Origin of the sequence: Streptomyces lydicus, from assembly GCF_000717345.1 — a bacterium.
Classification (GTDB): domain Bacteria; phylum Actinomycetota; class Actinomycetes; order Streptomycetales; family Streptomycetaceae; genus Streptomyces; species Streptomyces lydicus.
On record NZ_JNZA01000011.1, the window covers coordinates 115343 to 173013 of the forward strand.

The following is a 57671-nucleotide window of genomic DNA, read 5'->3' on the forward strand; positions in this document are numbered from 1 at the left end:
GGTCGCCGGTCTCGGTCTCGTCCGCCCAGTCCCGCAGCCGCATCAGGTCCTTGCCGAGCTTGCTGGTGGGCGTCGCCTGCTCGAACACGTCGAAGAGGCCGTCCTCCTCGTCCTGCGGGGCGCCCTCATGGAGGCGGTGCAGGCAGAGGTAATTGGAGCGGCCCTTGAGCATGGCGAATTCCGGGCGGCGGCGCAGCAGCGGATGCAGTGCGTCGACGGTCCGCGGAAGATCGCGTTCCACCAGCTGGCGCTGCAGCGCCAGAGTGGCCGTGGCAATCACCACCCGCTCGCCGTGGGCCAGCGCCGGCACCAGGTAGCCGAGGGACTTTCCGGTGCCGGTGCCGGCCTGGACGAGCAGGTGGGCATAGCCGCGCTTCGCTCCGTCCTCGCTCGGTGGCGAGTCGTCGGTAGCGGTGCCGCCCACGGCCTCGGCGACAGCCTCGGCCATGGCCACCTGGCCGGGGCGCTCGGTGCCGCCGACGGCGGTGACGGCGGCGTGCAGCAGATCGGGGAGGGAGGGCTTCGTCATAGCTCTGCAAGCCTACGCGGGACCACTGACAGCCGGCCCGGTCACGGGGAGTGCAGCGGATTGGGGACGGTCCCGTGCACGGCGGCGTGCGGGCGCTCACGGCGGTCGCGGTAGCCGTCCACATGCAGACGGTTGCGGTTCAGGCACAGCCGCTCGATCCGCGGGGTGAGCAGGTCGAAGGTCTCGTGCCGTTCCTTGAGCGCGGGGAAGCGTTCGTGGTGGCGGAGGATCTCCGCCCGTACGAGTGACCAGAACTCCGCCTCGGGAACGTCCAGTTGGTCCGCGCACAGCGGTGCGAGATAGCGGAAGACGCCGACGAACAGCCCGGAGTGGATGAACTGGGTGAGAAAGGCGGGCGGTTCGGTGAGCAGCACGGTGCGCACGTCGTCCGGCATGGAGTCGTGCTCGGGCAGCGGCTGGGAGGTGGTATTCACGTCGTCAACGAAGTCCTTGACCGCGAGCCGGGTGGGGACGTCGTGCTCGTCGAAGACCACGATGGCGTTCTCCCCGTGCGGGGAGAAGACCGTGCCGTACTGGTAGAGGAAGTGCAGCAGGGGCGGCAGGAGGGCGGCGAACAACCGGGACAGCCAGTCGCGTGGGGCCAGCCCGGAGCGGTGCACCAGCTCGGCGGTCAGGGCGCGGCCCCCGGGGTCGGTCTGCAGCAGCGAGGCCAGGGTGCGGGCGCGTTCCCCGGGGTCGAGGAAGCCGCTGATCGGCTCCCGCCAGATGCAGCCCAGCAGCTCCTTGAACTGGTACGGGACGCCGGGCAGCCGGTCGTAGAGGGGGTGCTCGACGGTGACCGAGGCGGTCTCGCCCAGCAGGATCACCCGGGTCTCGTCGCGCAGGAACGGGTCCGCGTCGCGCAGGCCGTGCACCCAGCGGGTCACCGCGGGTGCGGCGAGGGTGCGCTCGGTGGGCAGACCGCGCCAGACCAGGGTGTTGAGGATCGACAGCGGCAGTTTGACCGTACGGGCCCTGGGCCGGCTGATGTTGAGGAACGTGCGGATGGACTGCTGCGGCAGGCGGAGGTCGTTGTCAGTGGGCAGCGCGATGATGGATCTGTCGGCGAGTTGCGGGGCGAAGAGCGGGGCGATGGTCTCGTCCCATTGCCAGGGGTGCACGGGGAGATAGAGGTAGTCGGCGGGGTCGCGGCCCTGGTCGGTGAGGGTGCGGGCGAAGGTCTGACGGGTGGCGGGGTCGAGTTCCTCGCCGTAGAGACGGTCGGGGGTGGCCAGCGTGGGGATACCGCGGTAGTGGGCGATGCTGTGGTGCGCGGCGAGCCAGGGCAGGCGCCGGGGGGTACGGGCCTCGGGGGCCCAGGCCGCCGCATCGGCGGCTGAGAAGCCGAGCCGGCCCTTGTTCGCCACGAGCCAGGGGTGGCCGGTCTGGTGGCCTTCGAGGGCGGCGTAGTCCAGGTCGGCGAGGTCGGCGGCGCTGAGCGCGGTGGCGTCGAGGCGGGTGTCGGCGGCGAGGGTGGCGGTCAGCTCGCGGATGAGGTGACCGGTGGTGTCGCCGGACAGGCCCAGGACGGTGTCGTGGGCGTGCGTGAGGAAGTGGAAGGGGTCGGTGTCGGGGGTGATCGAGTCGGGGTCGACGCGCCAGTGGCCGTAGGCGCCGCGGCGGGCCCGGAAGCGGTACACCAGCTCGTCGGTGACCGGCAGGCGGTACTGCGGGGTGCCGTCGGGGGCGGTGCCGTCGGGCTCGGGCGCGAGGACCTCCTCGTAGGCGAACTCCGCGAGGATCTTGGCGAACAGGCGGCGCGCGGCGTGCTGCCAGGCGTGCTGCGAAGGCTGGGGCTCAGGAGACAAGGCGGGACTCCTCGAAGCGAGGCCGCCCCGGCACGTAAGGGGGACAACCGGAGCGGCGGGGTGGACGGCGGACCGGTTCGGGGCCGTCGACGGACGGCCGCCGGGTCAGAGCAGATGGCGATGGGCGCGGTCGCGGATCATCAACGCGGCGCGCTTCTCCGGCAGTTCGATCTCCTCGGCGAAGCGGAAGCCCGCGGTCAGGAACGCCGCGACGGACGCGGTGTTGCGCAGATCGGGCTCGGCGAGGACGCGCGAGCAGCGCGGGCGGTGGTCGAGCACGAGATCGGCGACGGCGCGCAGCAGCGCACTGCCCAGGCCGCGGCCGCGGTCGGCGCCGCGGCCGATGAGGAGGTGGATCCCGGTGTCCTGGGGGCGGGCCGCGTAGTGGCGCGCGAGGGGGTCCAGATCGGCGCGGTAGATCTCCCAGTAGCTCATCGGGACGCCGTCCAGCACGCCCAGGCAGGGCACGCTGCGGCCGTCGCCGTCGAGCTGGCCGCGCAGGTGGGCTGCGGTGGTTTCCGGCGGCCCCGCCAGCTCCCAGAAGGCCGCGACGGCCGGGTCGTTCATCCAGCCGGTGATCCGGTCGAGGTCGCGCTCCGGCCGGACGGGGACCAGGGCGAACGGCCCGCCCGGGGTGTCGGCCGTCCCCCAGTCCCCCGGGTCGCCGAGCAGCGGGCCGGGGCCCGGGAAGCCGGCCGGCAGGCCGCGGGGTGGGGGCGGGAGCCGACGGTTGAGGGTGTCGTCGGAGCTGGAGCTGAGGCCGGGGTCGGTGGATGGCACGGCGACGCTCTCCTCTCGTGGCCGGTCGCCGCGTGGCCTTGTGGGTCGCGGGGCGTCGGTGCCGGGGACGGGGGCCGGGTAACGGCGATCGGACGGCGGGGGTCGGGGGTCGGGCGGTCGTTGTCCGTGGTCGGGGGCCGGGGCGGGCGAGCGGGGTGTGGCGTGGGGACCGGCCCGGAGATGTCCGCACGCCACGCCTCACGGGGCGAGCGGGTTGGGCAGGGTGACGTAGACGGACTGCGTCTCCACGGGGCCGACCAGCTCGTCCAGGCCGTGCAGCCGGGTCGCGAGGTTGGCCTTGCAGCGCAGCGTGCGGGCGGTGAGCAGCTGTTCCGGAAGCGGCGAGCGGTACGGGTGGGGTGCCGCGGCGGCGTCGGAGAGGAACCTCCGGAAGGCGGCGAGCAGGATCTCCTCGCGGACCAGGCGCTGGGCACCGAACGCCCCGATGAGGCCGAGGACGTTGTTGATGCCCAGGTAGTAGGCGAAGCGCTCGTCGACGACCTCGTCGGCGACGAAGGTGTCGCTGACCACGCCGATGCCGGGCAGTCGCCGCTCCAGCTCGGCGCGGTGGGAGGCGCGGAAGTAGTAGCCCTGGTTGTCGCGGTAGCGGCCGCCGACGGGCCAGCCGTCGGGGTCGAGCAGCACGAGGGTGTTCTGCTGGTGGGCCTCCAGGGCGATGCCGGCCGTGCCGTCGAGCCACAGCAGGGGCCGTACGACCGCTTCGAGGTAGCGCAGGAACCACTCCGTGGCCACCGCGCCCAGGGGGCGGCCGGTGCGGGCACCGAGGGTGCCGACGAGGTCTTCGAGGCGGGAGCGGACACCCGCGTGCCCGGGCCAGGGACGGGGCGAGGTGAGGCCGGCGATGCACACGGCGTCGTCGGTGGTGCTGAAGGGGTTGTGCCGGATGACGGCGTCGAGGCCCTGGACGGGGGTGCCGTCGGGTCCGTCGACGGCGAGATAGGCCGGGTCGCGGACGATGTCGAAGCGGGGGTGGACGGCCTGCCACTGCTCGGCGAGGCCGGTGCGCAGCAGCCGGTGCACCTCCACTCCGCGCACGAGTTCCTTACGGAGGTTCTCCCGGCGGGAGTTGGTGATGCGCAGCCCGAGGGAGAGCTTGAGCATGGCCTCCGCCCCGGGGCGGTAGACGGTGCGGACGGAGGAGGTGGGGCACCAGCGGGGGCCGTGCGGTCCCAGGTCGTGCAACAGGCCGGCGTCGCGCAGCGCGACGATGTCGGGGCGGTCGGCGAGCTCCCTGGCCTGCCAGGGGTGCACCGGCAACGGCACGGTGTCGTCGGGGAGTCGGAGCTGTTCACCGGCGAGCCGGGCGGCGAGCTGCTCGGCCGGTACGGCCTTGCCGCGCTCCGTCCAGGCCGAGTCGGCGGCGACGGCGGAGCGGTGCACGGCCATCCAGTGGAGCGGGAAGGCGCCGCGGAGTTCGGGCGAATAGGCGCGGGTCTCGGCGTCGGACAGGCCCTCGCGGCTCTTGGGCGTGGGGTGCAGCGGGTGCCCGAAGAGGAGGGACTGTTCCGCTTCGAGGAAGAGGGCGGCGTGGTCATCGGCGGGCCGCGCGCGCCGGTCGGCCAGGAAGGCGGCCACGTTGCGTACGGAGTCGGCGACCCGGCCGACGAGTTCGGCGCCCTCGCCGTCCGGTGTCTGTGGCTGCGCGCCGTCCGGGCCGCTCCGCTCGTCGGCGTCCGCGACCCGGTGTTCGCCGCCGTCCGAGGCCCGCCGGTCGCCGTCGTGTGCGGCCTCCCGGCGCAGCAGCGCGGCGAGGGTGACGGCGTCGAGCGGGGCGGCGCCGGCCGGGGCGCCTTCGAGGGTGGGGGCGCCCAGGCGGTGCCAGCCGGTGGGTGACCAGTAGCGGACGGGGATGTTCAGGGCGCTCGCACCGGCCCGCAGCGGGACGCGCAGCCGGCTGCCGGCCGGGCGCTCGCTGCCGCTCTCCCGCAGCCAGCAGCGCAGCAGATGCTCGATGCCCGCGGCGTCGGCGGCGACCGCCGGGTCGGGGTGGTCGAGCGGGTCGTGGTCGTAGGGGCCGGCTGCCGTGGGGGGTGCGGTCCGTTCCGGGTCCTCGTGGGTCTGCTGGTGGCAGCCGTCGTCCGGGGCGCGCCGCTGCTGGCGCGGTACGGACTCGATCGTGGCGGCGCTCTGGTGCCGGTCGGGGACGGTCTCGCCGGGCGGGACGTTGTCGGGGCCGGGGCGTTCGTTCATGGGGTGGTGCCTCGCAGTGTCGTGGGGGACGAGCCCGTCGGCCCGGGGGTGGTGCGGACCGCCGCCGTGACGGCGTCGGCGAGGCGGTCGAGGATGGCGTCCGCCTGTTCGTCGGTGATGGTCAGGGGTGGCAGCAGCCGGACGACGGCGGAGTGCCGGCCGCCCAGTTCGACGATCAGGCCGCGGTCCAGGCATGCCTGCTGGACGGCGGCGGCGAGCCGGGGGTCGGCGGGGTGGGCGCCGGTGGCGTCGGCGTCGGCGTCCCGGTCGACGAGTTCGATGCCGAGCATCAGTCCGCGGCCGCGGACGTCACCGATGCAGTCGTGGGACGCGGCGAGGGCCTCCAGCCGGGCCAGCATCCGTCCGCCGAGCTCGCCCGCGCGCTCGGCGAGGCCGTTGGCGCGGACATACGCGAGGGTGGCGGCGCCGGCGGCCATGGCGAGCTGGTTGCCGCGGAAGGTGCCGGCGTGGGCACCGGGCTGCCAGGCGTCGAGCTCCTCGCGGTAGACGATCACAGCGAGCGGCAGGCTGCCGCCGATCGCCTTCGACAGCACGAGCACATCCGGCACGATCCCGCTGCGCTCGATGGCCCAGAAGGTGCCGGTACGGCCGACGCCGGTCTGCACCTCGTCCACGATCAGCGGGATCTGCCGGCTCGCGGTGAGCTCCCGCATCTGCCGCAGCCAGCTGTCCGGGGCGGGGATCACCCCGCCCTCCCCCTGGACGGGTTCCAGGATCATCCCGGCGGGCCGGGGCACCCCGCTCTTGTGGTCGTCGAGCAGGCTGCGGGTCCAGCGCGCGGCGAGTTCGGCACCGCGCTCACCGCCCACGCCGAACGGGCAGCGGTAGTCGTACGGGTAGGGCAGCCGGACCACGCCGGTGCGCTGCGCTCCCCCGGAGGCGGCGAGCGCGTCGGCGGTCATGCCGTGGTAGGCGCCGGAGAAGGCCATCAGTCCGTCCCGGCCGGTCGCCGTGCGGACGAGTTTGAAGGCGGCCTCGACGGCGTCCGTACCGGCCGGGCCACAGAACTGCACGCGGGCGCTTTCGGCCAATTCCGCGGGCAGCGTGGCGAAGAGCTCGGTGGTGAAGGCGTCCTTGACGGGTGTGGCCAGGTCGAGGACGTGCAGCGGTGCGCCGGAGTCGAGGACCGCGCGGATCGCTTCGAGCACCACGGGATGGTTGTGGCCGAGGGCCAGCGTCCCGGCGCCGGAGAGGCAGTCGAGGTAGCGCCGGCCGTCGGCGCCCTCGATGGTCAGGCCCCGGGCCCGGACCGGGACGATGGGCAGCGAGCGCGCGTACGTGCGGGCAGCGGACTCACGCAGGGACTGCCGGCGCAGGATCCCCTCGTGGGCCGGCGGAGCGGCCGCCGGCACGGTGTCGGTCAACGCCACGGCAGTTGTGTCCTCCTGCTTGGTGAGGTGCTGGATACCGCGCGAGCCCTGCGGGCAGCCCGGACGTCCCCCGTACGTACCAACGACGGCGGCCACCCCGGATCACGGTTCTCGGCAAGATCCTTGTCGGCCGGGAACCGGGGACCCGAGTACCGCCGTCCCCATCGTCACCGGCATAGTGGGGTGCCGCGCCGAGATCTTGAGGTTCATGACAAGTTCAAAAACGGCGCGACTTCGCTCAAAGCCACACCGGCTCAGTTCGATTCACACAGGGGGAACCCACCCATGCGACCCATACGACGGTCGGTCCTGACCGCCGCCGCCCTCACCGCTGTCGTGGCGCTCACCGCGACCGGCTGCGGACCGGAGGGTGACAACGCGGACGCCAAGCCCAGCCAGTCCGCGGCGGACACCTCGGGTGGGGGTGAGATCAAGATTCCCCAGGACATCCAGGACAAGCTCAAGGAACACGGCGTCGACCTGGACAAGTGGAAGAACGGGGAGTGGAAGAACTGGGACAAGGACAAGTGGCTCCGGGAAGCCGGGGAGTTCATCAACCCGATCATCAAGAACTTCTGGAACCCGGACAAGATCGATAAGGTCAAGCCGCCGAAGGACCCCAGCAAGCCCGAGGACATCTCGGAGGACCAGGGCAAGACCGACCCTGAGCCGGCCGCCGTCCCGGCTCAGCCCGTCAAGACCCCCTACACCTCCACCGCTCCCGGCGTGGGTCTGCTGCTCTTCAGCACCCCCCACGGCGAGTCGCGTTGCTCCGCCACCGTCGTCAAGGACCCGGCGCACCCCGGTAAGTCCAACCTCGTGTGGACCGCCGCGCACTGTGTGCACGCAGGCAAGGACGGCGGCTGGTACCGCAACATGATGTTCGTGCCGAACTTCAACAGGACCGGCGGCACCGCCGACCAGCTGAAGACCAAGCCCTTCGAGGACCGCGTCCCGTCGGGCAAGTGGTGGGCGGACGACATGGCGACGTCCAACGAGTGGATCAAGGACGGCGGCGCCGTTCCGGGCGTGCCGATGGCTCCGTACGACTTCGCGCTGATGCACGTGAAGCCGGAGGAGTCCACCGGCGGCAAGTCGCTGGAAGAGGTCGCCGGCGGCGCGTACGCGGTCGACTTCAACGCGCCGGCCATGGCCAAGATCCCGAGCCTGACCGCGCAGGGCTACCCGGCCGAGGCGCCGTTCGACGGCGCGGCGCAGCAGCAGTGCACCGACAAGCCGACCCGCCTGTCGATGGACGCCAAGAAGCCGACCATGTACCGGATCGGCTGCACCATGACCGGTGGCTCCTCCGGTGGCCCCTGGTTCATCAAGGGCGCCGACGGCAATCCGGTGCTGGTCTCCAACATGTCGATGGGCCCGCGTCCGGCCCGCTGGTCGGCCGGCCCGCACCTGGGCCCCGAGGCCAAGACCATGTTCGACACCATGAGCAAGAAGTGGGCGAACAAGGGCTAGTGGTGTGAGGGCGGTGCCCGGTCCGGCACCGCCCCGTCACCCCGGCAGTTCCACGCGAAAGGCCCGCTCCCGGTCTCCCGGGGGGCGGGCCTTCGTCGTGTGTACGTGCCGGTCGCCTCAGGCGCCGGAGCTGCCTCTAGGCGGCGGGCACGAACGGCTCGAATTCGGCGGCCAGTTCCTCGTGCACCCGTGCCTTGAGGACCGTGCCCTCGGCGGTGTGCTCCTCGGAGAGCACCTCGCCCTCGGCGTGCGCCCGCGAGACCAGGGCGCCCTGGGTGTAGGGCACCAGCACCTCGATCTCGACCTGCGGCCGCGGAAGCTCCTCGTCGAGCAGCTCCAGCAGCTCGTCCATGCCCTGGCCGGTGCGGGCCGAGACCGCGAGCGCGTGCTTCTCCTGGCGCAGCAGGCGCTGCAGCACCAGCGGATCGGCCGCGTCGGCCTTGTTGACGACCACGATCTCGGGCACGTCCGTCGCGCCGACGTCGCGGATCACCTCGCGCACGGCGGCCAGCTGCTCCTCGGGCACCGGGTGCGAGCCGTCGACCACGTGCAGGATGAGATCGGCGTCGCCGACCTCCTCCATCGTGGAGCGGAACGCCTCGACGAGGTGGTGCGGGAGGTGCCGGACGAAGCCGACGGTGTCGGCGAGGGTGTAGAGCCGCCCGCTGGGCGTCTCGGCCCGCCGGACGGTCGGGTCCAGGGTGGCGAACAGGGCGTTCTCCACCAGCACGCCGGCGCCGGTGAGGCGGTTGAGCAGCGAGGACTTGCCGGCGTTGGTGTAGCCGGCGATGGCGACCGAGGGGACCTTGTTGCGCCGGCGCTCCTGGCGCTTGATGTCCCGGCCGGTCTTCATCTCCGCGATCTCCCGGCGCATCTTCGCCATCTTCTCGCGGATCCGCCGCCGGTCGGTCTCGATCTTGGTCTCACCGGGACCACGGGTGGCCATACCGCCGCCCGCCGAACCGGAGCCACCGCCACCCATCTGCCGGGACAGCGACTGACCCCAGCCGCGCAGCCGGGGCAGCATGTACTGCATCTGTGCCAGCGCGACCTGCGCCTTGCCCTCACGGGACTTGGCGTGCTGGGCGAAGATGTCGAGGATCAGGGCGGTCCGGTCGACCACCTTGACCTTGACGACGTCCTCCAGGTGGATCAGCTGGCCCGGCGACAGCTCACCGTCACACACCACGGTGTCCGCCCCGGATTCGAGCACGATGTCACGCAGCTCCAGGGCCTTGCCCGAACCGATGTAGGTGGCCGGGTCCGGCTTGTCGCGCCGCTGGATGACGCCGTCGAGCACCAGCGCGCCGGCGGTCTCGGCCAGCGCGGCGAGCTCGGCGAGGGAGTTCTCGGCGTCCTGCACCGTCCCCGAGGTCCACACACCGACGAGGACCACCCGCTCCAGACGGAGCTGCCGGTACTCGACCTCGGTGACGTCCTCGAGCTCGGTGGAAAGGCCCGCCACGCGGCGCAGCGCGGCACGCGCCGAGCGGTCGTACTGGTCGCCGTCGCGCTCCCCGTCGATCTCGTGGCTCCAGGCGACGTCCTCTTCCATCAGGGCGTCGGCCCGAAGGCTCTCGGGGAGGCGCTGCCGGTCCTGCGGAAGGGAAGAAGAGGAGGTCATTTGATCCTTTGCGTCGTTGGGAAGCCCTCACGGAGCCGGGCGGCCCCACCGGGACTGTCGCTGGTGTCAACGAACGAGCCGCCCCGGACATTCCCCGGACCGGTCCCCGTCGACCCGACGATGGTCCCACGGCCCGCGAGGGCCGTCACGCGGGTTTTCCGGGCTGCACCGGTTTCGCCGGCTGCCGGCCCGTCTGTGCGGGTTTTCCGGGCTGGAGGGGTTTGGCGGGTCGCACGGCGCCACCGGGCTGCGGCGGGCTCCCCGGGGTGTCGGCGGCGACCTTGTGCTGCCATTCCGGGTGGCCCGGCATCGGGGGCGTCCGCTGGCCGAAGAGCCATGCCTGGAAGAAGCCCGTGAGGTCCTGGCCGGACGCCTTGGAGGCGAGGGCGACGAAGTCGGCGGTGTCGGCCACGCCGTCGCGGTGGTGGGTCACCCACTCCCGTTCGAGGCGGTCGAAGGCCGCCGGGCCGATCTTCTGCCGCAGGGCGTACAGCACCAGCGCGCTGCCGTCGTAGACGACCGGCCGGAAGATGCTGATCTTCTGGCCCGGGCTGGGGGTCTTGGGGGCGGCGGGCGGCCCGCCCTCGGCACGCCAGCCGTCGGACTGCTCGTACGCGTGCCGCATCCGGGCGTCCAGGGAGGCCCGGCTGTCGCCCTTCTCCTGCGCGTAGAGCGCTTCGTACCAGGTCGCGTGGGCCTCGTTGAGCCAGACGTCGGACCAGCGGCGGGGGCTGACGCTGTCGCCGAACCACTGGTGTGACAGCTCGTGCACCATCACCGACTCCACGTACCAGGCGGGCAGGTGCTCGCTGGTGAACATGGCCTTCTCGAAGAGCGAGAGGGTCTGGGTCTCCAGCTCGAAACCGGTCCGGGCGTTCGCGATCAGCACGCCGTACGCCTCGAACGGGTACGGGCCGACCTTGCGCTCCATCCAGGCGATCTGCTCAGGGGTCTTGGCCAGCCATTTCGCCAGGGCGCGGCGGTCCGCGGACGGTACGACGTCGCGGACCGGCAGACCGTGCGGTCCGTGCTGAAACAGCACGCTGGACTTCCCGATGGAGATCTGTGCCAGCTCGGTGGCCATCGGGTGGGCGGTCCGGTACGTCCAGGTGCGGGTCGCGGCGCGCCGGGCCCCGCCCACGGGCAGCCCGTTGGCGACGGCGGTGAGCTGCTGGGGCGCGGTCAGGTGGAAGGTGAAGAACGCCTTGTCGGAAGGGTGGTCGTTGCACGGGAAGACCCGGTGGGCGGCGTCCGCCTGGTTGGCCATCGCCAGCCCGTCGGCGGTACGGATCCACCCGCCGTCGCTCGCGCCCCGCGGGTCACTGGTGTGCTGGACGGAGATCTTCAGCTCCTGCCCCCGGGAGACGTGGAACGACGGGGTGAGGACCAGGTCCTCCCCGTGCTGCTCGTACTTGGCGGGCAGCCCGCCGATCGTCGCCGCGCGCACGCTGCCCCGGGCGAAGTCGAGGTTGAGGTGGTCGAGCTCGGTGGTGGCTTGCGCGGTGATCACGGTCGTGACGTTCATCGGCCGGTCGTTGTGGCCGGAGTAGTCCAGCGTGACGTCGTAGGACGTGACGTCGTACCCGGTGTTGCCGAGGGTGGGGAAGAGCCGGTCGCCCAGGCCCTGCGCGTCCAGGGGCTGCGGCGCGGCGACGCCGAGGGTCGCGACGGCGGCCAGCCCGAGGGCGGCGGCCCGCCGGCCGGGCCGCCGGCGCCGGCCGCTCGGGGCACCACTGGGCAGGGCGGGGACGGGGCGATCGGCTTCAGGGGACAGGCGGCGCGAGGGAAGGGACATGAACTACGGCTACCAACGCGGCCACCTGCGCCGTGGGCGAGCCGCCAAACGGCACCCGAACGGGCGGCGGATCGTGCGTCCGTACCGGTGCGGGTTCCCGACGGGGCGTCACCTGGGGGGGACGTACCGCCGGTCAGGGGCGCAGCGCGGCGGGCTGACGGGCCCGGCCGGCCCGCAACACGTCGAAGACGCCGGGTACTTGACGCATGGCGCGCATCAGGGACGGCAGGCCGGCTGCGTTCGGCAGATGCAGCGTGTAGGTGTGGCGGACCCGCTGTTCGTGCGGGGGTTCGACGGCGGCCGACACCACGGCGGCGCCCTGGGAGGCGATCACCTCGGTGAGGTCGGCCAGGAGGTGCGGCCGGCTGAACGCCTCGGCCAGGAGGGTGACCCGGCAGCCGTGGCCCGACTGGCCGGCCCCCCGCCAGCGCACCCCCACGGGCTGGCGGCCGGTCGCCGCCATACGGGCCACGACGGGGCACAGCGCGCGGTGCACGGTGACCGTGCCGCCCCGTACGGCGAAGCCGGTCACCGAGTCCGGCGGCACCGGCGTGCAACAGCCGGCCAGCCGGACCGCGGCGCCGGGCAGGTCCGCCACCGCGAGCACCGAACCGGGGGTGACCGAGGCGGCCGCCGAGCGGTCGTGGTCGGGGTCCGGGGACGGGACCGGGCGGCCGACGGGAGGAACCACCACCGGCTCACCGGCGCTCCCCGGCCGCCCGCCGGCCTCCCGGGGGCCGGCCAGCCAGCGGGCGATGGCGAGCCGGGCCGCGGGCGTACGGGCGTGTTCGAGCCACTCGGGCGAGGGGCCGGTGGCGGAGTCCGGAGCCATCAGCAGCTGCAGGCTGTCGCCGTCGTGCAGGACGGTGGCGAGGGTCGCCAGCCGGCCGTTGACGCGGGCCCCGATGCAGCAGTGCGCCGCTTCGCCGTACCGCTCGTAGGCCGCGTCCACGCAACTCGCGCCGGCCGGCAGTCCGAGGGCACCGCCGGCGGCCCCGGGCGGGCCCTCGGAGCCGTCGGAACCGTCCGGGGCGGCGACGGCGCAGAAGACCGTGATCTCCCGGTCCTGGGCGAGGTCGTCGCGCAGCGAGGTCCAGAACGTGTCCGGGTCGGGGGTGGTGCGCTGCCACTCCAGCAGCCGGGAGAGCCACCCGGGGCGGGTCGGGTCGGCCCGCTCGCCCTCGGGGGCGTCGGCGCCGTCCGTAGGGGCGTACGGATTGCCCAGCGCGATCACTCCGGCCTCGGCGACCCGGTGCATCTGGTGCGTGCGGATCAGCGTCTCGGCGATCTCCCCGGACTCGCCGGCGACGGCGGTGTGCAGCGACTGGTAGAGGTTGAACTTGGGCGCCGCGATGAAGTCCTTGAACTCGGAGACCACCGGGGTGAAGCAGGTGTGCAGCTCGCCGAGGACGGCGTAGCAGTCGGCGTCCTCCGCCACCAGGACCAGCAGCCTCCCCAGGTCGGATCCGGTCAGCTCACGGCGGGCGAGGCGGACGCGGTGCACGGAGACGAAGTGCCGTGGCCGGACGAGGACTTCGGCGTCGATGCCGGCCTCGGCCAGGACCGTGCGCACCCGCTCCGCGATCGCGGCGAGCGGGTCGGGCCGGGTGGCGTACTCCATGACCAGGGCACGGGTCGTGGCGTACTCCTCGGGGTGCAGGATCGCGAAGACCAGGTCCTCCAGCTCGGCCTTGAGCGCCTGGACACCGAGGCGTTCGGCGAGCGGGATCAGCACGTCGCGGGTCACCTTGGCGATCCGGGCCTGTTTCTCCGGCCGCATCACCCCGAGGGTGCGCATGTTGTGCAGCCGGTCGGCGAGCTTGATGGACATCACCCGGACGTCGTTGCCGGTCGCCACCAGCATCTTGCGGAACGTCTCGGGCTCGGCGGCGGCGCCGTAGTCGACCTTCTCCAGCTTGGTGACACCGTCGACGAGATAGCTGACCTCGGCACCGAACAGGTCCCGTACCTGGTCGAGCGTCACTTCCGTGTCCTCGACGGTGTCGTGGAGCAGCGAGGCGGTCAAGGTCGTGGTCTCCGCGCCCAGTTCCGCGAGGATCAGGGTGACCGCCAACGGGTGGGTGATGTACGGCTCGCCGCTCTTGCGCAGCTGGCCGCGGTGCGAGGTCTCGGCGAGCAGATACGCCTTGGTGAGGATGTCCAGTTCGGCGTCGGGGTGGTGGTGACGGTGCACCTTCGCGACGTGTTCGAGGGCGTGCGGGAGGCCGTCGCGCTGGGCCGGACCGAGCAGCGCGGCGCGGCCGATGCGGCGCAGCCCTCTGAGTTCCAGTCGGCGGCGGCCGCGCCTGCGGCCCGCTGCTTCAGGATTACCAGGGTTAGTGGCCTCTGCGCTCATGGGCACCTCCGGCAGCGTCGACCGGCGGTGGGACGCGCCAGTTCGGACGTCCGGGCCGGTGCTTGATGCTATCGAGCCCATCACGCAGCGCTGTCCAGCTCTCGCTCAGAGTGACTCGGATCACCCGTTCGAGCGAATCTTTTGGCCGGAACCCCCGTTTTCACGGGGACCGGCTGGAGCGGATCCGGCCGGGTTCGTCAGGCGAGCGCGGCGGCCAGCCAGGTGGGGTCGAAGGTGCCTTCGGCGACGATCTCGGCCGGGCCGGTCATCTCGACGGTGCCGTCGGGCAGCTCGGTGATCGACAGGCTGCCGCCGAGCACATCGACCGTGTACGTGACGGGCGTACCGGTCCGTGCCGGGTCCGCGCCGTCCCGGCGCGCGGTGGCGACCGCGACCGCGCAGGCGCCGGTGCCGCAGGAGCGGGTCTCGCCCGAGCCGCGCTCGTGCACCCGCATCGCGACGTGCCGCGGTCCGCGGTCGACGACGAACTCGATGTTCACGCCGTCGGGATAAACCGCCGCTGGGCTGAATGGCGGTACGGCCCGCAACTCACCGGCGTGGGCCAGGTCCTCGACGAACGCGACCGCGTGCGGATTGCCCATGTTCACGTTGCGGGCCGGCCAGCTACGGCCGCCGAGCGTGACCACGACGCCCTCCTCGGGGAGCGCCGCGCGGCCCATCGACACCGTGACGTCACCGGACTTGGCGACGTGGACGCGGCGTACGCCGGCGCGGGTGGCGATGGCGAGGTCGCCGGCCTCGACCAGTCCGGCGTGCAGCAGGTAGCGCGCGAAGACCCGGACGCCGTTGCCGCACATCTCGGCGATCGAGCCGTCGCCGTTGCGGTAGTCCATGAACCACTCGGCCTCGTCGGCCTGGGCGCGCGCCTCCGGGTGCGCGGCGGACCGGACGACGTGCAGCAACCCGTCACCGCCGAGCCCGGCCCGCCGGTCACAGATCTTGGCGACCGCGGCCGCGGACAGGTCGAGACGACCGTCCGGGTCCGGGACGATCACGAAGTCGTTCTCGGTGCCGTGGCCCTTGAGGAAGGCGATGCGCTCGGTGCTGGTCACCCTTGCATCGTACGGGGAGCACGAGCGTGCCGCGGGGACGGGGCCGGGGCTGTGGACAAGGCCGACGACAAGGGGGGCCGGCTGGGACCCGGGCCTTGGAGGCGGGGGGCCGTAGTCGGATGCGCGGCCGTAGGCGGGGGCGCGGCCGTAGGCGGGGGCGCGGCCGTCGCCGGGTGCGCTCATGTACCCGCCCACCCCCCGAAGGGGGGTGGGCGGCGGGGAAAAAACAGCAGGTATCAGGTACGCCTGCGCCGCGCAGTGGGGGACGCCCCGGGCGGCCCCGGGCGGCCCCGGACATCCCAGGCTGACCAGCGCAGCCGCACCGCGACGCTCGGGCCCGGCCTCAGCGGAGGCGGGCCACCCGCCAGATGGCGAGGGAGGCGGGGACGGCGACCACCAGGGCGTACACGAGGACCACGCGCCAGCTGGCGCGGCGGCCGGAACCGCGGGCCGGGAGGCCGGGCCAGGTGTGGCCGACGCGGCGGGCGGCCATCATGCCCCAGCCGGCGGCGCAGCAGCACAGCAGCAGGCCGAGCATCGCGATCACCGCGCCCCCGTCGCCGCCGAACTCGAAGGCGAGGGGGAAGGCGAACATCAGCGAGCCGACGGCGGCGAGGCCGACGATCGGCGCGAGCTGCCACAGCCTCAGCCGGCGCGGCGGGCGCAGCTCCCGGAAGGACTCGCCGCCTTCACCGGGCCCGACAGGTCCGACGGTGCCGTCGGTCACGAGGTCGGGTGCGTCGGAGTCGTCCAGGGTGTCCGGCGCGGTGAGCGGTCCCGGGCCGGGGCGGTCCGCGCCGGTGCCGGGCAGGCCGTCCTGGGTGTCCGGGCCGTCGTCGGACAGCGGTGCCGTGTCAGCGCCGTTGTCCGGTCGCTGGGCTCTGTTGCGAGGGCCGGCCTCCATTGCCACGCGCCCTCCCCACTGCAGACTGCACGCCTCGATCGAAGGTCGATGATGACACGCTCTCAGCGGCCCTGATGACGGCCGGAGCGTCCCGATGCCATGACGTGATCAGGCTGTGACCGCTCGTTCGAGCAACGCCAGCGCCTGCCTGGGAAGTTCCGCCCGCCGGTCGGCCGCGCCGCTGAGCCAGTGGACCCGCGGATCCCGGCGGAACCACGAATCCTGACGGCGCGCGAAGCGCTTGGTGGCGCGTACCGTCTCGTCCCGCGCCTCCTGTTCGGTGCACTCCCCCGCCAGCTGGGCGAGCACCTGCTGGTAGCCGAGCGCCCGGGAGGCCGTACGGCCCTCGCGGAGTCCCTCGGCCTCCAGACGGCGCACCTCATCGACCAGGCCCGCCTCCCACATCCGATCCACCCGCCGCGCGATCCGCTCGTCGAGCTCGGGGCGCTCCACGTCGACGCCGATCTGCAGGGTGTCGTAGACCGCCTCGTGGCCTGGGAGGTTGGCGGTGAAGGGGCGGCCGGTGATCTCGATGACCTCCAGGGCGCGCACGATGCGGCGGCCGTTGCCGGTCAGGATCGCGCGGGCCGCCTCGGGGTCGGCGGCGGCCAGCCGGGCGTGCAGCGCGCCGCTGCCGTGTTCCGCCAGCTCGGCCTCCAGGCGAGCACGTACCTCCGGGTCGGTGCCGGGGAAGTCGAGGGCGTCGATGGCACCGCGCACGTACAGGCCGGAGCCGCCGACCAGGACGGGGGTGCGGCCCTCGGCGAGCAGCCGGTCGATCTCGGCGCGGGCCAGCTGCTGGTACTCGGCGACGCTGGCGGCGCGGGTCACGTCCCAGATGTCGAGGAGGCGGTGCGGTACGCCCTGCTGTTCCTCGGGGGTGAGCTTGGCGGTGCCGATGTCCATGCCTCTGTAGAGCTGCATGGAGTCGGCGTTGATGACCTCGCCGCCCAGGTGTTGTGCGAGCGCGACGCCCAGATCGGACTTTCCGGCCGCGGTGGGGCCGACGACGGCGATGACCCGCGGAGCGGGAACAGCGGTGTTCACCCCGTCAGTCTCGCAAACATCACGCGCCCATCTCGAACGAGCGACGTGACGGGCTACCGATGAGGTCGTTGCCTGTTGCGAGGTCCCGAGAGAGCCGGTGCATCACCGGCGCCCGTGGGCGGCGCAACGGTCCGCTCCGGACGGCCTGGGATTTCGCCCACATGAAGAGCGTAGGAGCAGTTATGGGCGTGTTTTCGCGTTTTCGTCGCCGTAAGGACGAAGCGTCGACAGAGGAGAGTGCCGCTGCGACGGTGACGGCCGAGGCGGAGAAGCCGGCGGAGTCCCCGGAGTCGGCGGAGTCGGCCGCTGCGGCGGACGCCGGGAGCGCCGAGCAGGCCGAGGGCGCTGAGACGGGCGAGAAGGGCGAGAAGGCGCCGGAGAGCGGCTCGGTGCAGGAGGGCGATGCTTCCGCGGCGGCCGAAGAGGGGGAGACGGCGGCGCCTGAGGCATCCGGTGACGCGCCCGCGGACACCACCGCCGAGCCGGCCGCGGCGGACGCCGACGGCGCGCCGCGCGCGGAGCAGCCCCCCGCGGAGAACGCCGGCATCCCCCGGCAGCAGTCGGCGCAGGCCGCGGCGGACAGCGAGTCCGGCGAGGGCGCGCGGCAGTAGTACGGCGCACCGTGCAGGAGTGGCGATCGGCCGCGGGGTGGCTCACCCCGCGGCCGCTGCCACATCCGGGGGCCCGCGGCCGGTTCCGCTAGGACCAGGTGGCCACGAAGTAGCCCACGCCGTACGGGGCCTCGTCGCGCAGCAGCCGGCCGGTCAGGTCCGCGTCCTCGGCGGCGCCGGTCAGGACCTGCCAGCAGGCTCGTCCGGACGCCTGGAGATCAGCCGCCAGGGTCGCGTCGAGTGCGCGCAGCGCGGGGAGGTCGGCGGTTCCCAGGGCGCGGGCGGCCGCGGCGTCGAAGCCCTCGGCCCGTTCGTCGAAGTAGCCGGGAGCCTTGACCGTTCGGCAGGCGCTCCCGTCGCCCATCACCAGCAGGGCCACCCGCGGTGCGGACGCGGCCAGCTCCCGGCCGAGCGGCAGGCACCGTTCGAGGGGCAGCGGCTGCGCCACGCCCAGTCCCTCCACCGGAGCGTCGTCCCAGTCCGCGCGGGACAGCAGCCAGGCGCCGACGGCCAGCGAGGAAGGCAGCTCGCGCTCGGGCGTCTCCTCGGCCGCGCCCAAGGACACGTCGAGGTCCACACCGAAGCCGCGGAACGAGCCGGGGGCGCCCTGCGGGTGCGGGCCCTGGCCGGCCCGGTCGGCCGGGCCGACGACGACCAGCCGGTCGGGGCGGGCCGCGGCGAGCACGCCGATCGCGTCCAGGCATGCGGCGCGCAGCCCGTCCAGCTCGGGTGCGGCGCCGGCGGCCACCTCCGGTACGAGCAGGGGCGGGCAGGGGCAGAGGGCGGCGGCTACGAGCATGCCACGCAGCGTAACGCCCCTGGTCCGTAACCCTGCTACGGGTGCGGTCGCGACCGCAGGTCAGGCGCCACCGCGGGTCAGTCGCAGCCGCAGCCGGCCGCGGGTGCCGGGGTCGGCGCCGGGGCGCCGATGGTGGGCAGGCCCAGCAGCACGCCCTGGGGCTTCTCCGCCGGGGCGGCGTTGCGCTTCTCCCAGGCGTCGCCGGCGCGGGTGCGGCGGACGGCCTTGGCCGGGCCCTCGGCGAGGAGGTGGTGCGGGGCGGCGTAGGTGACCTCGACGGTCACCACGTCACCGGGCCGGACCGGCTCGTCGGGGCGCGTGAAGTGCACCAGGCGGTTGTCGGGCGCCCGGCCGGACAGCCGCCGGGTCGCGTCGTCCTTGCGGCCTTCGCCCTCGGCGACCAGGACCTCCAGCGTGCGGCCGACCTGCTTCTTGTTCTCCTCCCAGGAGATCTCCTCCTGGAGGGCGACCAGGCGCTCGTAGCGGGCCTGCACGACCGCCTTGGGGATCTGGTCGGCCATCTCGGCCGCCGGCGTACCGGGGCGCTTGGAGTACTGGAAGGTGAATGCCTGGGCGAAGCGGGACTCGCGGACCGTGTGCAGGGTCTGCTCGAAGTCCTCCTCCGTCTCGCCCGGGAAGCCGACGATGATGTCGGTGGAGATGGCGGCGTCCGGCATGGCGGCGCGCACCTTCTCGATGATGCCGAGGAAGCGCTCCTGCCGGTAAGAGCGGCGCATCGCCTTCAGGACGCGGTCGGAGCCGGACTGCAGCGGCATGTGCAGCTGGTGCATCACGTTCGGGGTCTCGGCCATGGCGGCGATGACGTCGTCGGTGAAGTCGCGCGGGTGCGGGGAGGTGAAGCGGACCCGCTCCAGGCCCTCGATCTTCCCGCAGGCGCGCAGCAGCTTGCTGAACGCCTCACGGTCGCCGATGTCGGAGCCGTAGGCGTTGACGTTCTGCCCGAGCAGGGTGATCTCGCTGACGCCCTCGGCGACCAGCGCCTCGACCTCGGCGAGGATGTCGCCGGGCCGGCGGTCCTTCTCCTTGCCGCGCAGCGCCGGGACGATGCAGAACGTACAGGTGTTGTTGCAGCCCACGGAGATGGAGACCCAGGCCGCGTAGGCGCTCTCGCGGCGGGTGGGCAGCGTCGAGGGGAACGCCTCCAGCGACTCGGCGATCTCGACCTGCGCCTCCTCCTGGACGCGGGCGCGCTCCAGGAGGACCGGCAGCTTGCCGATGTTGTGCGTACCGAAGACCACGTCGACCCAGGGGGCCTTCTTGACGATGGTGTCGCGGTCCTTCTGGGCGAGGCAGCCGCCCACCGCGATCTGCATGCCGGGGCGCGCGGCCTTCTTCGGGGCGAGCTGCCCGAGGTTGCCGTAGAGGCGGTTGTCGGCGTTCTCGCGCACCGCGCAGGTGTTGAAGACGACGACGTCGGCGCCCTCTCCTCCCTTGGGCGCGGGGACGTATCCGGCCTCCTCCAGCAGCCCGGACAGCCGCTCGGAGTCATGGACGTTCATCTGGCACCCGTAGGTGCGGATCTCATAGGTCTTGCTCTGCTGAACGCCCACTGCCTGGCTCCGGTCGCTGCTGGTCATACGACAAGGGTAGGCGGTTCCGGGGAACGCTCCGGCCCCCGTGTGAGCGTCCGGTCCGAGGGCGGGGAGAGCGGGGGCGGGCGGGAGCCACCCTGTGTGGGGGCGGTGGACACGGTGCGCGACCGGCGGGGCGGGGCAGCGCCGTTGGGCGGCGGGCCCGGCCGCGGGATGCGGTCGCCGGGCGGTGCCGCCCGACGGAGAAGTGCCCCCGCCCCTCCCCTCCGCGCCACCGTGCTGGCAGGATCCCGCCCATGGTCACAGCACTCCCCCGCACCGGCCGCCGGGCCCTCCGGGCGGCGACCGCCGCACTGGCCGTCCTGGGGACGGCCCTGTGGTGGCTGCTGTCCACGGGCAACGAGCCCGCGCCGCGCGGTCAGGTGACGCTGGCGACCGGGGTACCGACCGGGGTGTACGCGCGCTACGGGGAGCTGCTCAAGCAGGACCTGGCGCACGACCTGCCGACGGTGGACCTGCGGCTGACCCGCAGCGAGGGGTCCATCGACAACCTGCGCCAACTGGTCGCCGGGCGCGCCCAGTTCACCATCGCGACGGCGGACGCGGTCGCCGCGTACAAGGTCCGGGGCGAGCCGGGCGCGGACCGGCTGCGGGCCTGCGCGCGGCTGTACGACGACTACATGCAACTGGTGGTGCCGAAGGGCTCCGACGTGCGCTCGACGAAGGATCTGCGGCGGCTGCGGGTCGGGGTGGGGGCCGACGGCTCCGGCGTGCAGCTGATCACCCGGCGGCTGTTGGAGGCGGCCGGGCTGGACTTCGACAGGGACATCGAGCCGGTGCGGGTCGGCATCGACCGGATGCCGACGCTGCTGCGGCAGGGCAAGCTCGACGCCTTCTTCTGGTCGGGCGGGCTGCCGACGACGGCGGTGCAGCGGCTGGCGCAGCGCTTCCCGGTGCGGCTGGTCCAGCTCGGTGACCTGACCGAGGGTCTGCATCGGCAGGGCGAGCGCACCCGCTACTACCGGGCCGCGGTGATGCCCGCCGATGCCTATCCGCGGGCCCAGGACGGCCAGGCGGTGAAGACGATCGCGGTGGCGAACCTGCTGGTCACGACGGACCGCGAGGACGCCGCGCTGACCCAGGGCATCACCCGGAGCGTGATCGACAGCCGGGACCGGATCGGGCGGCAGGTGCACGCCGCGCAGAAGGTGGACCTGCGGACGGCGGTGTTCACCGATCCGCTCCCGCTGCACGAGGGCGCCCGGCGCTACTACCTGTCGGTGAAGCCCTGAACCGGGCCGCACCCCTGTGTCTCCATCCCTGGGCCGGGCCGCGTGTGCGTGCGGGCCTTGGCCCGGCCTCGCGCTCCCGCGCCCGGCCGGGCCTCGGCGTCAGGCGCGCGGTGCCCCGGCGCCGCTGCGGGCCGGGCGGCTGCGGCGGGGACGGCGGCGCCGGCCCGCGGCGCCTCCCCCGCCGGCGCCGGACCGGGCGTCCGAGGCGGGCGACGGGGCCTGCGCGGCGAGCACGACCGGCACCCCGCTCGGGGTCCGCGCGCCGGTGATCCGCACCAGCTCGGCGTCGCCCGGCCGCACGTTCGCGGTACCCGGAGTGATCTTCGCCTGGCGCATCAGCCGGGTCATCTCGCGGCGTTCGCCCGGCGTGACCAGGGTGACGACGGTGCCGGACTCACCGGCCCGCGCGGTGCGGCCGCCGCGGTGCAGGTAGTCCTTGGCCTCGGTCGGCGGATCGACGTTGACGACCAGGTCGAGGCCGTCGATGTGGATGCCGCGCGCGGCGACGTTGGTGGCGATCAGCGCCTCGGCCTGGCCGGTGCGGAACTGCTCCAGGGTGCGGGTGCGCTGCGGCTGGCTCTTGGCGCCGTGCAGCGCCGCGGCGCGCACGCCCTGGGCGAGCAGGTGCTTGGTGAGCCGGTCCGCGCCGCGCTTGGTGTCCACGAACATGATCACGCGTCCCTCGCGGGCGGCGATCTCGGTGACGGTGGCCCGCTTGTCGGCGTCGTCGACGTACAGGACGTGGTGGTCCATGGTCGTGACGGCCCCGGCCGACGGGTCGACGGAGTGGGTGACCGGATCGGTCAGGAAGCGGCGCACGAGCTTGTCGACGTTGCGGTCGAGGGTCGCCGAGAACAGCATCCGCTGGCCGTTCGGGTCGACCTTCTCCATCAGCCGGGTGACCTGCGGGAGGAAGCCCATGTCGGTCATCTGGTCGGCCTCGTCGAGGACCGTGACGGCGACCTCGTCGAGCTTGCAGGCCCGCCGGTCCAGCAGGTCGGCGAGCCGGCCTGGCGTGGCCACGAGCACCTCGGTGCCCTTGCGCAGCGTCTCGATCTGCCGGTTGATCGAGGTGCCGCCGACGACGGTGGCGGTCCGCAGCCCCAGCGCGGTGGCGTAGGGCGCCAGCGCGTCGGTGACCTGGCCGGCCAGCTCGCGGGTGGGCACCAGCACCAGCGCCAGCGGGCGCTTGCTCACCGCCCGCTTGCCCGCCGTGCGGTTGAGCAGCGCGAGGCCGAAGGCGAGGGTCTTGCCGGAGCCGGTCTGCCCGCGGCCGAGCACATCACGGCCGGCGAGGGTTTCCGGCAGGGTCGCGGCCTGGATGGGGAACGGCCGGGTGACACCCTGCGCACGCAGCGCGGTCAGGAGGGCCGGTGCCAGCGGCAGCTCGTCGAAGGAGCCGGCGGGCGTGGGGGTGGACGTCGGGGTGGACGTCCGCGGGGCGGCGCTCGGTCGCGATGCGGTCGCTCGGGTCACTGAAAGCCCTTCGAGGGGAGGGAGCGGTGGGGTGGTGCGGTTCCGCGCTCTCCCGAGGGCGACACCCGGTTTGCCGGGGAGACGGGGAGGCGGTGCATACGGGACGGGGCCCGCACCGGCTGGCCGGTACGGGCCCCGTCCACGGGACGCAAGGCGTCAGGCGGGGATGATGTTCTCCGCCTGCGGGCCCTTCGGGCCCTGGGTCACGTCGAACGTGACCTTCTGGCCCTCGAGGAGCTCACGGAAGCCCTGAGCCTGGATGTTCGAGTAGTGGGCGAAGACGTCGGGGCCGCCGCCGTCCTGCTCGATGAAGCCGAAGCCCTTTTCCGAGTTGAACCACTTGACGGTGCCGGAAGCCATGATTTTCTCCTTCATGGGGCAAACGGGAGACCACACCGCGTGGCCTCCATGTCGCCGAGATGATTGCCCCACACCGGAAAATTCCGGAAAAACAAGGAACGCCCGGGGCTACCAGCCTCCGGGCGCACACAAAGTTCATGGGTACCACAACTGCAACGTCATCGACGGTACCACAGGTGTCCGGGTGTCGGGCGGCCGCTCATGGGGCGGTGCGCGGCACCGTGACGGTGACCTTCAGACCGTGCGGCGGGTGCGGCGCGTAGGCGATGGTCGCACCGCCCGCGGCGAGCAGCGCGCGGGTGATCGACAGTCCCAGCCCCGAGCCGGAGACGTTCTGATGGCGGCCGCTGCGCCAGAAACGGTCGCCGACGCGGGCGAGTTCGTCGTCCGTCAGGCCGGGGCCGCGGTCCGCCACGGTGATCACCACGTGTTCGCCGTGCGGCGCCACCTCCACCGTGACCGGCTGGTCGGCCGGGGTGAACTTCAGGGCGTTGTCGACGACGGCGTCCAGCGCGCTGGAGAGGGCGACCGGATCGACCCAGCCGGTCACCGCGCTCTGCCCCTCGTAGCTGAGACGGACGCCCTTGTCGTCGGCCATCGGGCGCCAGGAGCCGACGCGTTCGGCGGCCAGCGCGGCGACGTCGGTGAGCTGGAGGTCGGCGGCGGTGTGCTCGGCGAGCGCGAGGTCGAGCAGGTCGTCGAGGACCCGGGCCAGCCGCTTGCCCTCGGTGCGGACCGAGGCGATCTCCTCGTTGCCCTCGGGGAGTTCGAGGGCCAGCAGCTCGATCCGCAGCAGCAGCGCGGACAGCGGGTTGCGCAGCTGGTGGGAGGCGTCCGCGACGAAGGCGCGCTGCTGCTCCAGGACCTCCTCGACGTTGTCGGCCATCTCGTTGAACGAGCGGGCCAGCCGGCGCAGTTCGGGCGGGCCCGCGGTACCGGCCACCCGGGACTTCAGCCGGCCGGTGGCGATGTCGTGGCTGGCCGCGTCCAGGACCCGTACGGGCCGCAGCACCCAGCCGGTGAGGCGGATGGCGGCGGCCACCGCGACCAGCATCGCCGCGCACTCGCCGGCCGCGATCAGCAGCCAGCCGTGCAGGATGCGCGAACGCATCTGCCCGGTGGGCGAGTCGGTGACCACGACGGCGACCACGTCGCCGTCGCGGATGACCGGGGAGGCGACCGGGATCCGGCCGTCGTCGTCCCAGGGCCAGATCTGGTGCGGATCATGGCTGCGGCGGCCGGCCAGCGCCTCACTGAAGGCCCGCGCGCCCTCACTGTCCCGGGGCACCGGCAGGTCGTGCGGGGCGGCGGCCATCGGAGTGTGGTCACGGTAGAAGACGCCCGCGCGGATGCCGTACAGGCCGTAGTAGCGGGCGAGTTCGGCGTCGAGGGTGGCGCGCCGCTCGTCCTCCTCGGGCGTCTTGTCGTGGACGTCCGCGGGGCGCGCGGTGACGAACTGGGCGAGGGAGGCGAAGCGGGCAGCGTCGTCGATCCGGTCGACGACCACCTTCTGCTGCTCCACACCGGCCGTGATGACGCCCAGCGGCAGGCCGAGGGCGAGCAGCACACCGGCCATGAGGACGATGAGGAGCGGGAGGAGTCGGGTGCGCACGTGCCGGCGGCGGCCTTCAGGAGGCCGGGGCGGCGGGCCGGACGGGTGCCGCCGGGACGACCAGGCGGTAGCCGACGCCCCGCACGGTCTCGATCAGGGCGGGCATCCGCAGTTTGGCCCGGAGCGAGGCGATGTGCACCTCCAGCGTCCGGCCGGTGCCCTCCCAGCTCGTCCGCCACACCTCGCTGATGATCTGCTCCCGGCGGAAGACCACCCCGGGGCGCTGGGCGAGCAGCGCCAGCAGATCGAACTCCTTGCGGGTGAGCGGGACGGTGGCGCCGTCCACGGACACCTGGCGCGTGGGGAGTTCGACGGTCACCGCGCCCAGCCGCAGCGCGTCGTCGGCGCCGCTCTCCTCGTCCGGCTGATCGCCGCCGCGGTCCGCCGGGGACACCGTGCGCCGGCTCACCGCGTGGATACGGGCCAGCAGTTCGCCGGTGTCGTACGGCTTGACGACGTAGTCGTCCGCGCCCAGATTGAGGCCGTGGATGCGGGAGCGCACGTCGGACCGCGCCGTCACCATGATCACCGGGGTGGCGCAGAGCTTGCGTATCCGGCCGCACACCTCGAAACCGTCCTGGTCGGGCAGCCCGAGGTCGAGCAGCACCACCGAGAAGGGCTCGGCGTCATCGGGCAGCAGCGCCTTGAGCGCCTCCTCGCCGCTGCGGGCGTGGACCACGGCCAGGCCGTGCCGGGCGAGCACCGCGGACAGGGCCGCGGCGACATGATCGTCGTCCTCGACGAGCAGCAGTCTCATCGGCCCTCCTCCCTGGGTGCGTGCGTACGGGCCACAGGGCATCTACGGCGATGGGAGGCGTGCGCGTCAAGAGGCGGCCACCTCCGGGCCGCCATCCGTTACCCAGCCGGTACGCCGACGGCACCGCTCCGCCGCCCCGCGCCCCCGTCCCCCACCGCGGGTCACGCAGAGTTTTCCGCTGCGACCAGATCGTTATGCTCAATTTCCCCTCAGATGTAATGACGCTGGTCGAAGCGTCTCACTAGGGTCCTCCCCAACCGAGGAGGACGGAGCTGTACGCCGATGAGCGAAGTATCGGTGACCAAGAACGCCGAGGGCCCCGCGCACGCCGGGGACCAGCTGGTCGTGCTGGACAACGTGAACAAGCACTTCGGCGCGCTGCACGTGCTCCAGGACATCGACCTGACGATCAACCGGGGTGAGGTCGTCGTCGTGATCGGGCCCTCGGGTTCCGGCAAGTCGACGCTCTGCCGCACGATCAACCGCCTGGAGACCATCGACTCCGGCACCATCACCATCGACGGCAAGCCGCTGCCGCAGGAAGGCCGCGAGCTCGCCAAGCTCCGCGCCGATGTGGGCATGGTCTTCCAGTCCTTCAACCTCTTCGCGCACAAGACGGTGCTCGAGAACGTGATGCTGGGGCAGACCAAGGTCCGCAAGACGGACAAGGCGGCCGCCGAGCAGAAGGCCCGCGCCCTGCTCGACCGGGTCGGCGTCGGCACCCAGGCGGACAAGTACCCCGCACAGCTCTCCGGAGGCCAGCAGCAGCGCGTGGCGATCGCCCGCGCCCTGGCGATGGACCCGAAGGTGATGCTGTTCGACGAGCCGACCTCCGCGCTGGACCCGGAGATGATCAACGAGGTGCTGGACACGATGCAGCAGCTCGCCCGGGACGGCATGACGATGGTCGTGGTCACCCACGAGATGGGCTTCGCGCGCTCCGCGGCGAACCGGGTCGTCTTCATGGCGGACGGACGCATCATCGAAGAGGCCGAGCCGAACCAGTTCTTCAACAACCCGCGCAGCGACCGCGCCAAGGACTTCCTGTCGAAGATCCTTCACCACTGAGGCCGCAGTTGGGCCACGATGATTGCCAACACTTGTTGAACCAAAGGATGTTCACCATGAGGATGCTCAAGACGGCTGCGGCCGGTGCGGTGGTGCTCGCGCTGGCGGCTACGGCCACCGCGTGCGGCGGCGATTCGGGTACGGCGGGCGACAAGCCGGCCGGCGGCGATGTCTACAGCGGCACGTACAAGGTCGCCACGAACGTCAAGGTCGACTCCGCTGTGCTGAAGAAGGCGCAGAAGGCCAAGAAGATCGTCATCGGTGTCAAGGCCGACCAGCCGTTCCTGGGCTTCAAGGACCCGGCCACCGGCAAGTACTCCGGGTTCGACATCGAGATCGCCAAGATGGTCGCGGCCGACCTGGGCTTCTCCGAGAAGCAGATCGAGTTCCAGACCGTTGACTCCAACGTCCGTGAGACCAAGATCTCCAAGGGCGATGTCGACTTTTACGTCGGTACGTACACCATCAACGACGAGCGCAAGAAGCAGGTCGGCTTCGCGGGCCCGTACTACACGGCCGGCGCGGACCTCCTGGTGCGCAAGGACGACAAGGCCATCACCGGACCGGAGACCCTCAAGGGCAAGAAGGTCTGCTCGATCGCCGGCTCCACGCCGCTGCAGGAGATCAAGAAGCCGAAGTACGGCGCCCAGACCACCGAGCTCTCCAAGTACTCGGACTGTGTGAAGTACCTCCTCGACGGCCAGGTCGACGCCGTCACCACCGACGACGCGATCCTCAAGGGCTACGCCGCCCAGCGTCCCGAGAAGCTGCGGGTGGTGGAGAAGCCCTTCACCAAGGAGCCCTACGGCGTCGGCATGAACAAGGACGACAAGGCGCTGCGTGACGCGATCACCAAGGCGCTGGAGAACCACATCAAGAACAACGACTACAAGAAGGCGTACGAAGGCACGCTCGGCAAGTCCGGGTCGAAGTACGTCGCCCCGGAGACGCCGCTGCCGACGTACTGAGGCATCGCGCACCAACCGGACCGCGCCGCCCCGTACGCCCGCCGCGGCGGGTGTGCGGGGCGCGCTGTCTTCCCCCGCCCGGCTGCCCCACCTGCCGTCGACCTGATGACCGCTACTGCGGAGACCCCATGAACGTACTCCTCGATTATCTGCCCGAGTTCCGGGACGGATTCCTCGGCACGCTGGCGATCACCGTGTCCAGCGCCCTGCTCGCGCTGGTGCTCGGCGTGCTCATAGCCGGTTTCCGGGTCTCCCCGATCCCGCCGCTGCGCGCCTTCGGGACGGCCTGGGTCACGGTGCTGCGCAACACGCCGCTGACGCTGCTCTTCCTGGTCGCGTTCTTCGTCGTGCCGCAGATCCTCTTCCAGGGCGCGAGCCCGTTCGTGCTCGCCACGCTCGCGCTCGGCTTCTACACCTCCTCCTTCGTCTGCGAGGCGGTGCGGTCCGGCATCAACACCGTGCCGATGGGGCAGGCGGAGGCCGCGCGCAGCCTCGGCATGACGTTCTCCCAGACGCTGCGCATGATCGTGCTGCCGCAGGCCACGCGCACCGTACTCCCGCCGCTGAGCAGCATCTTCATCGCGCTGACGAAGAACTCCGCGATCGCCGGCGCCTTCAGTTACAGCGAGCTGTTCAACGTCTCCAAGCTGCTCAACGACAAGGGCTACGCGATCGCCTGGATCTTCCTGTGGGTCGCCCTCGCCTACCTCATCATCACCTTCACCATCAGCGGTCTCTTCCGGCTGCTGGAGCGCCGGATGGGGGTCGCCCGATGAGCGAACGCGACGTGGAGGTCCCCACGGCCGACGGCTGGGGCAGGAACAGCATGACGGGGACGCCGCGCGCAGGCGGGACGGAACGAAGCGAGGTAGTGGCATGAGTGGGGCCAGCGTTCTCTACGACGTACCGGGACCGAAGGCGAAGGCGCGCAACCGCCTCTACACGGTCATCGGCTCGCTCGCGGTGCTGGGGCTGATCGCCTTCGTCGTGCTGCGGCTGAGCGCCAAGGGCCAGTTGGAGCCCGAGGTGTGGAACATCTTCAACAACGCCGGTGTGCGCACCAATATCCGCGACGGCGTGCTGACGACACTGCAGGTCTTCGCGGTCGCAGCCGTGCTGTCCCTGACTCTGGGCGTGCTGCTCGCGGTGGCCAGGCTGTCGGACCACAAGCCGGTCCGCTGGTTCGCGACCGGATTCATCGAGCTCTTCCGCGCCGTACCGCTGCTGATCACGATCTACGCGCTGTGGGTGATCCTGCTCAGCAACCGCGAGAGCCTCGGCCTGACCGAGAGCCAGCCGCAGTTCTGGGCGCTGGTCATCGGGCTGACGGTCTACAACGGTTCGGTCCAGGCCGAGGTGCTGCGGGCCGGCATCGACTCCGTGCCGAAGGGCCAGCGCGAGGCTGCCTACGCGCTGGGCATGAGCAAGACCCAGGTCATGACGACGGTGCTCATTCCGCAGGCCGTCCGGGCGATGCTGCCGACGATCATCAGCCAGCTCGTGGTGACCCTGAAGGACACCTCCCTCGGCTACATCATCACCTTCGAGGAACTGCTCTTCACCGCTCGCCTGATGAGCACCAACATCATCGTCAACGGCAACGACACCTACGTCCCGGTCATCATCGTCACCGGCACCATCTACGTCGCCATGTGCCTGGTGCTGTCCGCCCTCGCCAACTGGATCGAGGCGCGCGGCCGACGGGCCAAGACCGGCATCGGGGTCACCGCGGCCGGTGAGCCGGTGGCGGCCACCGACGCGCTGGAGGTTGCCGACGCGGCGCCCGGCGGCCCGGCGGACCAGAAGGGTTAAGAGGTCCCTTCTCATGAAGGGGACTTGTCAGTGCCCGGCGCATAACGGTCCTCCTGCTGCGACGCGTGCCGGATGAGTTATGCCTGGGGAGCCGCCGACGGACGTGAAGCGTCCGTCGGCGGCGGGCGTGCTCTCATGAACGAGCCCCATCGGGCTTCCCCCATGGCCCCGTGGACCAGCGCGGGGCAACTGCCAACGGCTTTACCTTCGTTGCGAGCACCCGGCCGAGGATTTCCAGTCGCGCTGTGTCGTAGCGGCGGCCAGGCCGCCTCAAGGTGATTGCCGACTCACTTGCTTTGTACTGCATGAGGTGGTCGGAGCGGATGAATCTCTCGGAAGACATCTTCGGCGTTCCGGACTGTGCGGTTCCCGTCACGGGACCGTCACCGGCGCGTAAGGGGACAACCAGCCCTCTGCGGTCGGCCATATCGTGTGCGGGAGCCTGAGCGAACACACGTTCTGGGTAAGTGATGAGCGAAAGAGATTCTTCGAATGAAGCGCAAGTTCAGCACGGCGGCCGTGCTGGGGCTCACCGCCAGTGTCGCCCTCGGCATGGTCACTGCAGCGCCGGCGCAAGCCGCGCCTGTACCCGGCTTCAAGGGCGGCACGGTGCAGTGGTACGCGAACGGCGACACGGTAACGGTCCGCGACACCAAGGCTGACGGCTACGCGTTCGAGGTGTCCATATCCGTGCACGACACCTCGGGTTCACACATGAGGAGCTGCGACACCTCGGGCTACGGCCAGACGAAGACGTGCCACTTCGACTACCCCGAGGGCCAACAGCTCGAGATCACCGGCCTCCTGAACGGCAAGGGCGCCATCCACTGGGCGGGCACGGCGTACGTCAAATCCTGACCACCGAGGACAGTCCGCAGCGGGTTTGACGGCCCGCTTGGCTGCTTGAGTGCGCCTCAAGCGATTGCCTCATTGCGCACTGCCCGTGTGCGTGTGCTCCACCTGTGGAACCAGGTCGGAGTGCGGGCCCGAGGCCGACTCCACCGCACCATCTTTGACGCGCTGAGAGCTTGGGCTGAGGGGACCATTCAGGAACAAGACCTGACGCGGCTCTGCGCACGGCCGGGCGGCTCCCGTCGTACGGTGGCCGCCCCGCGCGGCTGATACCGGACCGTCCGGAGGCGGTGGCAACGGCGCCACCGCCTCCGTCACTTGACGCGAGCGGCCGCAGTGGGTTGCATACGCTGTGTGATCACGCACCGGGCTCCAACTGCCAGTTTCCGCACGTCCCGTACGCACCAGCGGCCCCAGGGAGCGGCGCCGTGGACCCGGTGATCGTGGTCGGGGCCGGCCCGGTCGGCCTCTCGCTCGCCCTCGCCCTCGCCCGGCTCGGCGTCCCCTCCGTCGTCCTCGACGAGACCCCCGGCCAGGAGGAGACCCGCCCCGCCCGTACCGCCGTGCTCCGTCCGGACACCGCAGCCTTCGTCGGCCGGCTCGGCTGCGCCGACGCCCTGGAGAGCGCCGGCACCCGCTGGACGGCCTGGCGCATCATGCGCCGCCGGCGCCTGGTCGAGCGCGTCGCCTTCGCCCCGCGCACCCCGGACGACGCGGCCGGCCCCGCCCCCGCCTCTCCGGTCCACCTCCCCCAGCACGCGCTCACCCGCGCCCTGCGCACCGCACTGGCCCGCGAGAAGCTCGCCGAGGTCGTCATCGGCAGCCGGCTCGCCGACCTCGAACAGGACGAGCACGGCATCAGCGCCCACACCCGCGGCCCCAACGGGACGTGGTGGCGCGGGAGTTACCTCATCGGCTGCGACGGCCCCCGGTCGACCGTCCGCAAGCTGCTGGACATCCGCTTCCCGGGCCGGACGGCCGTCGAACGGCACGCGGTCGCCGCGCTGCGCTGCGAACTTCCCTGGCCCGGCGAGGCCCTGCTGCACCGTTCGCCGCCGCGGCAGGGCGGCGGGCCGGGCAGCGAGGTCTCCGCCCGGCCGCTGGCCGACGGCCTCTGGCGGCTGGACTGGCTGCTGCCACCCGGGCGCGAACTGGTCACGCCGGACGCGCTGGTGGCGCGGATCCGCGACTCGCTGGCCGGCTGGAGCGGCACGTCCCCGGCCGAACCGGGCACCGGAAGCACCGGGACCGGCCCGGACGGGGACGGCAACCGGTGGCACGGCCCGGGCCGGCTGGTCCCCCCGTACGAGCTCCTCGACACCGGGGTGCACACCGTCCACCACCGGCTCGCCCGCCACTGGCGGCAGGGCCGCGCCTTTCTCGCCGGGGACGCCGCGCATCTGCTGGGCGCCCTCGGCACCCAAGGGCTGGACGAGGGGCTGCGGGACGCCGAGAACCTCGCCTGGAAGCTGGGACTGGCCTGGCACCATGGCGCCTCGGAGCTGTTGCTCGACAGCTACCAGGCCGAACGCCGCGGCGCCGTCGCGGCCCGGCTGCGCGCGGCCGACCAGGCACTGCCGCTGCTGCGGGACGGCCGCTCGGTCCGCTGGCGCACGGTGCTCCCCGGTGCCGCGCGCGGCCGCAGCACCCTGCTGACCGACGGCCACCTGGGCCGCGGCCCGCTGGGCGCGCCCCCGGTGTATGCCCGCACGCCGCTGGCGCCGCCCGCCGGACCTGCGGACGGCCCGCTCGTCGAGACGGTGCCCGGGGCGCCGGTCGTGGATGTGGCGGTGACCGCGTCCGACGGCTCGGTGGTCCGGCTGCACGACCGTCTCGGGCAGGGCCTGCTGGTGCTCCTGGTGGCTCCCGGCACCACCGTCTGGGACCGCCGGCACTGGCAGTCGGCGGGCCTGATGCCCCGCCTGACCAGCGCGGTCGCCGCCCTGCCGATGTCGGCCGAGCTCCTGGTCACCGAGTCCTACCCGGGCGCGGCCGCGCACACCGTTCTGCTCGTACGCCCCGACGGCCATCTGGTCACGGCACTGGCCGGCGTCCGCCCGGAGGAGATGACGGCGTGCGCGGAGGCCGTACGGGGCGGCGCCCACGGCCGGGGAGCGGGCGCGGCCCGCCGGGCCGGCTCCGAGGGCGCTCCGGTACGGCCTGCGGGGGCCGGTGGGCCTGCAGGGATCGGTGGGCCTGCGGGACCGGGTACGTCCGGTACGTCTGGTGCGGCGCCGGAGATTGGCAGGTCTGATTCATCCGATGTGCTCGATAGCTCTGATGCGTCCGGTGCATTCGGTGCGTCCGGTGCGTCCGGCGCATCCGGTGCATCCGGTGCGTCCGATGGAGCGGAGCGCGGCGGGTCCGGAGAGGGGACGACGGGGGCGGACGGGGCAACGGACGCGGGCGGAGCCACGGGAGCTGGCGGAGCCACGGGAGCGAGGTGGGCGGCGGAAGGCCGTAACGGAGGGGCAGAGGGAGGCGGAACGACCGGCTCGGCCGGGACGGCGGGTGCGCCTTCCCCGGTTGACCCTGTGGGAACGTCCATGCTTCACTCCGAGAGTGACTGATCACAGCTCGCGGTTCTGGCGGAGGGTCCATCTGGACCTGGTCCGCTATGCGGGCTGCATGTGTCGTCCGTTCTGTTGATCCGCATCTTCTTCCCCGCGCGGCCGCCTGCCCTTGTCCGGCAGCCGCGCCTCTTCGCGATCACTCAGGACGGTTTCCGTGCCAGACGTACGTACCGCCGCGCGCCCGCAGGCGACCGGCACTGACGGCGGGCCCAGCGCCGCCGATCTCCTCGACTTCGCCCGCCGCACCGCCGCGGACGCGGCGCTCATCGCCTCACTCCCGCTCGACCCCGAAGGCCGCACCTGGATCCGGCTGAACGGACCGGGCGGCAGCGAGGCATGGCTGATCAGCTGGCCGCCCGGCACCGGCACCGGCTGGCACGACCACGGTGGCTCGCGCGGCGCCTTCGCGGCGGCCAGCGGCGAGCTGACGGAACAGTCGCTCGCCGTCCAACTGCCCACCGAGGGCTGGAAAACGCTGGAACTCGCCGACGGCGTGGACCGGCAGCGCAAGCTCAGCGACGGCCGCGGCCGGGCGTTCGGTCCGCACCACGTCCATGAGGTGCTCAACACCTCGCAGGACACCCATGCGGTCTCGGTGCACGCCTACTATCCGCCCCTGCCGCTGATGCGCCGCTACAGCCGCACCGGCCCACTGCTGCGCCTCGAAGAGGTCGAGCGTCCGGAGGAGTGGACGTGAGCGCCATCGACGAACTGCTCGCCCGGGCCCGGCAGGAGCTGGGCCCCCGGGTGACTCCCCAGGAGGCCGCCGCCGTACAGGAGGCCGGCGGCCTGCTGGTCGACATCCGGTACGCGCAACTGCGCGAGCGCGACGGCACCATCCCCGGCGCCCTGATCGTGGAACGCAACGAACTCGAATGGCGCCTCGACCCCACGGGCGCACACCGCGCCCCCGAGGCGACCCATCACGATCTGCCGGTGGTCATCATCTGCAACGAGGGCTACGCCTCCACCCTGGCCGCCCTCTCCCTCCGCCAGCTGGGCCTCCACCGGGCAACCGACCTCACCGGCGGCTTCCAGGCATGGCGAACAGCGGGACTCCCCGTACTTACCTGACCTCCGGCCTCCCCCTCCCCCACCCACCCCCAGCCGCCCCACAACACTCAGCAGCCATGGCCCTGAGCAGCAGCTTCGTGCTCGGTGCCGCAGCTCTCCAGTCAGTCACCCAGCCCCTGAGCGCGCAACTGCCCACACCGGCTCGGACCGACCGCGTCCACGCCCAAGTGGCCACCAGGCATTGACCACCGGGCACCAGCTACCGGCCATCGACCAGCTGGCATTGGACCTAGCCCCCAGCCCTGGGCGCTGGCCACACGCAGCCGCCCGGCCGTCAGCCGCTCAGCGCCATGGCTGCGCTCACCTCACACGGCGCCCGTGGTCCCCCTGCCCCACAGCCACACCCGCCCATGCCCCCATGTCCACGCCACCACCGTCCCGCTCGCGAGCGACATCCGTCCGCCCGCGCCGAGTTGAGGCCGACCGCCCTGGCCGTGGGGTGCGTCGGCGGCCGGTCAGTCGTCCGGCAGGTGGTGGTCCAGCAGCTCCGGGTCCTCGCCTTCCTCCGCCAGGGCCTGTTTGACGACGCGGAGGGCCAGGCCCTCCGGGTAGCCCTTGCGGGCCAGCATCCCGGCCAGCCGGCGGAGGCGCTTTTCGCGGTCCAGCCCTCTCGTGACGCGCAGCTTGCGGTCGACCAATTCGCGGGCGGTGGACTCCTCCTGCTCGGAGTCGAGGCGGCTGACCGCCACGTCGATCAGGGCGGAGTCCACTCCCTTGGTACGCAGTTCCCTGGCCAGGGCCCGCCGGGCGAGGCCACGCCCGTGGTGGCGGGACTCCACCCAGGCGTCGGCGAAGGCCGCGTCGTCGATCAGCCCGACGTCCTCGAAACGGGACAGGACTTCCTGTGCGGCCTCGTCGGGGATGCCCCGCCGGCGCAGGGCGTCCTCGAGTTGCTTGCGCGTACGCGGATTCCCGGTGAGCAGGCGCAGGCAGATGGCCCGCGCCTGCTCCTCGGGCGTACGCGGTGATCCCGACTCGGCCCTCGACGAGGAGGGACCACCGCTGTCCTCATGGCCGCCCCGGCGGCCCTCACGGCCCCCGCGGCCCCTACGGGTCTCGGCGTCACCGGCAGCGTGCCTGAACTCGCCCTCGCTGGCCGGCCATTCCGTTCGCCGTGTCATGGCGGACTAGCTCTTGGCCGCGGTGGCCTTGGAAGCCTTGGCGCCCTTGGCCGCCGGTGCCGGAGCCGCGGCCGCGGTGGCGGTCGCCGGGTCGGCTGCGGCACCCGCGGCGTCCGCACCGGGCTCCGCGGCGGTCTCCTGCGGCTTCACGCCGATGCCGAGCTTCTCCTTGATCTTCTTCTCGATCTCGTTGGCGAGATCCGGGTTGTCCTTGAGGAAGTTGCGGGCGTTCTCCTTGCCCTGGCCGAGCTGGTCGCCCTCGTACGTGTACCAAGCGCCGGACTTGCGGATGAAGCCGTGCTCCACGCCCATGTCGATCAGTCCGCCCTCACGGCTGATGCCCTGGCCGTAGAGGATGTCGAACTCGGCCTGCTTGAAGGGCGGCGAGACCTTGTTCTTGACGACCTTCACGCGGGTGCGGTTGCCGACCGCGTCCGTGCCGTCCTTGAGGGTCTCGATGCGGCGGATGTCGAGACGCACCGAGGCGTAGAACTTCAGCGCGCGGCCACCGGTCGTGGTCTCCGGCGAGCCGAACATCACGCCGATCTTCTCGCGGAGCTGGTTGATGAAGATCGCGGTGGTCTTGGACTGGTTGAGCGCGCTGGTGATCTTACGGAGCGCCTGGCTCATCAGCCGGGCCTGGAGGCCGACGTGCGAGTCGCCCATCTCACCCTCGATCTCGGCCCGCGGCACCAGGGCGGCGACGGAGTCGATCACGATGAGGTCGAGCGCACCGGAGCGGACCAGCATGTCCACGATCTCCAGGGCCTGCTCGCCGTTGTCCGGCTGGGACAGGATCAGGGAGTCGGTGTCCACACCGAGCTTCTTGGCGTACTCGGGGTCGAGGGCGTGCTCCGCGTCGATGAACGCGACCGAGCCACCGGCCTTCTGCGCGTTCGCGACGGCGTGCAGCGTCAGGGTCGTCTTACCGGAGGATTCCGGGCCGTAGACCTCGATGACGCGGCCGCGGGGGAGGCCGCCGACGCCGAGGGCCACGTCGAGCGCGGTGGATCCGGTGGGGATGACCTCGATGGGCTCCTTCGACCTCTCCCCCATGCGCATTACGGCGCCCTTGCCGAATTGCCGTTCAATCTGTGCGAGCGCGGCGTCCAGCGCCTTCTCGCGGTCAGTGCCTGCCATGGGTTCCACCCGATTTGCTTGAGTCGATCGCTTCACGTCCATGACGCTAACGCCTGCCACTGACAATGCGCCCGGACCCGGCTCCAGCCTGTGGATAACTTCGGGAAAACCCCGAGAACACAGGCCGGATCTCCCATGAGAATGGATGTTCGATTTTGCTGTCAAGCGACCCGCCCGCCCGTGTCCGGCGGTGGCGCGGCGCGGGCGAGCGGGCTCCGGAACGCTTCACCGGGCCCCCGGCCGAGGACTCAGCGGTCGCCCTCGCGGCCTTCGCCGCCGTCGTCCGCGCTCCCGGCCACGTCCGCGCTCCGGGCGACGTCCGGCGTGCGGTCCCTCAGCGGGGCCGCCGGCGGTTCGGTGCGCAGGGCCCGGCGGGCGCGGGTCAGCAGACCGGCGACGCGCCGCCGGCCCCGGCCGTTGACCCGCAGGTCGCCGGGGACCTCGTAGCGCTTGACGTACGCGCCGAGGAACGCCTGCAGCGTCGCCGTGGCCGGGATGGCGATGAGTGCGCCCACCGCGCCCATCAGGGCCGTGCCCGCGACGACCGACCCGAAGGCGACGGCGGGGTGGATGTCCACCGTCTTGGCGGTGATCCGCGGCTGCAGCAAATAGTTCTCGAACTGCTGGTAGATCACGACGAAGGCGAAGACCCACAGCGCGTGCCACGGGTCGACGGTGAACGCGATCAGGATGGGCAGGGCGCCCGCCAGATAGGTGCCGATGGTCGGGATGAACTGGGAGACCAGGCCGACCCACATGCCCAGCGCGGGCGCGTACGGGACACCCATCAGCTCCAGCAGGATGTAGTGCGAGACGCCGGAGATCAGCGCCATCAGGCCGCGGGAGTAGAGGTAGCCGCCCGTCTTGGCGACCGCGATCTCCCAGGCGCGCAGCACCTCGGCCTGGCGGTGGGGCGGCAGGACCGAGCACAGCGCGCGGCGCAGCCGGGGGCCGTCGGCGGCGAAGTAGAACGAGAACAGGGCCACCGTCAGGAGGTTGAACAGGCTGCCCAGCACCGTCGCGGAGACGGCCAGGACGTTGTTGGCGCTGTCCTGCACGTACTTCTGCAGCCAGTCGGAGCGGAGCAGGTTGTTCTGCACCTCCACCCGGGAGAGGTGGGTGTGCAGCGTGCTGTTGATCCAGCTGATCACGGAGTCGAGATACTGCGGAAACTCCTCGACCATCGTGGCGATCTGCCCGGCGAGCATGGAGCCCAGCAACGCGAAGAAGCCCGCCGCGGCGACGAGGATGCCCAGGAAGACCAGGCCCGTGGCCAGCCCGCGCCGCATGCCACGGGCCGCCATCCAGTCGACGGCCGGCTCGACGGCCAGCGCCAGGAAGAACGCGATCAGGACGTTCAGCAACAGGGTGATCAGCTGGTGGAATCCCCAGATGGCGAGCTGGTAGCAGGCCACCAGGGAAAGCGCGAGCACCATGGCGCGCGGCAGCCAGCGCGGCATCGGCGCATCGGACCGGCGCTCCGGCCGGTCCGCGGGCCGCTCCTCGGGCCGTGGGACGTCGTTGCTGGTGATCTCATCAGAAACGGGCACGCTGCCCAGTGTCGCGCACCGCGCCGACAGTCCCGGTCACGAGCCGTGCCGACCCGTCTGCCGGGCGGACCGCCACGGTGCCCACGGACGATCTCCTCCGTCGTCCGCTCCGGCTCCTCCGTCCGCTCCGGCCCCGGTCTCCCCGTCCGCTCCGCCCCGCGCCGCGGGCGCCCCGCTCAGCGCTTGTCGGACGGCACGTTCATCACGGAGCAGACCACCCGCCACACCTCTTTGGCGCCCCAGCCCGCGTCCAGCGCCTCGTTGACGGTCCGGCCGCCCAGCTCGGACATCACATGATCGCGCGCGAAGGAGTCGGCGTAGGCCGCACCGAAGTGATCCGCCATCCGCTCCCAGAAGACCGTCAACCGCATGCCTCCAGTATCCCGCCCTGGGAGGGCAGCGGGGCACGAGCCGGTGCCACCGGGAGATTTCCGCCCTACGGTCGGGCCATGGCCGAAAACGTAAGCCCCTCTTCGACCCCTCTGGCGCGCGCCGAGCGCTTCGTCTGGCTGACCGCCAGGGTGCTCGAGCAGCGGCTCTTCGAGTACCACTTCCTCGGCGGCGGGGCGGACCCGGTCGAGACCGCGCTGAGCGCGTACCGCAACGACGACGACGGCTACGGCCACGCCCTGGAGCCCGATCTGCGCGGCCCGGTCAGCCAGCCGCTGCACACCGCGCACGCCCTGAAGGTCCTCGATCTGATCGGGCGCTGCGACGGCCGCCAGGTGGAGCGCATCTGCCGCTATCTGACGAAGATCTCGACCCCGGAGGGCGCGCTGCCGGCGCTGCACCCCTCCCTGCGCGGCTATCCGGCCGCGCCGTGGATCCCGGTGGTCGACAATCCGCCCAGCGCGCTGCTGGCCACCGGCCCGGTGGTGGGGCTGCTGCACCGCAACGAGGTCTGGCACGCCTGGCTGTTCCGCGCCACGGACTACTGCTGGGCGACCGTGGAGTCCCTGAAGGAGACCCACCCGTACGAGGTCGAGGCGGCGGTGGCCTTCCTGGACGGCGCCCCGGACCGGCCGCGGGCCGCCGCGGCGGCCGAGCGGCTGGGCCGGCTCGTACGGGAGCAGGGGCTGGTCCTGCTGGACCCGGACCGCGCCGCCGACGTCCCGGTGGCGCAGGGGTACGCCCCCGGAGAGCACCACCTGGCGTACGACTTCGCGCCCGCGCCCGGCTCGCTGGCCCGCGGCTGGTTCACCGACGAGGAGATGGCCCGGGCGCTGGACCATCTGTCGGCGCTCCAGGAGGAGGACGGCGGCTGGCCGATCAACTGGCGCGCGTGGGCACCGGGGACGGCACTGGAGAGCCGCCCGATGGTGACGCTCAAGGCGCTGCTCACCCTGCGGGCGTACGGGCGGCCGCTCGACTGACCACCGGGCCGGCCCGGGTGCGGTCACCCGCCCAGTGCCCGCACCCCCGCGGTGACGACCACCGCGACCCCGACGACGAGCAGGAACGGTGCGCGCAGCACCAGCGCCACGGCCGCGGCGGCGACCCCGGCGGCCTTGGCGTCGAGCATGATCTGCCCGCCGTCGCTGAAGGTCTGCTGGGCGGTGAGGGCGGCGAGCAGGGCCACCGGGAGCAGCGCCGCCAGCCGTTTGACGAGCGGGCGCTCCAGTACGCCGGAGGGGGCCGACAGGCCCAGGTACTTGACCAGGTAGCAGCCGACGGCGGTGACGGCGATCGCGATCCAGACGTTCATGACCGGTCCTCCCCGGTGGCGGTGCGGTTCTTCGTGGCCCGTTCGCGGCGTCCCTGGACGACGAGGACGGCGGGCGCGGCGAGCGCCGAGAGCAGCACGGGTACGCCGGTGGGCAGCAGCGGCAGCGTCACCATGACCAGGACGACGGCCAGACCTGCCGCCACGCGCTCGACGGCGGTCCGCAGCATCGGCGCGAGCAGCGCCAGGAAGACCGCGGGGCTGGCCGCGTCCAGGCCCCAGGCGTCGGTGTCGCCGAGGGCCCCGGCCCCCAGGGCGCCGACGAAGGTGGTGAGGTTCCACAGGGCGTAGAGGGTCAGCCCGGTGACGGTGAAGCCCAGCCGGGCACTGCGGCGGTCGGGCTGGGCCAGGGTGACGGCGGTGGTTTCGTCGATGACCCAGTGGGCCGCCAGGGGCTTGACGGTGGCCCGGTAGCCGAGGACGGCGGAGAGCCGCAGCCCGTAGAACGCGTTGCGGACTCCCAGGAAGAAGGCCCCGGCCGCGGCGGTCAGCGGGTTGCCGCCGGCCGCGAGGGCGCCCACCAGGGCGAACTGCGAGGCCCCGGTGAACACCAGGAGGCTGAGGGCGCAGGTCTGCAGGAGGCTGAGGCCGGCGCCGGCCGAGGTCACGCCGAAGGCGAAGCCGGAGAGGCCGACGGCGACGCCGACGCCGAGGGCGTCCCTGATCACGGCGGAGTCGGGCTTCGCGGGGGCGGCCGGCTCCGGTGGAACCGGCCGCTCCGTGCTGCGTATCTCTGTCTGTTCTGACACGCCTCGGACCCTAGGAGCGCGGGCCCGTCACGGTCTTGTACGTTCTTGCGCCACCGCCCCACCGGGCCCACGCGTCGCCACGCCACCGCGCCGTCCGACGCCCGCGCGCCCCCTCCTACGCCGAACGCTCCCGCCGATAGGCGCCCGGTGGTACGCCCACGATCCGGGTGAAGTGGCGGTTCAGGTGGGGCTGGTCGCTGAAACCCACCGCCAGGGCGGTGTCGACGGGAGAGGTGCCGGCCTCCAGGAGCCTGCGGGCCCGGCGGACCCGGGCGTCGGTCAGCCAGGTGTGCGGGGGCATGCCGTAGGCGGCCTTGAAGGCCCGCAGCAGCGCGAAGGGGCTGGTGCCCAGCTCCTGAGCCAGCGCTTCCAGGGACGGCGGGGTGGCCATCCGCTCCTCCAGGACGGCCCGGGCGCGGGCGGCGGTCCGTGCGCCGGCGCTGCGGGGCGTACGCGACGGGAGCGGGCCCCCGTAGTGGCGCAGCAGCCGGGCGACGGCGATCCGCAGCAGGCTGTCGGCAGCGAGGGCGTTGCCGCCCTCGGCGGCCCGGTGGACCTCGGTGATCATCCGGGCGAGCTGCGGGTTCTCGGCGACGGTCTCGGTGAAGCCCGCGGTGCCGCGCAGGGCGGTGGTCTCCTCGGCGATCTCCGCGACGACCTCGGCCGACGGGTAGAGAGTGGCGTACGCCCAGCCTTCGGGGGCGCCGGCCCGCGCGGTGTGGGCGACCTCCGGGTTGATCATGATGATGCCGCCGTGGCCGGCCCGGACGGTGCCCTTCTGGAGGCCCACCTCCTCGATGCCGGAGGTGACCGCGCAGACGACGTAGCCGTCGTGGGCGTGGCGGGGGAAGGAGTGCCGGACGTAGCGGGCGCGCAGCAGGTCGAGGCCGGGCAGCCCGGCGTACCGCCAGTGCCGCGCCCACTCTCCGCGCGCCCGCGGGGTGGCGTCCGCCGTCGGGGCGGGCAGGGCCTCGGCGGCCGCCGCGTCCCCGTCCGCCGTTCCCCTTCCCGCGCCCGTGGTCATGCGCCCATTCTGCGCCCGCCCAGGGGCCCCGCGACCAGCGCGTCCGGGGTGTGGACGGCCCGCGCGGGGCCCGGCCGGCGGGCCGCGCGGGGCCGCGTTGTCAGTGGTCCGGTGCACGATGGGGAACATGGCCAAGGCAGCGCTCGACTCGTTCTCCCCCGCGACCCGCGGATGGTTCGCCGGGGCGTTCAGCGCGCCCACCGCGGCGCAGGAGGGCGCCTGGCAGGCGATCGGGGCGGGTTCGGACGTCCTGGTGGTGGCGCCGACGGGCTCCGGGAAGACCCTCGCCGCGTTCCTCGCGTCGCTGGACGCGCTGGCGAGCACTCCGCCGCCCGCGGAGCCGAAGAAGCGCTGCCGTGTGCTGTACGTCTCACCGCTGAAGGCGCTGGCCGTCGATGTGGAACGCAATCTGCGCAGTCCGCTGACGGGCATCCGCCAGGAGGCGGTCCGTCGGGGGCTGCCGGAGCCGGAGATCACGGTCGGCATCCGTTCCGGCGACACCCCGCCCGCCGAGCGCCGGGCGATCGCCAACCGCCCGCCGGACATCCTCATCACGACCCCCGAGTCGCTGTTCCTGATGCTGACGTCGTCGGCCCGGGAGGCGCTGGCCGGCGTCGAGACGGTGATCCTGGACGAGGTTCATGCCGTCGCCGGCACGAAGCGCGGGGCCCATCTGGCGCTGTCCCTGGAACGGCTCGACGAGCTGCTGGACCGCCCGGCGCGCCGGATCGGGCTGTCGGCGACGGTGCGCCCGGTGGAGGAGGTGGCCCGCTATCTGTCGCCGCGGCGCCGGGTGGAGATCGTGCAGCCGCCGTCGGGGAAGCGCTTCGACCTCTCGGTGGTCGTCCCGGTGGAGGACATGGGCGAGCTGGGCGGCGCACCGACCCAGGAGGGCGAGGGCGGCGAGAAGCCGTCCATCTGGCCCCAGGTCGAGGAGCGGATCGCCGATCTCGTGCAGGCCCATCGCTCCACGATCGTCTTCGCCAACTCCCGCCGGTTGGCGGAGCGGTTGTGCAACCGTCTCAACGAAATCGCCTACGAGCGGGCGACGGGTGAGGCCCTGCCCGAGCACCACTCCCCCGCGGAGCTGATGGCCGAGGCCGGTGCCGCCAAGGGGGCGCCGCCACTGCTGGCCCGTGCGCACCACGGCTCGGTGTCCAAGGAGCAGCGCGCCCAGGTCGAGGAGGACCTGAAGGCGGGCCGGCTGCCGGCGGTGGTCGCCACCTCCAGTCTGGAGCTGGGCATCGACATGGGCGCGGTGGATCTGGTCGTCCAGGTGGAGTCGCCCCCGTCGGTCGCCTCCGGTCTGCAGCGGGTGGGCCGGGCCGGGCATCAGGTCGGCGCGGTCTCGACGGGCATCGTCTTCCCCAAGTACCGCGGGGATCTGGTGCAGGCGGCCGTGGTCACCGAGCGGATGCGCTCGGGCGCCATCGAGGCGCTGCGGGTGCCCGCCAATCCGCTGGACGTCCTCGCCCAGCAGCTCGTCGCCATGACCGCGATGGACACCTGGGACGTGGAGGAACTGCTGACCGTCGTGCGGCGGGCCGCTCCGTTCGCCGCGCTCCCCGAGTCGGCGTACACGGCCGTGCTGGACATGCTCGCCGGCCGCTATCCGTCGGACGCCTTCGCCGAGCTGCGGCCGCGCCTGGTGTGGGACCGCGTCGCGCAGACCGTCACGGGCCGCCCTGGGGCGCAGCGGCTGGCCGTCACCTCCGGGGGCACGATCCCCGACCGCGGCCTGTTCGGGGTGTTCCTGGCGGGCGGCGACGGCAGGGGCGGCGGCCGCCGGGTGGGCGAGCTCGACGAGGAGATGGTCTACGAGTCCCGCGTCGGCGATGTCTTCACGCTCGGCACGACGTCCTGGCGCATCGAGGACATCACCCGTGACCGGGTCCTGGTCACGCCCGCCCCCGGGGTACCGGGCCGGCTGCCCTTCTGGAAGGGCGACCAGCTCGGCCGCCCCCTCGAACTGGGCCGTGCGCTGGGCGCGTTCCTCCGCGAGATCGGCTCGCTGGCCCCCGAGGACGCCGGGGCCCGGCTGGCCGCCGCCGGGCTGGACGACTGGGCGGTGTCCAACGTCCTGAGCTACCTCGCCGAGCAGAAGCAGTCCTGCGGCCACGTCCCCGACGACCGCACGATCGTCGTCGAGCGGTTCCGCGACGAGCTGGGCGACTGGCGGGTGGTCATCCACTCCCCCTTCGGGGCGCAGGTCCACGCCCCCTGGGCACTGGCCCTCGGTGCCCGGCTCGCCGAGCGCTACGGCATGGACGCCCAGGTGATGCACGCCGACGACGGCATCGTGCTGCGGCTGCCGGACGCCGACCTCATGGGGCTCGATCTGCTGGACGGGGACGGCGGGTTCGACCCGTCCACCGACCCGGGCCTCGCCGCCCGCGGCACGGAGTACGACCCCGAGCAGTCCCCCGTGGGGGCCGCCGATGTGGCCTTCGACCAGGGCGAGATCGACCAGATCGTCACGGACCAGGTGGGCGGGTCCGCGCTGTTCGCCTCCCGGTTCCGGGAGTGCGCGGCACGCGCCCTGCTGCTGCCGCGGCGCAACCCCGGCAAGCGCACACCGCTGTGGCAGCAGCGGCAGCGCGCCGCCCAGCTCCTCCAGGTGGCCAGTGAGTTCGGCTCCTTCCCGATCGTGCTGGAGGCCGTCCGCGAGTGCCTCCAGGACGTCTTCGACGTACCGGGCCTGACGGAGCTGATGGGCGACATCGCGGCCCGCCGGGTGCGCCTGGTGGAGGTAACCACCCCCGAACCGTCGCCGTTCGCACGCTCCCTGCTGTTCGGCTACGTCGCCCAGTTCCTCTACGAGGGCGACTCCCCGCTCGCCGAGCGCCGCGCGGCCGCACTGTCCCTGGATTCCCGGCTGCTCGCCGAGCTGCTGGGCCAGGCGGAGCTGCGCGAGCTGCTGGACGCCGAGGTGCTCGCGGAGCTGGAGCGCGAGCTCCAGTGGCGCACGGACGACCGGCGGGTCAAGGACGTCGAGGGCGTCGCGGACGTCCTGCGGCTGCTGGGACCGCTGACCGACGCCGAGCTGGTCGAGCGCGGCGCGGATCCGGCCTGGGCCGGGGAGCTGGCCGCCGCCCGCCGCGCCATTGCGGTGCGGATCGCCGGCGCCGAGCACTGGGCCGCGATCGAGGACGCCGGCCGGCTCCGCGACGCGCTGGGCACGGCGCTGCCGGTGGGCGTCCCGGAGTCCTTCACGGAGCCGGTCAAGGATCCGCTGGGTGACCTGCTGTCCCGGTATGCCCGTACGCACGGTCCGTTCACCTCCGAGCAGGCGGCCGCCCGCTTCGGCCTCGGCACGGCCGTCACGGACGGCGCGCTGCACCGCCTCGCGGCGGCCGGCCGGGTCGTCCAGGGCGAGTTCCACCCCGCGGGCATCGGCCAGGAGTGGTGCGACGCCCAGGTGCTGCGCAGGCTGCGGCGGCGTTCGCTGGCCGCGCTGCGCGAGGAGCTGGAGCCGGTGCCGCCGGCCTCGCTCGCCGCCTTCCTCCCCCAGTGGCAGCACGTCGGCCCGCCGCGTCCGGCAACCGTGAGCGGGACACCGGCGCCGCTCGGCGGGGCCTCGCACAGCCTGCGCGGTATCGACGGACTGGTGCGCGCCATCGAGCAGTTGCAGGGCGCGCCGGTGCCGGCCTCCGCGCTGGAGAAGCTGGTGCTGCCGTCCCGCGTCGGCGGCTACACCCCCGCCCTGCTGGACGAACTGACCGCCACCGGCGAGGTGTTGTGGGCCGGCGCGGGCGCCCTCCCCGGCAAGGACGGCTGGCTCTCCCTGCACCTCGCCGACACCGCCCCGCTGCTGCTCCCCCCACCGCTCCCGCTGGAACTGTCCGCCCTGCACGAATCGCTGCTGGCCGCGCTCTCCCCCGGGTACGGCCTGTTCTTCCGCCAGCTCGCCGACCAGGTCCGCGCCACCACCCACCCCGAGGCCACCGACGTCCAACTGGCCGACGCGCTGTGGGACCTGGCCTGGTCGGGGCGACTGACCAACGACACCCTCGCCCCGCTGCGCGCCCTCCTCGGCTCGGGCCGTACGGCGGGCTCGACCGCGCACCGCGCCCGGCGTGCGGTCCCGCGCGGCAGATGGGCGCACCCCCGGCCGGAGTTCGGCGGAGGCTCACTGGGGGCCGCGGGACGTGGCGGCCGCCCGACCGCCTCCCGCTCCGGCCCGCCGACCGTCGGCGGTCGCTGGGCGCTGCTGCCGCACCCCGAAACCGACGCCACGCACCGCGCCCATGCCCTGGCCCGCGCCCTCCTCGACCGGCACGGCATCGTCACCCGCGGCGCGGTGTCCGCCGAGGGCGTCGAGGGCGGGTTCTCCGCCGCGTACCGGGTGCTCGCGGCGTTCGAGGAGTCCGGGCAGGCCCGCCGCGGCTATGTCGTCGAGGGGCTGGGCGCCGCCCAGTTCGCCATGGACGGTGCGGTGGACCGGCTGCGCGCGGTCAGCACCCAACGGGAGCGCACCGCCGGCGACGCCCGGCCGGACGGCGACCCGGGGCAGGCGCGGCGCGGCGGTCCGCAGCGCGCGGTCGTGCTGGCCGCCGCCGACCCGGCCAACGCCTACGGTGCCGCCCTGTCCTGGCCCGACCCGCCCGAGGGCTCGACCCACAAGCCGGGCCGCAAGGCCGGCTCCCTGGTCGTCCTGGTGGACGGCGAGCTGACGCTCTACATGGAGCGCGGCGGCAAGACCCTGCTCGTCTGGCCCCTCGGCCATGATCAGGCGCCCACCGACCCCCGCGTCCAGCTGGCCGTCGAGGCCCTCACCGATGCCGCCCGCGCCGGTGCTCTCGGCACCATCACCACCGAGCGCATCAACGGCACAGCCGCCCTGACGTCCCCCTTCGCCGCCACCCTGGAGTCCGCCGGCTTCCACCCGACCCCCCGGGGGCTGCGCCTGCGCGGCTAACCCTCGCCGGCCCCCTAGCTCGCCCCGCGCGCGGCTCCCGGCTCCCGGCTCCCGGCTCCCGGCTCCCGGCTCCCGGCTCCCGGCTCCCGGCTCCCGGCTCCCGGCATGATGGTGGCATGCCCGAAGGTGACACCGTCTGGCGCTTGGCCCAGCGGCTCAACGAAGCGCTGGCCGGCCACCCGCTGACCCGCTGCGATCTGCGGGTGCCGCGGCTCGCGACGGTGGATCTCGTCGGCCGCGGCGTGCTGGAGGTGACCTCCCGGGGCAAGCACCTCCTCACCCGCTTCGAGGGTGGCCTGACCCTCCACTCCCACCTGCGGATGGACGGCGCCTGGAAGATCTACCGCCCCGACGAGCGCTGGCGCGGCGGCCCGGCCCACCAGATCAGGGCGGTCCTCGGCACCGCCGGGCACACCGCGGTCGGCTACCGCCTGCCCGTCCTCGACCTGCTGCGCACCGACGACGAGCCCCGGGTGGTCGGCCACCTCGGGCCCGACCTCCTCGGCCCCGACTGGGACCCCGAGGAGGCGCTGCGCCGGCTGCTCGCCGACCCCGCCCGGCCCCTCGGCGAGGCCCTCCTCGACCAGCGCAATCTCGCCGGGATCGGCAACGTCTTCAAGTCCGAGCTGTGCTTCCTGCTGCGCGCCTCCCCCTGGCTCCCCCTGGGGGAGCTCCCGGAACCGGCGCGGGCGCCCGCGCTCGCCAAGAAGCTGCTGGAGGCCAACAAGCGGCGCCCCGCCCGTACCACCACGCCCAGCGCCCGCCCCGACCGCCGGCTGTGGGTCTACGGCCGGGCCGGCCGCCCCTGCCTGCGCTGCGGTACGACGGTGTGCGCCGCCGACCAGGACCCCACCGCGGAGGAACGGGTCACCTACTGGTGCCCGGCCTGCCAGCCGGGCCGGCCCACGCCCGGAGACCGGCCGCCCACTTATTGACGCCCCGTCAGATCCCTCCCTGCCCTGGCGCCATGCCGCCTGTCACGGCGTACGACCTCACGGGCCGCACCGCGCTCGTCACCGGCGCGGCTGGGGGCACCTCCCACGCCCTTCAGGCAGTGGGGGAGGGATCGGCCGCGCCACTGCCGCCCTCCTCGCGGCGGCCGGCGCCACCGTCCACTGCGCCGACCTGGACGCCACGGGCGCCGAGGCGACCGCCGCGGCGCTCACCGCCTCCGGCGGCACCGCGTTCGCCCATCCCCTCGACGTCACCCGGCGCGATCAGGTCGCCGCCGTCGTCGAAACGGCCCGCCGTGGCTCCGGCCGCCTCGACGTGATGGCGAACATCGCCGGGATCATGCACTCCTCCCCCGTACTGGAGACCGAGGACGCGGACCTGGACCGGGTCTGGAACACCAACTTCAAGGGCGTGCTGTACGGCTGCCAGGAGGCCGCCCGCGCCATGATCGCCGCCGGGAGCGGCGGTTCCATCGTGACCATGGCCTCCGGCGCGATCGACACCGGCGCCCCCGGCCTGCTCTGCTACGGCGTCACCAAGGCCGCCGTCGTCCAGCTCACCCGGACCCTGGCCACGGAGGCCGGACGGCACGGCATCCGCGTCAACGCCGTCGCCCCAGGCTGGGTGCGTACGGCGATGACCGAGCGGCACTCCGCCGAGGCGCGCCAGCAGGCGGAGCGGCTGATGATCCGGAGGTCACCGCTGGGGCGGGTGGGAGAGCCGGAGGACATCGCACACGCCGTGCTCCACCTGGCCTCGGACGCCTCGTCGTTCACGACGGGCCAGATCCTGCGCCCGAACGGCGGCGTCGCCATGCCCTGGTGAGCGCCCCGCGGACCCGCCGTACCCCCCGCACCCCCCGGACGGCCACGCGCCGCCAGACACCGTCGCTCCGCCCCGTGCACGGCACGCAGTGCACCGGCAGCAGACTGAGCCCCCAGCCGCCCACCACCACGGCCCCCTCGACCACACCCGCCGACTGCGGCCACACCACCAGCCGGACCGCGGCCCACCACCACACCCCTCCGACGAGGACGGCGGATATCCAGCGGCCCGGCACGGCCCGCGGACGCCGGCCGCCCGGCTCACAGGCCGGGGGCCGGTCCGGCCCGCGGGCCGCCGCTCCACGCCACGCCATGGATGCCTCCTCCGGCCGACGCTAGACGGGCCCGCCGTCGGCGGGGAGGGCGCACCGGCGTACTTCCGGCGCGCGGGCGCCACCACGAGCTCCGGTCAGTGATGGGCCTCCGCCTGGAACATCCAGTGGTGCTTCTCCAGGTCGGCGGTGAGGCCGATGAGGATGTCCTGGCTGACCGGGTCGGGCTTGTCGGTGGCGATGATCCGCTCGCGCATCCGGCCGATGACCGCGCCCAGCGCACTCACCATCGCCCGCACCACCTCACCGTCCTTGATCCAGCCGTCCTGCACCTCGGTGATCCCGCTGGTCTTGGCAACGGTGCCGGCCCGGCCGTCCGGGGACACGCCGATCGCGGACGCCCGCTCGGCCACCGTGTCGGTGTGCGTGCGGGCGCTGGCCACCACCTCGTCCAGCTGGAGGTGTACGGAGCGGAAGCGGGGGCCGATGACGTTCCAGTGCACCTGCTTGGCGACCAGCGAGAGATCGATGAGGTCGACGAGGGCTCCTTGCAGCGCGTTCCCGACAACGCTGCGGTCCTCGTCGGACAGCGTGCTCTTGACGACAGACATCCGGTGACTCCTGTTCGGGCGAGTGCTCGGACGGGCAAGGGGCGATCGATCGATGCCGATCGGGGGATTTGTCCGATTTCGCCATCGTACAAATGAATCGTCTGTTCTGGGCGGCCGCGGACCGGCCGAGCACTCCCCCCGCACCACGCCGCCGCTCAGGGGCCGGGCAGCACAGAGCCCCGGCGGGCTGCTGCCCACCGGGGCTCGATGCGTACGAACAGGGGTGTCAGGCCGCGACGACATCCACGACGTCGGCCGGGGACTTGATGGTCACGCGCTCCTCCGGCACACCGGCCAGGGACGTGACGGACACCGAATTGAGCTTCGGCCGCACCGGTGCCGGCACCGGGTCGCTCGCGGCCGCGGACGCTGCCAGCTCCGCGAGCGCCAGCTCGTCGCTGACCTCCCGCATGAGCTCGGACATGCGCACGTCCAACGCGTCACAGATCGCCGAGAGCAGCTCGGAGGACGCTTCCTTCTGGCCCCTCTCGACCTCGGACAAATAGCCGAGCGATACCCGGGCGGAGGAAGAGACCTCGCGCAGGGTTCGGCCCTGGCGCTGACGCTGTCGGCGCAGCACGTCACCCAGCAGGCGACGAAGCAGAATCATCGCTGGCTCCCTCCTCGGACCTCGGATCCGGATCCTTCTCGCCCCACCGTACCGCCTCGGGCCGCGGCCGTGCCGGGAGCGAGTACGTGTTCACTCATGGCTGCAAACATCCATTCCCCCCGTGTTGTTCCGTATCCTGTGCCCGCGCATTTTCTGTCAGTTCGCTCAACAACAGTGCGAGCACCGCGTCGATGGTGTCGCGGCGGATCCGGTCGCGATCCCCGGCCAGCGCCAGCCGGCGCACCTCTCCGGCGCCGCCCGGGCCGCGCACCGCCACGAAGACGGTGCCCACGGGCTGCCCGTCCTGCGGCTCGGGGCCGGCCACCCCGGTCGTGGCGATGCCCCAGTCGGCGCCCAGCACCCGCCGGACACCCTCCGCCATCTGTCGCGCGACCTCGGCGTCCACCGCTCCGTGCGCGGCCAGCAGGGCGCCGTCGACACCCAGCAGCTCCCGCTTGAGATCGGTGGCGTACGCCGTGACCGAGCCGCGCAGCACCCGCGAGGCCCCGGGGACGGCGGTCAGCGCGCCCGCCACCAGGCCACCGGTCAGGGACTCGGCCACCGCCAGGCTCTGCCCGCGCCCGGCGAGCAGCTCCAGCGCCCCGGCGGCCACAGAACCCGGCGCGCTCACCGGCCGGCGTCCCGTTCGGTCGGTTCCGCCGCCTGCCCGGCCCGCTCCGCGCGCTCCCTGGCCAGACCGGCCCGGCGCAGCACCACGGCCTGGCGGACGTAGTCCAGGCCGGTGGCGACAGTCAGCAGCACGGCCACCGCCATCACCCACCAGCGGAAGGTCGCCAGCGGACCGGTCAGTACCAGGACGTACATCCCGACCGCGGTGCCCTGCGCCAATGTCTTGATCTTGCCCCCACGACTGGCCGGAATGACCCCGTGCTTGATCACCCAGAACCGCATCAGCGTGATGCCGAGCTCACGGAAGAGGATCACGCCCGTCACCCACCAGGGCAGATCACCCAGCACCGACAGGCAGACCAGCGCGGCGCCCATGATCGCCTTGTCCGCGATCGGGTCGGCGATCTTGCCGAAGTCGGTGACCAGGTTGTACGTGCGCGCCAGATGCCCGTCGAAGATGTCGGTGATCATGGCGACGGCGAAGGCCGCCCAGGCGAAGACGCGCCAGACCGGGTCGGTCCCGTTGTCGTGCATCAGCAGCACGACGAAGGCCGGGACCAGCACCAGCCGCAGCATCGTCAGGATGTTGGCGATGTTCCACAGCCCGGCCTGCCGGACGGCCGGCGCCGTGCGCGGGCCACCAGCTGCGGAAGCCGGGACTCCGGTCATCTGCCCGCCTCCTCGGTACACTCCGCGCCGTCCACCGACAGCACCTCGGCCACGAGGTCCACACCCTCGCTCGACACGACCTTTGCTTCGACCATACGACCGGGCGAAAGCTCCTGGTCGGTCGAGAGCAGGGTGACGCCGTCCGTCTCCGGTGCCTGGTGCGCGGCCCGCCCGACGATGCCGTCCTCGTCGTCGATCCGGTCGACCAGCACCCGCACGGTCTCCCCGACCCGCTCCTCGGCGCGCTGCGCGGTCAGCTCCTCGGCCAGCCGCGACACCCGGGCCAGCCGCTCGGCGACCTCGTCCGGGTCGACCTTGTCCTCGTACGAGGCGGCCTCGGTGCCGTCCTCGTCGGAGTAGCCGAAGACGCCGATGGCATCGAGCCGGGCCGCGGTGATGAAGCGCTCCAGCTCCGCCAGGTCGCTCTCGCTCTCCCCGGGGAAGCCGACGATGAAGTTGGAGCGGGCGCCGGCCTGCGGCGCCTTCGTCCGGATCGTCTCCAGCAGCTCCAGGAAGCTGTCGGTGCCGCCGAAGCGCCGCATGGAACGCAGCACACCGGGCGCCGAGTGCTGGAAGGACAGGTCGAAGTACGGCGCGACCTTGTCGGTACCGGTCAGCACATCGATCAGACCCGGTCGCATCTCGGCCGGCTGGAGGTAGCTGACGCGGATCCGCTCGATGCCGTCGACGGCGGCCAGCTCCGGCAGCAGCGTCTCCAGCAGGCGGATGTCGCCGAGGTCCTTGCCGTAGGAGGTGTTGTTCTCGGAGACCAGCATGATCTCCTTGACGCCCTGCTCCGCCAGCCAGCGGGTCTCCCCGAGCACGTCGGAGGGGCGGCGGGAGATGAAGGAGCCCCGGAAGGACGGGATGGCGCAGAACGAGCAGCGCCGGTCGCAGCCGGAGGCCAGCTTCACCGAGGCCACCGGGCTGGAGTCGAGCCGGCGGCGCAGCGGCGCGCGCGGGCCGGAGGCGGGCGCGATGCCCTCCGGCAGGTCCTCGGGCGGGGTGTCCTGGGCGTGGCCGGGCAGTGCGACCTCGGCGGCCTGGCGCTCGGCCGGGCTGATCGGCAGCAGCTTGCGGCGGTCGCGCGGGGTGTGCGCCGCGTGGATGCCGCCGCTCAGGATGGTCTGCAGCCGATCGGAGATGTCGCTGTAGTCGTCGAAGCCGAGCACGCCGTCGGCCTCGGGCAGCGCCTCGGCGAGCTCCTTGCCGTAGCGCTCGGCCATGCAGCCGACGGCCACCACGGCCTGGGTTCTGCCGCCCCCCTCACGAGCCGCGGCCTTCAGATCGTTGGCTTCCAGCAGGGCATCGACGGAGTCCTTCTTGGCGGCCTCGACGAAGCCGCAGGTGTTGACGACGGCGACATCGGCATCGGCGGCTTCCTCGACCAGCTCCCAGCCGTCCGCCGCCAGGCGGCCTGCGAGCTCCTCCGAGTCCACCTCGTTACGGGCGCAGCCAAGGGTGACAAGGGCGACAGTGCGGCGTTCGGGCATGGGGCTCAGCCTACTTCGTCCCGGAGACACCCTCGGCGCGCAGGTCTCCGCCGCCCGCACCGGGCGTCCCGGGCCGGGCGGCGGACTCCCTCCGAAGCGGCGGCGCTCAGCCCGCCTGCGGGTCTCCCGGCGTGTAGCTGAGCCGCTCCACCGGGCCCTTCTCGCCGATCTGCTTGACTTCCTTGCCGTTGACGTACAGCTGTACGGCCGGGGCGTTGCCGAGGACCAGGTCGATCCGCTTCTTGTCCGTGATCGTCTTGGACTCGCCCTTCTTCAGCAGGCTGTCCTCCAGCAGCTTGCCGTTGGCGTCCTTGGCCGAGACCCAGCTCTGCCCGTCGCGGGCGGTGACCTTGATCGTCACCTTGTCCTTGGGCAGGCCGGCGACCGCGCTGTCGGACGGCTCGGGAAGCGGCGGCTTGATCGTCGAGGGGTGGCGGGTGGGGGCCGGCGCCTTGGCATGGGCGTCGCCGGCCGCGATGGGACCGTTGTTGCTCTTGTCCCCGCCGGTGAAGAGCGTGAAGCCGGCGAAGCCCACCACCGCGACGATCGCGGCGATCATGGCGGCCGTCCAGTTCGGGCGGCGCGGCTCGGAGCGGATCCGCTCGGCCTCGAAGATCGGGGCGGCGAGCTCGGTCGGGGTCGGCCGCCCGCCGTGCTCGGCGTCGAACTGGTCGATCAGCGGGCGGGGGTCGAGGGAGACGGCGCGGGCGAGCGTTCTGATGTGTCCGCGGGCGTAGACGTCGCCGCCGCAGCGCGAGAAGTCGTCCTGCTCGATCGCCTGAACGATGGGAATGCGCACCCGCGTCGTCGTACTGACCTCTTCGACGGTCAGTCCCGCTCCGATACGGGCCTGCTGAATGGCACGACCGACGGAAGGCCGGTCTGCTTCGGGGGAGTTGCCGATGGACACGGGGGCGCCTTTCGAGCGTGTAGCCACCTGCTGGAAGTTCAGTCTAGGGGTGGAGCGAAAGGGTCGGGCAAGCGGGAGAGCGCTGTTTGTACGCCATCGGAACGCCCGCGGGGTGCCAAGCGGGTTGATGTTGCGGCATCGTTCCCTCGCCTCCCTCAACTTGACGTTTCGGCAGGAGAAACGGTTGCTTTCTTCTCTCGTACGGGTGACCCGGATGTGCGTGCTACTCGCTAGCCTGCCCCCGGATCACCGCCAGGACTCCGTCCAATTCATCAGGCTTCACCAGAACGTCACGTGCCTTGGAACCCTCGCTCGGCCCGACGATGTTGCGTGACTCCATCAGATCCATCAGCCGCCCGGCCTTGGCGAACCCCACCCGCAGCTTGCGCTGGAGCATCGAGGTCGACCCGAACTGGGTGGAAACCACCAGCTCAGCGGCCTGACACAGCAGATCGAGGTCATCGCCGATGTCCTCGTCGATCTCCTTCTTCTTCGCCGTGCCGACCGTGACGTCGTCGCGGAAGACCGGCGCCATCTGGTCCTTGCAGTGCTGGACGACGGCCGCCACCTCGGCCTCCGTCACGAAGGCGCCCTGCATACGGACCGGCTTGTTGGCGCCCATCGGCAGGAACAGCCCGTCGCCCTTGCCGATCAGCTTCTCGGCGCCCGGCTGGTCGAGGATGACCCGGCTGTCGGCCAGCGACGAGGTGGCGAACGCGAGCCGGGAGGGCACATTGGCCTTGATCAGGCCCGTGACGACGTCGACGGAGGGCCGCTGGGTGGCGAGCACCAGGTGGATACCGGCCGCCCGGGCGAGCTGGGTGATCCGGACGATGGAGTCCTCCACGTCGCGCGGCGCCACCATCATCAGGTCCGCCAGCTCGTCCACGATCACCAGCAGATACGGGTAGGGCGCCAGCTCCCGCTCGCTGCCCTCGGGCGAGCTGACCTTGCCGCTGCGGACCGCGGCGTTGAAATCGTCGATGTGCCGGAAGCCGTAGGCCGCGAGGTCGTCGTAGCGCAGGTCCATCTCGCGCACCACCCACTGCAGCGCCTCGGCGGCCCGCTTGGGATTGGTGATGATCGGCGTGATCAGGTGCGGGATGCCCTCGTACGCGGTCAGCTCGACCCGCTTGGGGTCGACCAGCACCATCCGGACGTCCTCCGGCGTGGCCCGCACCATGACCGAGGTGATCAGGCAATTGATGCAGGACGACTTGCCGGATCCGGTGGCGCCGGCGACGAGCACGTGCGGCATCTTCGTCATGTTGGCCATGACGTAGCCGCCCTCGACGTCCTTGCCCAGCGCCACCAGCATCGGATGCTCGTCACCCGCCGCGTCCGCCAGCCGCAGCACGTCGCCGAGGTTGACCATCTCGCGGTCGGTGTTGGGGATCTCGATGCCGACCGCCGACTTGCCGGGGATCGGGCTGATGATGCGGACGTCGGGGCTGGCCACGGCGTAGGCGATGTTCTTCGCCAGCGCGGTGATCTTCTCGACCTTGACGGCCGGGCCCAGCTCGACCTCGTAGCGGGTCACCGTCGGGCCGCGGGTGAAGCCGGTGACCGCGGCGTCGACCTTGAATTCCTGGAAGACCGTGGTCAGCGCGGTCACTATGGCGTCGTTCGCGGCGCTGCGGGTCTTGCCGGGGCCGCCCCGCGCGAGCAGGTCCAGCGAGGGCAGCGAGTAGGTGATGTCACCGGACAGCTGAAGCTGCTCGGCACGCGCCGGCAGCTCGCCGGACGGCTCGGGCGGCGCCTTGGTGAAGTCCGGTACGGCCGGGGTTCGCTCCCCCTTCGGCGGCTCGGGCTCGGCACCGCGGGCCGGCGGGACCGTCCCGGAGTGCGTGGCGTCGTCCTCCTGGTCCTGGTCCCGGCGCTCGCCGGAGACGCTGCTGCTCAGTCCCGCGACGAGCGGAGAGGGCTGGACGCCGTGCAGCACCGCGCCGTCCAGCGCGGCGGCGGCCGCGGCGGCGACGTCCACCGCGTCCATCGGCCGGTCCGCGGCAGGCCGGTCGGCCCGGCGCGGACGCCGCCGCTTGGCCAGCGCCGCCTCTTCTATGGCGTCCGGGTCGTTCGCCGCGGGCGCCGCCGCGGCGCTGCGCCGGGGCTTGCGCGCCGGCTGCTCGCGCCACTCCTCGGCGTACTCCTCGACCTCGTCGAAGTCCGCCTCGGGTTCCAGGGGGTGCAGCACGCCGAGCCGGACGCCGAGCGCCCGCAGCCGCTGCGGAATGGCGTTCACCGGTGTCGCGGTGACCACCAGCAGGCCGAACAGGGTGAGCAGCGCCAGCAGCGCCACCGCCAGGGTCATGCCGACGGTGAAGATCAGCGGCTTGGAGGCGACCCACCCGACATAGCCGCCGGCGTCCTGTATGGCGGCGAGTCCGTCGCCCCGGCCCGGCGAGCCGCAAGCCATCGCGACCTGCCCGAGGATGCCGATCACCAGCGCGGAGAGCCCGATGACGATCCGGCCGTTGGCCTCCGGCTTCTCGGGATGCCGGATGAGCCGCAGCGCGATGCCGCCCAGCAGTATCGGTACGACCAGGTCCAGCCGCCCGAACGCGCCGGTCACCAGGAGCTCGACGAGGTCACCGACCGGCCCGGAGAGGTTGGACCAGGTACCGGCGGCGATGACCAGCGCCAGCCCGAGCAGCCCCAGCGCCAGCCCGTCCTTGCGGTGCGCCGGGTCGAGGTTCTTCGCGCCCTGGCCCATCCCGCGGAACATCGCGCCGATGGCGTGGGCGAGACCCAGCCAGCAGGCGCGGGCGAGGCGGTAGACGCCGCCGGTCGGGGACGGTGCCGGTCGCGGCGCGGCCTTCTTGGCGGCCACCTTCTTGGCCGGGGCCCGCTTCGCCGCCGTCTTCTTGACCGGTGGCTTCGCGGGCGCCTTCTTCGCAGCGGTCTTCTTGGCCGCGCCCCCGGACCGTCCGGCGCGCTGCTTCGAGGGGCCCGCCGTGCTCTGGGTTCCCTTGCCGGACGTACGTGAGGCCATGGCGACGAGATTACAGGCGAACGCGGGCATGACACGAGCGCACGGCCCTTCACCCAAACGTGTCGCACGCCCGTCTCATGAGGGGGCGTCAGTCAGCTCGCGGGGACCCCGCCGGTGTTCCCCGCCGTCCCCGGCTCCAGGGCGTCCAGAGCCCGGCGCAGGCCGGTCAGCTTGCGCTCCAGATGGGCCGCGGTCGCCACCGCGGCCGCGTCCGCCGACTCGTCCAGCTGTTTGGAGAGCGCCTCGGCCTGCTCCTCGACGGCGGCCAGTCGCGCGGAGAGCTCGGCGAGCAGCCCCGCGGACTCCTTCGCCTCGTCGGCGCTCGGCCGGCCGCCCTCCAGCTGGAGCCGCAGCAGCGAAGCCTGCTCCCGCAGTTGGCAGTTCTTCATGTACAGCTCGACGAAGACCGAGACCTTCGCGCGCAGCACCCACGGGTCGAACGGCTTGGAGATGTAGTCCACCGCGCCGGCCGCGTACCCGCGGAAGGTGTGGTGCGGGCCGTGGTTGATGGCCGTGAGGAAGATGATCGGGATGTCGCGGGTGCGCTCCCGCCGCTTGATGTGCGCGGCGGTCTCGAAACCGTCCATACCCGGCATCTGCACATCGAGCAGAATCACCGCGAAATCGTCCGTGAGCAGTGCTTTGAGCGCTTCCTCCCCGGACGATGCCCGCACCAGTGTCTGATCGAGCGCGGAGAGGATCGCCTCCAGCGCCAGCAGATTCTCCGGCCGGTCATCGACCAGGAGGATCTTGGCCTTCTGCACCATGGCCCGTCCTCCTCGCCCCGGCATCGAACCGGACGCCGCCCCAGGGGACGACTCCGTAACGCCGCCCGTCCTTGTGCCGGTCATGGTAGCTGCACCCCGCCTGTCGCCACACCCTGTCACCGCGATGTCACTGCGCACGTAGCAGAAACGCAGACAGAGACGAGAAGGTTCCCCGGATCCTGCACTTCCACACGTCCGCGGCAACACTCAGTCAGCACGCGGTGATCCTCTTTCGGCTCCCATACTGTCGTCCCGTCACTCGGCTCGCATCCATTGCTCCATGACCGACAACAGATGATCGGTATCCACCGGCTTGGTCACGTAGTCGGAGGCTCCCGCGTCGATGCTCTTCTCCCGGTCGCCCTTCATCGCCTTCGCGGTGAGCGCGATGATCGGCAGCCCGGCGAACTGCGGCATCCGACGGATCGCGGCGGTGGTCGCGTAACCGTCCATCTCCGGCATCATGATGTCCATCAGCACCAGCACGATGTCGTCGTGCTGTTCGAGCACCTCGATGCCCTCCCGGCCGTTCTCGGCGTACAGCACCGACAGGCCGTGCTGCTCCAGGACGCTGGTGAGCGCGAAGACGTTGCGGATGTCGTCGTCGACGATCAGCACCTTCTCGCCGTGGAAGCCGCCGCCGAAGCTCGGGTCCGCCACCAGGTCCTGGCCGGTGCCCAGCCAGGGCTCCTCGGCCGACTGCGGGGGCGCGGGCGGCTGAGCCGGCTGCTGAGGCTGCGGCTGGGGTTGCGGCTGCGGCTGTTGCGGCTGGGGTGCCGCCGCCGGCTGGCCCGGGAGCGCGAAGCGGCGCTGGGAACCGGCCACCGCGCGACGGCGACGCCGGCTGAGGCTGCCACCGGTGTCCCGGCCCTGCGCCTCTTCGATCTCCAGCCGTACGGCCTCCGTCTCACGCGCC

Annotated in this window: 48 protein-coding genes and 1 pseudogene (2 of these 49 running past the window's edge); 16 read left to right on the forward strand and 33 right to left on the reverse strand. The window is 72.5% G+C overall.

The window, feature by feature from the left end; all coding sequences use genetic code 11:
* The 5 genes from OO62_RS12295 to OO62_RS12315 all read right to left on the reverse strand — a co-directional run.
* Positions 1 to 529, reverse strand: the 5' portion of a protein-coding gene (locus OO62_RS12295; protein WP_033267375.1) for an ATP-dependent DNA helicase. Its footprint begins 1490 nt before the window's first position; 529 of the gene's 2019 nt are visible here — the first part of the coding sequence; its start codon is at positions 527 to 529; the stop codon falls past the left edge of the window.
* A 41-nt stretch (positions 530 to 570) separates the two neighbouring features.
* Entirely contained in the window at positions 571 to 2337 is a 1767-nt protein-coding gene (locus OO62_RS12300; RefSeq protein WP_033267376.1) for an IucA/IucC family protein, read from the reverse strand.
* Positions 2338 to 2442: 105 nt separating this feature from the next.
* Entirely contained in the window at positions 2443 to 3117 is a 675-nt protein-coding gene (locus tag OO62_RS12305) for a GNAT family N-acetyltransferase (protein WP_033267377.1), read from the reverse strand.
* A 198-nt stretch (positions 3118 to 3315) separates the two neighbouring features.
* Positions 3316 to 5328 (reverse strand): IucA/IucC family protein, encoded by a 2013-nt coding sequence (locus tag OO62_RS12310; protein WP_033267378.1) that lies wholly within the window; start codon positions 5326 to 5328, stop codon positions 3316 to 3318.
* A complete protein-coding gene (locus OO62_RS12315) occupies positions 5325 to 6719 on the reverse strand; it encodes a diaminobutyrate--2-oxoglutarate transaminase family protein (RefSeq protein ID WP_033267379.1) in 1395 nt (464 codons plus the stop codon). Before OO62_RS12315 ends, OO62_RS12310 begins: the two co-directional genes overlap by 4 nt.
* Before the next feature lie 285 nt (positions 6720 to 7004).
* Here OO62_RS12315 and OO62_RS12320 point away from each other — a divergent pair, with 285 nt between their 5' ends.
* Positions 7005 to 8192, forward strand: a complete 1188-nt coding sequence (locus OO62_RS12320) for a trypsin-like serine peptidase (RefSeq protein ID WP_033267380.1) — start codon at positions 7005 to 7007, stop codon at positions 8190 to 8192.
* A gap of 136 nt (positions 8193 to 8328) precedes the next feature.
* On the opposite strand, the gene hflX is transcribed toward OO62_RS12320, so the two are convergent.
* The 6 genes from hflX to miaA form a co-directional block, all read right to left on the reverse strand.
* Positions 8329 to 9816, reverse strand: a complete 1488-nt coding sequence (gene hflX, locus OO62_RS12325) for a GTPase HflX (protein ID WP_033267381.1) — start codon at positions 9814 to 9816, stop codon at positions 8329 to 8331.
* Positions 9817 to 9961: 145 nt separating this feature from the next.
* A complete protein-coding gene (locus OO62_RS12330) occupies positions 9962 to 11611 on the reverse strand; it encodes a M1 family metallopeptidase (protein WP_051733040.1) in 1650 nt (549 codons plus the stop codon).
* 133 nt (positions 11612 to 11744) lie between these two features.
* Positions 11745 to 13967: a RelA/SpoT family protein gene (locus OO62_RS12335; RefSeq protein ID WP_033267382.1), complete on the reverse strand. Its 2223-nt coding sequence runs from the start codon at positions 13965 to 13967 to the stop codon at positions 11745 to 11747.
* A 197-nt stretch (positions 13968 to 14164) separates the two neighbouring features.
* Positions 14165 to 15040 carry a diaminopimelate epimerase gene (gene dapF, locus OO62_RS12340; protein WP_033267383.1) on the reverse strand — a complete coding sequence of 292 codons (876 nt, stop codon included), beginning with the start codon at positions 15038 to 15040 and terminating at the stop codon, positions 14165 to 14167.
* Positions 15041 to 15383: 343 nt separating this feature from the next.
* Positions 15384 to 15944: a hypothetical protein gene (locus OO62_RS12345; protein ID WP_033267384.1), complete on the reverse strand. Its 561-nt coding sequence runs from the start codon at positions 15942 to 15944 to the stop codon at positions 15384 to 15386.
* Between the two features lie 108 nt (positions 15945 to 16052).
* Entirely contained in the window at positions 16053 to 16991 is a 939-nt protein-coding gene (gene miaA, locus OO62_RS12350; protein ID WP_033267385.1) for a tRNA (adenosine(37)-N6)-dimethylallyltransferase MiaA, read from the reverse strand.
* Positions 16992 to 17242: 251 nt separating this feature from the next.
* On the opposite strand from miaA, the gene OO62_RS12355 reads away from it, so the two are divergent.
* A complete protein-coding gene (locus tag OO62_RS12355; RefSeq protein WP_228332549.1) occupies positions 17243 to 17602 on the forward strand; it encodes a hypothetical protein in 360 nt (119 codons plus the stop codon).
* A gap of 88 nt (positions 17603 to 17690) precedes the next feature.
* Here the strand turns inward: OO62_RS12355 and OO62_RS12360 are convergent, their stop codons facing one another.
* Positions 17691 to 18401 (reverse strand): class III extradiol dioxygenase subunit B-like domain-containing protein, encoded by a 711-nt coding sequence (locus tag OO62_RS12360; protein ID WP_033267387.1) that lies wholly within the window; start codon positions 18399 to 18401, stop codon positions 17691 to 17693.
* Positions 18402 to 18478: 77 nt separating this feature from the next.
* Entirely contained in the window at positions 18479 to 19999 is a 1521-nt protein-coding gene (gene miaB, locus OO62_RS12365) for a tRNA (N6-isopentenyl adenosine(37)-C2)-methylthiotransferase MiaB (RefSeq protein WP_078617133.1), read from the reverse strand.
* 251 nt (positions 20000 to 20250) lie between these two features.
* Between miaB and OO62_RS12370 the strand changes: the two genes are divergently transcribed.
* Positions 20251 to 21246 (forward strand): TAXI family TRAP transporter solute-binding subunit, encoded by a 996-nt coding sequence (locus OO62_RS12370; protein WP_033267389.1) that lies wholly within the window; start codon positions 20251 to 20253, stop codon positions 21244 to 21246.
* Positions 21247 to 21345: 99 nt separating this feature from the next.
* Here OO62_RS12370 and OO62_RS12375 read toward each other — a convergent pair whose 3' ends face one another.
* The 4 genes from OO62_RS12375 to OO62_RS12390 all read right to left on the reverse strand — a co-directional run bounded on the left by OO62_RS12375 (position 21346) and on the right by OO62_RS12390 (position 25451).
* Positions 21346 to 22722 carry a DEAD/DEAH box helicase gene (locus tag OO62_RS12375; RefSeq protein ID WP_051733042.1) on the reverse strand — a complete coding sequence of 459 codons (1377 nt, stop codon included), beginning with the start codon at positions 22720 to 22722 and terminating at the stop codon, positions 21346 to 21348.
* A 156-nt stretch (positions 22723 to 22878) separates the two neighbouring features.
* Positions 22879 to 23082 (reverse strand): cold-shock protein, encoded by a 204-nt coding sequence (locus tag OO62_RS12380; protein ID WP_033267390.1) that lies wholly within the window; start codon positions 23080 to 23082, stop codon positions 22879 to 22881.
* 199 nt (positions 23083 to 23281) lie between these two features.
* Complete coding sequence (locus OO62_RS12385) at positions 23282 to 24694, reverse strand: sensor histidine kinase (protein ID WP_033267391.1); 1413 nt, start codon at positions 24692 to 24694, stop codon at positions 23282 to 23284.
* 16 nt (positions 24695 to 24710) lie between these two features.
* Positions 24711 to 25451, reverse strand: a complete 741-nt coding sequence (locus tag OO62_RS12390; protein ID WP_033267392.1) for a response regulator transcription factor — start codon at positions 25449 to 25451, stop codon at positions 24711 to 24713.
* 282 nt (positions 25452 to 25733) lie between these two features.
* Here OO62_RS12390 and OO62_RS12395 point away from each other — a divergent pair, with 282 nt between their 5' ends.
* From OO62_RS12395 to OO62_RS12430, 9 genes are all read left to right on the forward strand, one after another.
* On the forward strand, positions 25734 to 26519 hold the full coding sequence (locus OO62_RS12395; RefSeq protein ID WP_033267393.1) for an amino acid ABC transporter ATP-binding protein: 786 nt from the start codon (positions 25734 to 25736) through the stop codon (positions 26517 to 26519).
* A gap of 56 nt (positions 26520 to 26575) precedes the next feature.
* Positions 26576 to 27487, forward strand: a complete 912-nt coding sequence (locus OO62_RS12400; protein ID WP_033267433.1) for a glutamate ABC transporter substrate-binding protein — start codon at positions 26576 to 26578, stop codon at positions 27485 to 27487.
* A gap of 128 nt (positions 27488 to 27615) precedes the next feature.
* On the forward strand, positions 27616 to 28263 hold the full coding sequence (locus OO62_RS12405; RefSeq protein WP_033267394.1) for an amino acid ABC transporter permease: 648 nt from the start codon (positions 27616 to 27618) through the stop codon (positions 28261 to 28263).
* Positions 28264 to 28363: 100 nt separating this feature from the next.
* Positions 28364 to 29299, forward strand: a complete 936-nt coding sequence (locus tag OO62_RS12410) for an amino acid ABC transporter permease (RefSeq protein ID WP_033267395.1) — start codon at positions 28364 to 28366, stop codon at positions 29297 to 29299.
* A gap of 492 nt (positions 29300 to 29791) precedes the next feature.
* Positions 29792 to 30157 (forward strand): hypothetical protein, encoded by a 366-nt coding sequence (locus OO62_RS12415; protein ID WP_033267396.1) that lies wholly within the window; start codon positions 29792 to 29794, stop codon positions 30155 to 30157.
* Positions 30158 to 30579: 422 nt separating this feature from the next.
* Positions 30580 to 32721, forward strand: coding sequence for an FAD-dependent monooxygenase (locus OO62_RS12420; RefSeq protein ID WP_078617134.1), 2142 nt, complete (start codon positions 30580 to 30582; stop codon positions 32719 to 32721).
* Positions 32714 to 32800: a putative leader peptide gene (locus OO62_RS41525; protein WP_310719366.1), complete on the forward strand. Its 87-nt coding sequence runs from the start codon at positions 32714 to 32716 to the stop codon at positions 32798 to 32800. Before OO62_RS12420 ends, OO62_RS41525 begins: the two co-directional genes overlap by 8 nt.
* Before the next feature lie 78 nt (positions 32801 to 32878).
* Positions 32879 to 33421 carry a cupin domain-containing protein gene (locus OO62_RS12425; protein WP_033267397.1) on the forward strand — a complete coding sequence of 181 codons (543 nt, stop codon included), beginning with the start codon at positions 32879 to 32881 and terminating at the stop codon, positions 33419 to 33421.
* Positions 33418 to 33798 carry a rhodanese-like domain-containing protein gene (locus tag OO62_RS12430; protein ID WP_033267398.1) on the forward strand — a complete coding sequence of 127 codons (381 nt, stop codon included), beginning with the start codon at positions 33418 to 33420 and terminating at the stop codon, positions 33796 to 33798. The genes OO62_RS12425 and OO62_RS12430 overlap by 4 nt, the downstream gene beginning before the upstream one ends.
* A gap of 455 nt (positions 33799 to 34253) precedes the next feature.
* Here OO62_RS12430 and recX read toward each other — a convergent pair whose 3' ends face one another.
* From recX to OO62_RS12450, 4 genes are all read right to left on the reverse strand, one after another.
* Positions 34254 to 34919 carry a recombination regulator RecX gene (gene recX / locus OO62_RS12435; protein ID WP_033267399.1) on the reverse strand — a complete coding sequence of 222 codons (666 nt, stop codon included), beginning with the start codon at positions 34917 to 34919 and terminating at the stop codon, positions 34254 to 34256.
* 6 nt (positions 34920 to 34925) lie between these two features.
* Complete coding sequence (recA, locus tag OO62_RS12440) at positions 34926 to 36059, reverse strand: recombinase RecA (protein ID WP_033267400.1); 1134 nt, start codon at positions 36057 to 36059, stop codon at positions 34926 to 34928.
* Positions 36060 to 36307: 248 nt separating this feature from the next.
* The gene (locus OO62_RS12445; protein WP_051733044.1) at positions 36308 to 37519 is read right to left on the reverse strand and encodes an AI-2E family transporter; all 1212 of its coding nucleotides are present in this window, start codon (positions 37517 to 37519) and stop codon (positions 36308 to 36310) included.
* Between the two features lie 266 nt (positions 37520 to 37785).
* Positions 37786 to 37980, reverse strand: a complete 195-nt coding sequence (locus tag OO62_RS12450; protein ID WP_033267401.1) for a DUF3046 domain-containing protein — start codon at positions 37978 to 37980, stop codon at positions 37786 to 37788.
* A 78-nt stretch (positions 37981 to 38058) separates the two neighbouring features.
* Here OO62_RS12450 and OO62_RS12455 point away from each other — a divergent pair, with 78 nt between their 5' ends.
* Entirely contained in the window at positions 38059 to 38982 is a 924-nt protein-coding gene (locus OO62_RS12455; protein ID WP_033267402.1) for a hypothetical protein, read from the forward strand.
* Between the two features lie 23 nt (positions 38983 to 39005).
* Here OO62_RS12455 and OO62_RS12460 read toward each other — a convergent pair whose 3' ends face one another.
* The 3 genes from OO62_RS12460 to OO62_RS12470 form a co-directional block, all read right to left on the reverse strand.
* A complete protein-coding gene (locus OO62_RS12460; RefSeq protein ID WP_033267403.1) occupies positions 39006 to 39314 on the reverse strand; it encodes an AzlD domain-containing protein in 309 nt (102 codons plus the stop codon).
* Positions 39311 to 40081, reverse strand: coding sequence for an AzlC family ABC transporter permease (locus OO62_RS12465; RefSeq protein ID WP_033267404.1), 771 nt, complete (start codon positions 40079 to 40081; stop codon positions 39311 to 39313). The genes OO62_RS12460 and OO62_RS12465 overlap by 4 nt, the downstream gene beginning before the upstream one ends.
* A 115-nt stretch (positions 40082 to 40196) precedes the next feature.
* Entirely contained in the window at positions 40197 to 41105 is a 909-nt protein-coding gene (locus tag OO62_RS12470; RefSeq protein ID WP_078617135.1) for an AraC family transcriptional regulator, read from the reverse strand.
* A gap of 127 nt (positions 41106 to 41232) precedes the next feature.
* On the opposite strand from OO62_RS12470, the gene OO62_RS12475 reads away from it, so the two are divergent.
* The 3 genes and pseudogenes from OO62_RS12475 to OO62_RS36435 all read left to right on the forward strand — a co-directional run bounded on the left by OO62_RS12475 (position 41233) and on the right by OO62_RS36435 (position 47802).
* Positions 41233 to 46023: an Lhr family helicase gene (locus OO62_RS12475; protein WP_033267405.1), complete on the forward strand. Its 4791-nt coding sequence runs from the start codon at positions 41233 to 41235 to the stop codon at positions 46021 to 46023.
* Between the two features lie 116 nt (positions 46024 to 46139).
* Positions 46140 to 46958, forward strand: coding sequence for an Fpg/Nei family DNA glycosylase (locus OO62_RS12480; protein ID WP_033267406.1), 819 nt, complete (start codon positions 46140 to 46142; stop codon positions 46956 to 46958).
* A 32-nt stretch (positions 46959 to 46990) separates the two neighbouring features.
* Positions 46991 to 47802, forward strand: a pseudogene (locus OO62_RS36435) (SDR family NAD(P)-dependent oxidoreductase).
* Positions 47803 to 48210: 408 nt separating this feature from the next.
* Here the strand turns inward: OO62_RS36435 and OO62_RS12490 are convergent.
* The 9 genes from OO62_RS12490 to OO62_RS12530 form a co-directional block, all read right to left on the reverse strand.
* A complete protein-coding gene (locus tag OO62_RS12490) occupies positions 48211 to 48684 on the reverse strand; it encodes a Dps family protein (RefSeq protein ID WP_033267407.1) in 474 nt (157 codons plus the stop codon).
* Between the two features lie 226 nt (positions 48685 to 48910).
* Positions 48911 to 49294, reverse strand: a complete 384-nt coding sequence (locus tag OO62_RS12495) for a helix-turn-helix domain-containing protein (protein WP_033267408.1) — start codon at positions 49292 to 49294, stop codon at positions 48911 to 48913.
* Between the two features lie 94 nt (positions 49295 to 49388).
* Positions 49389 to 49925, reverse strand: coding sequence for a CinA family protein (locus OO62_RS12500; protein WP_033267409.1), 537 nt, complete (start codon positions 49923 to 49925; stop codon positions 49389 to 49391).
* On the reverse strand, positions 49922 to 50593 hold the full coding sequence (gene pgsA, locus OO62_RS12505) for a CDP-diacylglycerol--glycerol-3-phosphate 3-phosphatidyltransferase (RefSeq protein WP_033267410.1): 672 nt from the start codon (positions 50591 to 50593) through the stop codon (positions 49922 to 49924). Before pgsA ends, OO62_RS12500 begins: the two co-directional genes overlap by 4 nt.
* Positions 50590 to 52086, reverse strand: coding sequence for a 30S ribosomal protein S12 methylthiotransferase RimO (gene rimO / locus OO62_RS12510; RefSeq protein ID WP_033267411.1), 1497 nt, complete (start codon positions 52084 to 52086; stop codon positions 50590 to 50592). Before rimO ends, pgsA begins: the two co-directional genes overlap by 4 nt.
* A 106-nt stretch (positions 52087 to 52192) precedes the next feature.
* Positions 52193 to 52996: a helix-turn-helix domain-containing protein gene (locus OO62_RS12515; RefSeq protein ID WP_033267412.1), complete on the reverse strand. Its 804-nt coding sequence runs from the start codon at positions 52994 to 52996 to the stop codon at positions 52193 to 52195.
* Positions 52997 to 53219: 223 nt separating this feature from the next.
* Positions 53220 to 55988, reverse strand: a complete 2769-nt coding sequence (locus OO62_RS12520; protein WP_206738432.1) for a DNA translocase FtsK — start codon at positions 55986 to 55988, stop codon at positions 53220 to 53222.
* Positions 55989 to 56080: 92 nt separating this feature from the next.
* The gene (locus tag OO62_RS12525; RefSeq protein WP_033267414.1) at positions 56081 to 56755 is read right to left on the reverse strand and encodes a response regulator; all 675 of its coding nucleotides are present in this window, start codon (positions 56753 to 56755) and stop codon (positions 56081 to 56083) included.
* A gap of 255 nt (positions 56756 to 57010) precedes the next feature.
* Positions 57011 to 57671 carry the 3' end of a HAMP domain-containing protein gene (locus tag OO62_RS12530; RefSeq protein ID WP_078617136.1) on the reverse strand. The gene runs 4874 nt beyond the window's last position, so only the last 661 of its 5535 coding nucleotides appear in the window; its start codon lies beyond the right edge, outside the window; the stop codon is at positions 57011 to 57013.

What these genes read in the sequence shown, in the direction of transcription:
- OO62_RS12405 (WP_033267394.1), top strand. Translation starts at nt 27,616, where the DNA reads ATGAACGTACTCCTCGATTATCTGCCCGAGTTCCGGGACGGATTCCTC.
- OO62_RS12380 (WP_033267390.1), bottom strand. Translation starts at nt 23,082, where the DNA reads ATGGCTTCCGGCACCGTCAAGTGGTTCAACTCGGAAAAGGGCTTCGGC.
- OO62_RS12460 (WP_033267403.1), bottom strand. Translation starts at nt 39,314, where the DNA reads ATGAACGTCTGGATCGCGATCGCCGTCACCGCCGTCGGCTGCTACCTG.
- OO62_RS12320 (WP_033267380.1), top strand. Translation starts at nt 7,005, where the DNA reads ATGCGACCCATACGACGGTCGGTCCTGACCGCCGCCGCCCTCACCGCT.
- OO62_RS12415 (WP_033267396.1), top strand. Translation starts at nt 29,792, where the DNA reads ATGAAGCGCAAGTTCAGCACGGCGGCCGTGCTGGGGCTCACCGCCAGT.
- OO62_RS12400 (WP_033267433.1), top strand. Translation starts at nt 26,576, where the DNA reads ATGAGGATGCTCAAGACGGCTGCGGCCGGTGCGGTGGTGCTCGCGCTG.
- OO62_RS12410 (WP_033267395.1), top strand. Translation starts at nt 28,364, where the DNA reads ATGAGTGGGGCCAGCGTTCTCTACGACGTACCGGGACCGAAGGCGAAG.
- miaB (WP_078617133.1), bottom strand. Translation starts at nt 19,999, where the DNA reads ATGACCAGCAGCGACCGGAGCCAGGCAGTGGGCGTTCAGCAGAGCAAG.
- OO62_RS12335 (WP_033267382.1), bottom strand. Translation starts at nt 13,967, where the DNA reads ATGAGCGCAGAGGCCACTAACCCTGGTAATCCTGAAGCAGCGGGCCGC.
- OO62_RS12495 (WP_033267408.1), bottom strand. Translation starts at nt 49,294, where the DNA reads ATGATTCTGCTTCGTCGCCTGCTGGGTGACGTGCTGCGCCGACAGCGT.
- pgsA (WP_033267410.1), bottom strand. Translation starts at nt 50,593, where the DNA reads ATGACCGGAGTCCCGGCTTCCGCAGCTGGTGGCCCGCGCACGGCGCCG.
- hflX (WP_033267381.1), bottom strand. Translation starts at nt 9,816, where the DNA reads ATGACCTCCTCTTCTTCCCTTCCGCAGGACCGGCAGCGCCTCCCCGAG.
- OO62_RS12470 (WP_078617135.1), bottom strand. Translation starts at nt 41,105, where the DNA reads ATGACCACGGGCGCGGGAAGGGGAACGGCGGACGGGGACGCGGCGGCC.
- OO62_RS12455 (WP_033267402.1), top strand. Translation starts at nt 38,059, where the DNA reads ATGGCCGAAAACGTAAGCCCCTCTTCGACCCCTCTGGCGCGCGCCGAG.
- recA (WP_033267400.1), bottom strand. Translation starts at nt 36,059, where the DNA reads ATGGCAGGCACTGACCGCGAGAAGGCGCTGGACGCCGCGCTCGCACAG.
- OO62_RS12490 (WP_033267407.1), bottom strand. Translation starts at nt 48,684, where the DNA reads ATGTCTGTCGTCAAGAGCACGCTGTCCGACGAGGACCGCAGCGTTGTC.
- OO62_RS12450 (WP_033267401.1), bottom strand. Translation starts at nt 37,980, where the DNA reads ATGCGGTTGACGGTCTTCTGGGAGCGGATGGCGGATCACTTCGGTGCG.
- OO62_RS12330 (WP_051733040.1), bottom strand. Translation starts at nt 11,611, where the DNA reads ATGTCCCTTCCCTCGCGCCGCCTGTCCCCTGAAGCCGATCGCCCCGTC.
- OO62_RS12445 (WP_051733044.1), bottom strand. Translation starts at nt 37,519, where the DNA reads ATGCCGCGCTGGCTGCCGCGCGCCATGGTGCTCGCGCTTTCCCTGGTG.
- rimO (WP_033267411.1), bottom strand. Translation starts at nt 52,086, where the DNA reads ATGCCCGAACGCCGCACTGTCGCCCTTGTCACCCTTGGCTGCGCCCGT.
- OO62_RS12390 (WP_033267392.1), bottom strand. Translation starts at nt 25,451, where the DNA reads ATGAGACTGCTGCTCGTCGAGGACGACGATCATGTCGCCGCGGCCCTG.
- OO62_RS12525 (WP_033267414.1), bottom strand. Translation starts at nt 56,755, where the DNA reads ATGGTGCAGAAGGCCAAGATCCTCCTGGTCGATGACCGGCCGGAGAAT.
- OO62_RS12520 (WP_206738432.1), bottom strand. Translation starts at nt 55,988, where the DNA reads ATGGCCTCACGTACGTCCGGCAAGGGAACCCAGAGCACGGCGGGCCCC.
- OO62_RS12475 (WP_033267405.1), top strand. Translation starts at nt 41,233, where the DNA reads ATGGCCAAGGCAGCGCTCGACTCGTTCTCCCCCGCGACCCGCGGATGG.
- recX (WP_033267399.1), bottom strand. Translation starts at nt 34,919, where the DNA reads ATGACACGGCGAACGGAATGGCCGGCCAGCGAGGGCGAGTTCAGGCAC.
- OO62_RS12360 (WP_033267387.1), bottom strand. Translation starts at nt 18,401, where the DNA reads ATGCTCGTAGCCGCCGCCCTCTGCCCCTGCCCGCCCCTGCTCGTACCG.
- OO62_RS12395 (WP_033267393.1), top strand. Translation starts at nt 25,734, where the DNA reads ATGAGCGAAGTATCGGTGACCAAGAACGCCGAGGGCCCCGCGCACGCC.
- OO62_RS12370 (WP_033267389.1), top strand. Translation starts at nt 20,251, where the DNA reads ATGGTCACAGCACTCCCCCGCACCGGCCGCCGGGCCCTCCGGGCGGCG.
- OO62_RS12480 (WP_033267406.1), top strand. Translation starts at nt 46,140, where the DNA reads ATGCCCGAAGGTGACACCGTCTGGCGCTTGGCCCAGCGGCTCAACGAA.
- OO62_RS12310 (WP_033267378.1), bottom strand. Translation starts at nt 5,328, where the DNA reads ATGAACGAACGCCCCGGCCCCGACAACGTCCCGCCCGGCGAGACCGTC.
- OO62_RS12345 (WP_033267384.1), bottom strand. Translation starts at nt 15,944, where the DNA reads ATGGAGGCCGGCCCTCGCAACAGAGCCCAGCGACCGGACAACGGCGCT.